General features: G+C 66.7%; 43 protein-coding genes (1 of these 43 only partly in view). 17 read left to right on the top strand and 26 right to left on the bottom strand.

Annotation, left to right across the window (positions count from 1 at the left end):
* The 6 genes from M4578_RS10835 to def (M4578_RS10810) form a co-directional block, all read right to left on the bottom strand.
* On the bottom strand, positions 1-2,247 hold a 2,247-nt coding region (locus tag M4578_RS10835; protein ID WP_476748713.1), incomplete at its 3' end, for a calcium-binding protein.
* Positions 2,248-2,413: 166 nt separating this feature from the next.
* Positions 2,414-5,641: an efflux RND transporter permease subunit gene (locus M4578_RS10830; RefSeq protein ID WP_258093435.1), complete on the bottom strand. Its 3,228-nt coding sequence runs from the start codon at positions 5,639-5,641 to the stop codon at positions 2,414-2,416.
* The gene (locus M4578_RS10825; RefSeq protein WP_258093434.1) at positions 5,634-6,602 is read right to left on the bottom strand and encodes an efflux RND transporter periplasmic adaptor subunit; all 969 of its coding nucleotides are present in this window, start codon (positions 6,600-6,602) and stop codon (positions 5,634-5,636) included. Before M4578_RS10825 ends, M4578_RS10830 begins: the two co-directional genes overlap by 8 nt.
* A 235-nt stretch (positions 6,603-6,837) precedes the next feature.
* The gene (def, locus tag M4578_RS10820; protein ID WP_258093433.1) at positions 6,838-7,332 is read right to left on the bottom strand and encodes a peptide deformylase; all 495 of its coding nucleotides are present in this window, start codon (positions 7,330-7,332) and stop codon (positions 6,838-6,840) included.
* Positions 7,329-7,826, bottom strand: coding sequence for a peptide deformylase (def, locus tag M4578_RS10815; RefSeq protein WP_258093432.1), 498 nt, complete (start codon positions 7,824-7,826; stop codon positions 7,329-7,331). Before def (M4578_RS10815) ends, def (M4578_RS10820) begins: the two co-directional genes overlap by 4 nt.
* Positions 7,823-8,344 (bottom strand): peptide deformylase, encoded by a 522-nt coding sequence (gene def / locus M4578_RS10810; RefSeq protein ID WP_258093431.1) that lies wholly within the window; start codon positions 8,342-8,344, stop codon positions 7,823-7,825. Before def (M4578_RS10810) ends, def (M4578_RS10815) begins: the two co-directional genes overlap by 4 nt.
* A 106-nt stretch (positions 8,345-8,450) precedes the next feature.
* Between def (M4578_RS10810) and M4578_RS10805 the strand changes: the two genes are divergently transcribed.
* Positions 8,451-9,629, top strand: a complete 1,179-nt coding sequence (locus M4578_RS10805; protein ID WP_258093430.1) for a MalY/PatB family protein — start codon at positions 8,451-8,453, stop codon at positions 9,627-9,629.
* Between the two features lie 58 nt (positions 9,630-9,687).
* Here M4578_RS10805 and M4578_RS10800 read toward each other — a convergent pair whose 3' ends face one another.
* From M4578_RS10800 to ispH, 7 genes are all read right to left on the bottom strand, one after another.
* A complete protein-coding gene (locus tag M4578_RS10800; RefSeq protein WP_258093429.1) occupies positions 9,688-10,308 on the bottom strand; it encodes a trimeric intracellular cation channel family protein in 621 nt (206 codons plus the stop codon).
* A gap of 13 nt (positions 10,309-10,321) precedes the next feature.
* Complete coding sequence (rnhA, locus tag M4578_RS10795; RefSeq protein WP_258093428.1) at positions 10,322-10,786, bottom strand: ribonuclease HI; 465 nt, start codon at positions 10,784-10,786, stop codon at positions 10,322-10,324.
* Positions 10,779-11,366, bottom strand: coding sequence for a class I SAM-dependent DNA methyltransferase (locus M4578_RS10790; protein WP_258093427.1), 588 nt, complete (start codon positions 11,364-11,366; stop codon positions 10,779-10,781). Before M4578_RS10790 ends, rnhA begins: the two co-directional genes overlap by 8 nt.
* On the bottom strand, positions 11,363-11,818 hold the full coding sequence (locus M4578_RS10785; protein WP_258093426.1) for a DUF3429 domain-containing protein: 456 nt from the start codon (positions 11,816-11,818) through the stop codon (positions 11,363-11,365). The genes M4578_RS10790 and M4578_RS10785 overlap by 4 nt, the downstream gene beginning before the upstream one ends.
* Positions 11,818-12,432 (bottom strand): LysE family translocator, encoded by a 615-nt coding sequence (locus M4578_RS10780; RefSeq protein WP_258093425.1) that lies wholly within the window; start codon positions 12,430-12,432, stop codon positions 11,818-11,820. The genes M4578_RS10785 and M4578_RS10780 overlap by 1 nt, the downstream gene beginning before the upstream one ends.
* A gap of 63 nt (positions 12,433-12,495) precedes the next feature.
* Complete coding sequence (locus M4578_RS10775) at positions 12,496-12,888, bottom strand: ACT domain-containing protein (RefSeq protein WP_258093424.1); 393 nt, start codon at positions 12,886-12,888, stop codon at positions 12,496-12,498.
* The gene (ispH, locus tag M4578_RS10770) at positions 12,885-13,835 is read right to left on the bottom strand and encodes a 4-hydroxy-3-methylbut-2-enyl diphosphate reductase (RefSeq protein WP_258093423.1); all 951 of its coding nucleotides are present in this window, start codon (positions 13,833-13,835) and stop codon (positions 12,885-12,887) included. The genes M4578_RS10775 and ispH overlap by 4 nt, the downstream gene beginning before the upstream one ends.
* A gap of 137 nt (positions 13,836-13,972) precedes the next feature.
* On the opposite strand from ispH, the gene M4578_RS10765 reads away from it, so the two are divergent.
* Complete coding sequence (locus tag M4578_RS10765; RefSeq protein ID WP_420854808.1) at positions 13,973-14,443, top strand: c-type cytochrome; 471 nt, start codon at positions 13,973-13,975, stop codon at positions 14,441-14,443.
* A 46-nt stretch (positions 14,444-14,489) separates the two neighbouring features.
* On the opposite strand, the gene M4578_RS10760 is transcribed toward M4578_RS10765, so the two are convergent.
* Both M4578_RS10760 and M4578_RS10755 read right to left on the bottom strand, forming a co-directional pair.
* Positions 14,490-14,930: a YqaA family protein gene (locus M4578_RS10760; RefSeq protein ID WP_258093421.1), complete on the bottom strand. Its 441-nt coding sequence runs from the start codon at positions 14,928-14,930 to the stop codon at positions 14,490-14,492.
* A 42-nt stretch (positions 14,931-14,972) separates the two neighbouring features.
* Positions 14,973-15,545: a LabA-like NYN domain-containing protein gene (locus M4578_RS10755; protein WP_076705342.1), complete on the bottom strand. Its 573-nt coding sequence runs from the start codon at positions 15,543-15,545 to the stop codon at positions 14,973-14,975.
* Positions 15,546-15,701: 156 nt separating this feature from the next.
* Here M4578_RS10755 and folK point away from each other — a divergent pair, with 156 nt between their 5' ends.
* The 5 genes from folK to M4578_RS10730 all read left to right on the top strand — a co-directional run bounded on the left by folK (position 15,702) and on the right by M4578_RS10730 (position 20,491).
* A complete protein-coding gene (gene folK, locus M4578_RS10750) occupies positions 15,702-16,247 on the top strand; it encodes a 2-amino-4-hydroxy-6-hydroxymethyldihydropteridine diphosphokinase (RefSeq protein ID WP_258093420.1) in 546 nt (181 codons plus the stop codon).
* Positions 16,248-16,325: 78 nt separating this feature from the next.
* Positions 16,326-16,679: a DNA-directed RNA polymerase subunit omega gene (rpoZ, locus tag M4578_RS10745; protein WP_258093419.1), complete on the top strand. Its 354-nt coding sequence runs from the start codon at positions 16,326-16,328 to the stop codon at positions 16,677-16,679.
* Positions 16,680-16,717: 38 nt separating this feature from the next.
* Positions 16,718-18,856, top strand: coding sequence for a RelA/SpoT family protein (locus tag M4578_RS10740; protein WP_258093418.1), 2,139 nt, complete (start codon positions 16,718-16,720; stop codon positions 18,854-18,856).
* A gap of 76 nt (positions 18,857-18,932) precedes the next feature.
* A complete protein-coding gene (locus M4578_RS10735; protein WP_258093417.1) occupies positions 18,933-19,586 on the top strand; it encodes a DUF2062 domain-containing protein in 654 nt (217 codons plus the stop codon).
* 50 nt (positions 19,587-19,636) lie between these two features.
* Positions 19,637-20,491 (top strand): DMT family transporter, encoded by an 855-nt coding sequence (locus M4578_RS10730; RefSeq protein ID WP_258093416.1) that lies wholly within the window; start codon positions 19,637-19,639, stop codon positions 20,489-20,491.
* 54 nt (positions 20,492-20,545) lie between these two features.
* On the opposite strand, the gene M4578_RS10725 is transcribed toward M4578_RS10730, so the two are convergent.
* Positions 20,546-22,018 carry an ABC transporter substrate-binding protein gene (locus M4578_RS10725; protein ID WP_258093415.1) on the bottom strand — a complete coding sequence of 491 codons (1,473 nt, stop codon included), beginning with the start codon at positions 22,016-22,018 and terminating at the stop codon, positions 20,546-20,548.
* Between the two features lie 144 nt (positions 22,019-22,162).
* Here M4578_RS10725 and panB point away from each other — a divergent pair, with 144 nt between their 5' ends.
* Entirely contained in the window at positions 22,163-22,996 is an 834-nt protein-coding gene (gene panB, locus M4578_RS10720; protein ID WP_258093414.1) for a 3-methyl-2-oxobutanoate hydroxymethyltransferase, read from the top strand.
* Entirely contained in the window at positions 22,993-23,835 is an 843-nt protein-coding gene (gene panC / locus M4578_RS10715; protein WP_258093413.1) for a pantoate--beta-alanine ligase, read from the top strand. Before panB ends, panC begins: the two co-directional genes overlap by 4 nt.
* Before the next feature lie 41 nt (positions 23,836-23,876).
* Here the strand turns inward: panC and M4578_RS10710 are convergent, their stop codons facing one another.
* Together M4578_RS10710 and M4578_RS10705 are read right to left on the bottom strand one after the other, a co-directional pair.
* Positions 23,877-25,151 carry an acetylornithine deacetylase/succinyl-diaminopimelate desuccinylase family protein gene (locus M4578_RS10710; RefSeq protein ID WP_258093412.1) on the bottom strand — a complete coding sequence of 425 codons (1,275 nt, stop codon included), beginning with the start codon at positions 25,149-25,151 and terminating at the stop codon, positions 23,877-23,879.
* Positions 25,152-25,294: 143 nt separating this feature from the next.
* On the bottom strand, positions 25,295-26,245 hold the full coding sequence (locus M4578_RS10705; RefSeq protein ID WP_258093411.1) for a DUF2125 domain-containing protein: 951 nt from the start codon (positions 26,243-26,245) through the stop codon (positions 25,295-25,297).
* Positions 26,246-26,312: 67 nt separating this feature from the next.
* On the opposite strand from M4578_RS10705, the gene M4578_RS10700 reads away from it, so the two are divergent.
* From M4578_RS10700 to serB, 4 genes are all read left to right on the top strand, one after another.
* Entirely contained in the window at positions 26,313-26,855 is a 543-nt protein-coding gene (locus tag M4578_RS10700) for a gamma-glutamylcyclotransferase (RefSeq protein WP_258093410.1), read from the top strand.
* A gap of 54 nt (positions 26,856-26,909) precedes the next feature.
* Positions 26,910-28,121: a biopolymer transporter ExbB gene (locus M4578_RS10695; RefSeq protein ID WP_258093409.1), complete on the top strand. Its 1,212-nt coding sequence runs from the start codon at positions 26,910-26,912 to the stop codon at positions 28,119-28,121.
* A gap of 3 nt (positions 28,122-28,124) precedes the next feature.
* The gene (locus M4578_RS10690; RefSeq protein WP_258093408.1) at positions 28,125-29,987 is read left to right on the top strand and encodes a peptidoglycan -binding protein; all 1,863 of its coding nucleotides are present in this window, start codon (positions 28,125-28,127) and stop codon (positions 29,985-29,987) included.
* A gap of 136 nt (positions 29,988-30,123) precedes the next feature.
* Positions 30,124-30,987 carry a phosphoserine phosphatase SerB gene (gene serB / locus M4578_RS10685; RefSeq protein WP_258093407.1) on the top strand — a complete coding sequence of 288 codons (864 nt, stop codon included), beginning with the start codon at positions 30,124-30,126 and terminating at the stop codon, positions 30,985-30,987.
* A gap of 60 nt (positions 30,988-31,047) precedes the next feature.
* Here the strand turns inward: serB and M4578_RS10680 are convergent, their stop codons facing one another.
* Positions 31,048-32,016 (bottom strand): asparaginase, encoded by a 969-nt coding sequence (locus M4578_RS10680; protein ID WP_258093406.1) that lies wholly within the window; start codon positions 32,014-32,016, stop codon positions 31,048-31,050.
* Between the two features lie 191 nt (positions 32,017-32,207).
* On the opposite strand from M4578_RS10680, the gene M4578_RS10675 reads away from it, so the two are divergent.
* Complete coding sequence (locus M4578_RS10675; protein WP_258093405.1) at positions 32,208-32,738, top strand: invasion associated locus B family protein; 531 nt, start codon at positions 32,208-32,210, stop codon at positions 32,736-32,738.
* Positions 32,739-32,853: 115 nt separating this feature from the next.
* Here the strand turns inward: M4578_RS10675 and arfB are convergent, their stop codons facing one another.
* The 6 genes from arfB to M4578_RS10645 form a co-directional block, all read right to left on the bottom strand.
* Complete coding sequence (gene arfB, locus M4578_RS10670; RefSeq protein ID WP_258093404.1) at positions 32,854-33,276, bottom strand: alternative ribosome rescue aminoacyl-tRNA hydrolase ArfB; 423 nt, start codon at positions 33,274-33,276, stop codon at positions 32,854-32,856.
* Between the two features lie 260 nt (positions 33,277-33,536).
* Complete coding sequence (locus tag M4578_RS10665; RefSeq protein WP_258093403.1) at positions 33,537-34,178, bottom strand: queuosine precursor transporter; 642 nt, start codon at positions 34,176-34,178, stop codon at positions 33,537-33,539.
* Between the two features lie 65 nt (positions 34,179-34,243).
* Positions 34,244-35,155 carry an esterase-like activity of phytase family protein gene (locus M4578_RS10660; protein WP_258093402.1) on the bottom strand — a complete coding sequence of 304 codons (912 nt, stop codon included), beginning with the start codon at positions 35,153-35,155 and terminating at the stop codon, positions 34,244-34,246.
* Positions 35,128-36,051, bottom strand: a complete 924-nt coding sequence (gene mepA / locus M4578_RS10655) for a penicillin-insensitive murein endopeptidase (protein ID WP_258093401.1) — start codon at positions 36,049-36,051, stop codon at positions 35,128-35,130. Before mepA ends, M4578_RS10660 begins: the two co-directional genes overlap by 28 nt.
* Positions 36,048-37,418, bottom strand: a complete 1,371-nt coding sequence (locus M4578_RS10650) for an MFS transporter (protein ID WP_258093400.1) — start codon at positions 37,416-37,418, stop codon at positions 36,048-36,050. Before M4578_RS10650 ends, mepA begins: the two co-directional genes overlap by 4 nt.
* Before the next feature lie 104 nt (positions 37,419-37,522).
* Positions 37,523-38,059, bottom strand: coding sequence for an acyl-CoA thioesterase (locus tag M4578_RS10645; RefSeq protein ID WP_258093399.1), 537 nt, complete (start codon positions 38,057-38,059; stop codon positions 37,523-37,525).
* Positions 38,060-38,187: 128 nt separating this feature from the next.
* On the opposite strand from M4578_RS10645, the gene M4578_RS10640 reads away from it, so the two are divergent.
* From M4578_RS10640 to yaaA, 3 genes are all read left to right on the top strand, one after another.
* Positions 38,188-38,472, top strand: coding sequence for a YggT family protein (locus M4578_RS10640; protein WP_258093398.1), 285 nt, complete (start codon positions 38,188-38,190; stop codon positions 38,470-38,472).
* A 91-nt stretch (positions 38,473-38,563) separates the two neighbouring features.
* Positions 38,564-40,618 (top strand): DNA helicase RecQ, encoded by a 2,055-nt coding sequence (recQ, locus tag M4578_RS10635; protein WP_258093397.1) that lies wholly within the window; start codon positions 38,564-38,566, stop codon positions 40,616-40,618.
* Positions 40,619-40,673: 55 nt separating this feature from the next.
* Positions 40,674-41,444, top strand: a complete 771-nt coding sequence (gene yaaA, locus M4578_RS10630) for a peroxide stress protein YaaA (RefSeq protein WP_258093396.1) — start codon at positions 40,674-40,676, stop codon at positions 41,442-41,444.
* On the opposite strand, the gene M4578_RS10625 is transcribed toward yaaA, so the two are convergent.
* Positions 41,432-42,949, bottom strand: the 3' portion of a protein-coding gene (locus M4578_RS10625; RefSeq protein WP_258093395.1) for a hybrid sensor histidine kinase/response regulator. It continues 1,029 nt past the right edge of the window; only the last 1,518 of its 2,547 coding nucleotides appear in the window; its start codon lies beyond the right edge, outside the window; its stop codon occupies positions 41,432-41,434. The genes yaaA and M4578_RS10625 overlap by 13 nt on opposite strands.

Below are 42,949 nucleotides of genomic sequence, written 5' to 3'. Positions count from 1 at the left end.
CCCCTGAAGGGGGCTGACATCCGCAAGGCTGGACTCGCCGATCAGGTTCGAGTCGCGCAGCGTGTCGGCGGGGACCATGCCGTCGCCCTCTGCGACCTGTACGCCGTCCTTCTCGATATACATGAAGCCGGTCTCATCGACACCGACGGTCCATGTGGCGGTCTCGCCATCGACGAGCGCGTCCTCGGCGACGATGTAGGAGGTGGCACCGCCCTGCACGATCTCGAAATAGACGGCGCTGCTGGGGCCGAGCTGTCCGAAGGAAATGCGGTCTTCGCCATCGCCACCGAATTCGAAGACACGCTGGCTGCCCCCGGCGCCGATATTGTCGAAGCGGACGGTGGCCTCGAACTCGAAGGCGCCGTCGATCTGCGGCAGGCCGGTGTCTGTGCCGGGGTTCGTGGTGCCCGGATCGGTTGGGCCGGGGTCGCCTGTGCCGGGATCGGTGGTGCCGGGATCGACGGTCGTGGTGCCGTCCTCGGTCCAGACGCTATCGCCCTGGGTGATGCTGACATCGATGATCTCCCCCTGAAGGGGGCTGACATCCGCAAGGCTGGACTCGCCGATCAGGTTCGAGTCGCGCAGCGTGTCGGCGGGGACCATGCCGTCGCCCTCGGCGATCTGCACGCCGTCCTTCTCGATATACATGAAGCCGGTCTCATCGACACCGACGGTCCATGTGGCGGTCTCGCCATCGACAAGCGCGTCCTCGGCGACGATGTAGGAGGTGGCGCCGCCCTGCACGATCTCGAAATAGACGGCGCTGCTGGGGCCGAGCTGTCCGAAGGAAATGCGGTCTTCGCCATCGCCGCCGAATTCGAAGACGCGCTGGCTGCCGCCGGCGCCGATATTGTCGAAGCGGACGGTGGCCTCGAATTCAAAGGCGCCGTCGATCTGCGGCAGGCCGGTGTCTGTGCCGGGGTCCGTGGTGCCCGGATCGGTCGGGCCGGGGTCGCCTGTGCCGGGATCGGTGGGGTTGGGATCGACCGGGTTCGGATCGACGGGATCGGGGTCGGTGGTGCCCGGATCGGTCGTTCCGGGATCGGTGGTGCTGTCCGCTGCGAGCGGAATGCCCATGGCGGCAAGCTGGGCCGGGCTTTGCACATCCGAGACGCTGACGCCGGTCAGGGTGATCGCCTCGCCCCAGGGGAAATGGAGGATCGCGTCGCCGGTGCCGTCCCCGTTGCTGTCGGTGACGGTGACATCGGCGGTATCGACCGGGTTGCCGTACCAGTCGGTCAGCTCGGAAACGTCGAGCATGTCGTGGCCGGAATAGCTGCCATCGTTCTCGAGCGTCGGTGCGGTGAAGCCCGCGACCGTGTCGAGCCCGCCGAGATCGGCCAGCATGATCGTGTCATCGCCTGCGCCGAGCAGGATGTTGTTGATGGCGTCGTATTCAAGCGTGTAGGTGCCGTCGGTCACGGTGCCGGACTGCGGATTGCCCGAGCGCATGTCGATGCGCAGCCCGTCGGTCACCGCCGAGAGGTCGAGCAGGTCGCCATTGACCTCATCGACATCCTCGGCATCGACAGTGTCATTGCCGAACCCGTTTTCGATATGGAACGTGTCGTCGCCGTAGCCGCCCCAGAGGTAATCGTCGCCAGCACCGCCATAAAGCGCATCGTTGGCGTAAGAGCCGCGCATCCAGTCATTGCCGTCGCCGCCGATCAGCGTGTCGTCGCCCTCGTTGCCTTCGAGATGGTCGTCGCCCGCGCCGCCGCTGACGTAATCGTTGCCGTATTCGCCGTAGATCGAGTCGTTCCCGGTGCCGCCGGTCAGGCTGTCGCCATCCTCGTTGCCATAGATGACATCATCGCCTTCGCCGCCCTCGACGGTATCGGCGCCCGCACCCGCAAAGACCGAGTCGTTGCCGGTGCCGCCGGTGATGCTGTCGTTGCCGCCATCGCCGAGAAGCTGGTCGGCGCCCGCTTCGCCGTCGATCGTGTCATCCCGGGCGCCGCCGTCGAGCGTATCGTCGCCCTGGGTTCCGGTGAGGACCTCGAAGAAGCTGTGATCGGTCGGGCTGCCGAGATAGGCGTCTGCGCCGAGGCTGGTCGAGCTGTCGCCCACGATGAAGCTCGTGACCCCGTCCGACATTTGCAGATAGGCGAAATCCTCGTCGAAATTGACCGTGAAATTCGCTGGAAGGGCCGAGAAGTCGAGTGTGTGCCCCTCGGAGGATTCGCTGAGCCCGTTCCAGAAGTCTGGGTCGTTCCAGTTCGATGTCGTTACCGCATAGATCGTCATAGAGTCACCAATCGCCTCATGCGCGGCCTCGGTTCGCGAGGTCGTTTTGCCCGAATGGTGCTCTTTTGCTCCCGGATCGGCAGGATCTGAGGGCGAAGGTATGTTGATATTATGGCAATTTGCACGGTTTCCGGCGCTCCGCGAAAGGAGCGCCGGAGCCGGGATCTCAGGTCTTGAAGATCCGGTAGATCGCCGGGATCACCAGAACCGTCAGCGCGGTCGAGCTGAGCAGCCCGAAGAGCAGCGAAATCGCCAGCCCCTGGAAGATCGGGTCGGCAAGAATCACCGTCGCGCCGATCATCGCCGCGATGGCGGTCAGCAGGATCGGCTTGAAGCGCGTGGCGCCCGCCTCGATCAGCACATCCACGGTCACCTTGCCCTCGGGGTCCGCGTGGCGGATGAAATCCACCAGCAGGATCGAGTTCCTCACGATGATCCCCGCCAATGCGATGAAGCCGATCATCGAGGTGGCCGAGAAGGGTGCGCCGAAGAGCCAATGCCCCAGCATGATGCCGAGGAAGGTGAGCGGCACCGGGGTCAGGATCACCAGCGGCAGCCGGAACGAGCCGAACTGCGCCACCACCAGGATATAGATCCCCAGCAGCGCCACGCCAAAGGCCGCGCCCATGTCGCGGAAGGTGACCCAGGTCACCTCCCACTCGCCATCCCAGAGCACGGTCACATGATCGGTGCTTTGCGGCTGGCCATGCAGCGAGATCTCGGGCTTGGTGCCCTCGGGCCAGTCCATCCCGTCCAGCACATCGGCCACGGCCAGCATCCCGTAGAGCGGTGCCTCGTATTCGCCCGCCAGCTCCCCCTGCACCATGATCACGTCATAGCCGTTGTGCCGGAAGATCGGATAGGAGGCGCGCTCGGGCACGATCTCGATCACGTCGCCCAGCTCGACCACGCCGCGGCCGCCGGGTAGCGCGTTGGCCGGCACCGGGGTCGAGAGCGCCTCGGAATCCAGCACGCGGCTGGATTTGTCGCGGGCGATGACGATGGGGATCGGACGGCGCCCTTCGCCGCGATGGGAATAGCCCACCGTCGAGGAGCCGTTCAGCAGTTGCAGCGTTTGCAGCGCATCGGATTCCTGGACCTGGAAGAAATCCAGCTCCGAGGGTTTCAGCACCGCGCGCAGGCGTGGCGGCTGGATGCCGTAGTTGTCATCCACATCGACCACGAAGGGCACCGTGTCGAAGGCGTCCCGAACCTTGGCGGCCGCCGCGCGCCGGGTGTCGGCGTCGGGGCCATAGACCTCGGCCAGAAGGGTCGAGATCACCGGCGGGCCGGGGGGCGGCTCGACCACTTTCAGAACCGTTTGCGCCGGCACATCGAGCGCGGTCAGCTTTTCGCGCAGCTCCAGCGCGATCTCGTGGCTGGCGCGGTCGCGGTCGCCCTTGGGCAGCAGGTTGAGCTGCACATCGCCCATCTCGGGATTCTGGCGCAGGTAGTAGTGGCGCACCAGCCCGTTGAAGTTGAAGGCCGAAGCGACGCCGGCATGGGTCTGGGCCGAGATCACCTCGGGCAGTTCCATGGCGATGCGCGCCGCCGCCTGGGCCACCGCGTCGGTTGCCTCGACCGACGCGCCTTCGGGCAGGTCGATGACGATGGACAGTTCCGACTTGTTGTCGAAGGGCAGCAGCTTGACCGTCACGTCCTTGGTGTAAAGCGCGCCGAGCGAGCCGAAGCTGAGCACGATGACGATCAGCAGGAACATCCACGACACCGATTTGCGCGCCAGGATCGGGCGGGCAAAGCTGGCATAGAACCGGCCCATCGGGCTGAAGTGCTTGTGCTCGCCATAGGTGTCTTCGTCGCCATGGGCGGACATATCGGATTTTCCGGCGACCTTGAGCATCAGCCAGGGCGTGATGATCACCGCGACGAAGAAGGAAAAGATCATCGCGGCCGAGGCATTGGCGGGGATCGGCGACATGTAGGGGCCCATGAGCCCGCTCACGAAGAGCATCGGCAGCAGCGCCACCACCACGGTCAGCGTGGCGACGATGGTGGGGTTGCCGACCTCGGCCACCGCTTCGATCGCCGCCGTGGCGCGGGATTTCCGGGGGTGCATCGCCCAGTGCCGGGCGATGTTCTCGATCACCACGATGGCGTCGTCCACCAGGATCCCGATGGAGAAGATCAGCGCGAAGAGCGACACGCGGTTCAGCGTGTAGCCCATGAAATTCGCCGCAAAGAGCGTGAGCAGGATGGTCACCGGGATGACGATGGCCACCACCACCGCCTCGCGCCAGCCGATGGTGAAGAGCACCAGCGCCACGATGGAGACCGTGGCCAGCGCCAGGTGGAAGAGCAGTTCGTTGGCCTTTTCATCGGCGGTCTCGCCGTAATCGCGGGTCACCTCCACATGCACGGAATCCGGGATGATGGTGCCTTCCATCTCCTCGACCTGATGCAGGATTTTCTCGGCCACCACGACAGCGTTCGACCCCGCCCGCTTGGCCACCGCCAGCGAGACGGCGGGCATACGGACGATCTCGTCGCCCTCGCGGGTCAGCGTCGCCACGTGCTTTTCGTCCAGATCGGAGACCATCTCGACATCCGCCACATCGCGGACGTAGACGGTGCGCCCGTCGCGTGCGGTCAGTTCCAGATTGCCGATTTCTTCGGGCGTGGTCAGGGTCTTGCCGATCACCAGGCCCACCTGCTGGCCACCCTCGCGCACCATGCCCGCGGGCGAGGCGGTGTTGGCGCCCTGGACCTTGCCGGCAAGCTGCTGAAGCGTCACGCCGTAAAGCGCCAGCCGCTCCGGGTCGGGCGAGATGCGCAGCGCCTCGTCGGTCTCGCCGATGACATAGGTGAGGCCCACATCCTCGATCCGCGCCAGCCGCACCTCGACTTCGCGGGCGATGCGGGTGAGATCGGCGGCGGTCACCGCGTCTTCGCCCGGCGTGGGCGAGAAGGTCAGCGTGACGATGGCCACGTCGTTGATCCCGCGCCCCACCACCAGCGGTTCGGGGATCCCCACGGGGATACGGTCGAGATTGGCCATGATCTTGTCGCGCACACGCAGGATCGCGGTATCGGCGCTGACGCCGACCATGAACCGTGCCGTGACCATGACCTGATCGTCGCGCGTGTCGGAATAGACATGCTCGACATCGTCGATGCCCTTGACGATGGTTTCCAGGGGTTCCGAAATCAGCTTGACCGCATCTTCGGCCTTCAGACCTGCCGCCTGCACATGAATATCGACCAGCGGGACCGAGATCTGCGGCTCTTCCTCGCGCGGGAGCGAGACCAGAGCGATCATCCCCACCGCCAGCGAGGCGAGCAGAAAGAGCGGCGTGAGCGGGGATTTGATGAAGGCCTGCGTCAGACGCCCGGCGAGACCGAGCTTGCCTTCGGGCTTTTCGTCGCTGTCACTCATGATCGGTCACCACCACATCGCCGGGATTGAGACCGGTGAGGATTTCGCGAAAGCGCGCGCCGTCTTTCAGAACCGTCTCGCCGGGCACCACCACCCGTTCCAGCGGACCCTCGGGGGTCTGCACGGCAACGAAATCCAGCCCTCCGGCGCGGCTCAGCGCCAGTTCCGGCACCAGGATGACCTCGCGGGTGCCGACCGGCAGGCGCACGGGCACCCGGCGTCCGACAAAGCGCGCGTCCAGCCCCTCGACCTCCACATCGGCCTGCAAACGGCCGCCGGCGATCAACGGGTAGAGCTTGACCAGCCTGCCGGTCTGTTCGCCCTCGCTGCCGGTGATGACGATCTCGGCGCCTTCGGCAAGATCGGCCGCATGGCGTTCGGGCACGCTGAGTCGCAGGAAGGTGCCGCCGCCGCCGATCTCGGCCACGGTTTCGCCCATGGTCAGCACAGATCCGCGCGAGACCGGCACCGACAGCACGATCCCCGCTTCGGGGGCCAGCACCGCGCCTTCCGAGATCTGCTGCTCGATCACCAGCCGCTGGGCCTGAAGATTCGAGATGTTGGAGGCGATCACATCCACATTGGTCTGAAGCCGCTCATGCGCCTGCGTCGTGATCACGCCGCGCTCGAGCAGCGCATCGCCGCGGGTCAGCTCGGATTGCGCGGTGACGAGCTGGGCGTTCAGCGCCTCAAGCTGGGCATCGAGCGAGTCGATCTGGAATTGCAGCTTGTCGTCCTCGATCAGCGCGAGCTGCTGACCGGCTTCGACCCGGTCTCCTTCGGTGACGCCCAGTTCGATGATCGTGCCGCCGATCCGGGCGCGGGCGGGAATCTGTACGCGCGCCTCCACCTGCCCGAAGACAGATTTCCAGATGGTCATGGGTTGCGGGGAGATCTCAAGCGTCTCGGCCTGCACGACCGAGGCGAAGAGCGTGGCGCAAAGGGCGATCAGGGCGCGCATCGGGACCTCTTCATGTTCGGCGGGCAACGCGGCCCGCGACTCAAGGCGGCATTCATATGTTAAGTTTAGAATATGTAAAGCCGGAACGGATGCGGGGACTATTTCGGATTCGCGCTTTGCGGGAAAGGGGTGAGGTGGGCAAAATTGCCCACCCTACGGATGAGCTTTGTCCCGATGCGGAGCAAGGCGCTGGCGTGGCTTACCGGCGTAGGGTGGGCAATCTGCCCACCGCCCCTCAGCGTGCCTTCTTGGCCTTGCGCAGCAGGATGTCGCGTTTGGTCTTGCTCAGATGGTCGAAATACATCCTGCCGTTCAGATGGTCGATCTGATGCTGCACCGAAGTCGCCCAGAGCCCGACGAAATCGCGGTCTTCCATCTCGCCCTCGGCATTCAGGAACCGCACCGTCACCGCACGCGGGCGCTTGATCCTGGCCCAGACGCCGGGCAGGTTGGGGCTGGCCTCGTCATGGGCGCGCAGCTTGACGCTGGTATGCAGGATTTCGGGATTCGCCATGCGCACCGCCTGACCGCGCTCTTCCGAGGCGTCCACCACCGCCAGCCGCAGCATCACCCCGATCTGCGGCGCGCCAAGCCCGACGCCGGGCATCGCCTCCATCGTGTCGATCATGTCGGTCCAGTGGGCGCGGATCTCGTCGGTGATCTCCGTCACGGGCTCCGCCGGGGTGCGCAGCCGCTTGTCGGGCCAGGGCAGGCAGGGGCGGGTGGTCATCGCTGCATCTGGTACTGAAGTTTCAGCGCCTTGCCCGCCTCGGGGCTCAGCCGGTCGAAATGCACGATGCCTTCGAGATGGTCGTATTCGTGCTGGGCGATCACCGCCTCGGCGCCTTCGAACACGCGCTCCTGCCGGGCGCCGGCCAGATCGGTGAAGGACATCTTCACGCAGGTCGGGCGCCGCACCTCCGCCGTCACGCCGGGGATCGACAGGCAGCCCTCGGGGCCCTTGGCGGTTGTCTCCGAGACCTCGACAATCTCGGGATTGATGAGCGCAAGCGGGGTCATGTCGCCGTCTTTCCAGCCCGCATCCATGACGAAGACGCGGCTCAGCACCCCCACCTGCGGTGCGGCAAGGCCACGGCCGGGCGCCGTATACATGGTTTCGAACATGTCGGTGACGAGGTCCTTCACCGCGTCGAGTTCGGTCACCTCCGCGCAGGGCGTCTTGAGCCGGTCGTCGGGCCAGAGAAGAATGTCGCGCAGGCTCATGCGCGGGCGCGCTCGCGTTTCAGCTTGACCATCTTGCGGGTGATCATCTGGCGCCTGAGCGGCTTGAGATAGTCGATGAAGAGCTTGCCATCCAGGTGGTCGATCTCATGCTGCACGCAGGTCGCCCAGAGCCCGTCGAACTCTTCCTTCTGGAGATTGCCGTTGCGGTCGAGCCATTCCACCTCGACCATCTTGGGCCGTTCCACCTCGGCATATTGGTCCGGGATCGACAGGCAGCCCTCTTCATAGACGTTTCTCTCGTCCGAGCTGGCCAGCACGCGCGGGTTGAACATCACCAGCGGGCGCGGCGGCTCGCCGCTGTCGCCCTTGACGCAATCGAGCACGATCAGCCGTTGCAGCACACCCACCTGTGGCGCGGCCAGACCGATGCCCGGCGCCTCATACATGGTTTCAAGCATGTCGTCCGCCAGCACGCGCAGATCGTCCGACAGATCGGGGACCGGATCGCAGAGCTTTTTCAGCCGCGGATCGGGGTGGATGAGAATGGGGCGTTTCATGCGCTTCATCTAGGCATATGCGCCGCTTTGCGCAAGCGGGTGGGGGGTTGCGCTCGCCGCCCGGCGCGCTAGCGTTCGCGCGCAAACAGTTGAGAGGACGCGCCCCATGACCAGCCGCTTCGACGAGGTGATCGACCGCATCGGCACCCATTCCGCAAAATGGGACAAGATGGAGTCGCTGTTCGGCGTCTCGCCGGATGGCGGGTTGCCGATGTGGGTGGCCGACATGGATTTCCGCCCGCCCGCCTGCGTGCAGGAGGCGCTGCAAAAGATGCTCGATCACGGCGTCTATGGCTATTTCGGCGACGATGCCGCCTATCTCGACGCGATCGGCTGGTGGATGAAGGAACGCCACGGCTGGGAGATCGATCCGGCCTCGGTCTTCACCACCCACGGTCTGGTGAACGGCACCGGGCTTTGCATCGACGCCTATACCGCGCCGGGCGACGGGGTGGTGCTGTTCACGCCGGTTTATCACGCCTTCCACCGGGTGATCAAAACCGCCGGTCGCGAGGTGGTGGAATGCCCGCTGGTGCTGCGCGACGGGCGTTACGAGATGGATTTCGACGCCTATGACGCGATGATGACCGGCAAGGAGCGTCTGGTCGTCCTGTGCTCGCCGCACAACCCGGGCGGCCGGGTCTGGAGCCGGGCCGAGCTCAAGGGCGTGGCCGAATTCTGCAAGCGGCACGATCTCATTCTGGTCTCGGACGAGATTCACCACGATCTGGTGATGCCCGGCCAGAAACACCTGCCCATGGCGCTGGCGGATGACGGCGTGAGCGAGCGTCTGGTGATGATGACGGCCACCACCAAGACCTTCAATATCGCGGGCTCTCACACCGGCAATGTCATCATTGCCGACCCGGACCTGCGCGCGCGTTTTGCAGAGCGCATGGGGGGCTTGGGGATCTCGCCCAATTCCTTCGGCCTGCACATGGCGACGGCGGCCTACTCGCCGGAGGGGGCCGCCTGGGTCGACGAGCTGACCGCCTATCTCGACGGCAACCGGCGGCTTTTCGACGAGATGGTGAACGCGATCCCGGGGCTGCGTTCGATGCCTCTGGAGGCGACCTATCTCGCCTGGGTGGATTTTGCGGGCACCGGCATGAGCGCCGAGGAGTTCACGACGCGGGTCGAGACAGAGGCGCGGATCGCGGCGAACCAGGGGCCGGCCTTCGGGCAGGGCGGCGAGAGCTTCCTGCGCTTCAATTTCGCGACGCCGCGGGCGCGGGTCGAGGAGGCGGGCGCGCGGCTGCAAAAGGCCTTTGCCGACCTTCAGTGAGGGGCGGTGGCGGCCGCGCCGTGAGTATTTGCCGGAAAGATGAAAGGGCCCGCGCCGGTTATTGCCGGGGCGGGCGGCTCTTGTAGACGGGGATGTTCCAGCCGAAGGCCAGCGTTCCGCCGCGCAGGACGAAGGTGAGGATCGCGCCGATCAGGGCCGCATGGCCGGGGGTCATGCCCGAGGCATGGGCGGCCAGCAGCGCGCCGGCGCCGCCGAGCGCGCAGGTTGCATAGGGTTCGCCCTGTTTCAGCAGCAGCGGCACCTCGTTGGCGACCACATCGCGCATCAGCCCACCCATGCAACCGGTCATCACCCCCATGACCAGCACCACGGGGATGGCGGCGCCGTCGCGCAGGGCGATGCCCGCGCCGGCGGCCACCGCAACGGAAAGCGCGGCGGCATCGAGCCAGAGGATCGCGCGGTAGCGGCTTTCCAGCAGATGCGCGGTAAAAAAGACGATCACCGCCGCGCCGCAGGCCAGCGCCAGATAGGCCGGTTCGCCGATCCAGAGGATCGGGCGGCCGAGCAGCAGATCGCGCAGCGTGCCGCCGCCAAGCGCAGTAAGGCAGGCGAGAAAGGCAAAGCCCACAATGTCGAGCTGGGCGCGGCTCGCCACCAGCGCGCCGGTCAGGGCAAAGATCAGGACAGAGGCGTAATCGAGCAGGACAAGCGGGGTCATGGCGCCCCGCGCGTCATTTGCCGTTGCCGGGCTTGAACGGCGCCATGCCGGCGCGGGCGAGCTCGTCGGCGCGCTCGTTCTCGGGGTGGCCGGCATGCCCCTTGACCCAGGTCCATGTCACATCGTGGCGGCGCTGGGCCTCGTCGAGCCGCTGCCAGAGTTCGGCGTTCTTCACCGGCTTCTTGGCGGCGGTCTTCCAGCCGTTGCGCTTCCAGCCGTGGATCCAGCCGGTCACGCCGTTCTTCACATAGGCGCTGTCGGTCACCACCGTGATGGTCGAGGGGCGCGACAGCGATTCCAGCGCGTTGATCGCCGCCAGCAGCTCCATCCGATTGTTGGTGGTCTCGGCCTCGCCGCCGTTCAGCTCGCGTTCCTTGACCACCGCATCGCCGTTCTTGGCGCGCAGCAACACGCCCCAGCCTCCCGGGCCGGGGTTTCCGGAGCAGGCTCCGTCGGTATAGGCAAAAAGCTCAGGCATGGGCGGTGAGGCTTATCCATGGGGAGGTGGTGCCGTCAAGCCCGGTACTGTCGCCACGCGCCACGGTCGCGATCTCCAGCCCGGCAGCGGCCAGCAAACCGCGCAGCTCCGGCTCGGTGTAGAAAGTGTAGAACCGTCCGAGCCGGTCGCGCTTCTCGCCGGTGCCTTCCTTGAGCGTCAGGCCGAAGAGCCCGCCGGGCCTGAGCGCCCGCGCGATCGCCGCCAGATGATCTTGCATATCGGCGCGGGGCGCATGCAGCAGGCTGAAGCTGGCCCAGATCCCATCATAGGCGTTTTCCGCCGTCAGATCGGCGAACTGCCCCTGCCTTGCGGTCACGCCGGGCCGGGTCTCGGCGAGTTTCACCATCTCGGCGGAGGCATCCATCGCCTCGACCGAAAACCCCGCGGCGGCCATATGGGCGGCGTCGAGTCCGGGCCCGCAGCCGAGATCGAGCACATGCGCCCGCTCGGGCAGCGCCGCGATGAAGGCGCACAGATTGGGATAGGGCTCTGTGCCCGCCAAGGCGGCATAGTCCGCCGCGCGGGCATTGTAGACGTTCAGCGTTGTGTCGTCGCTCACCGGACGACCCCCACCAGCAGACAGGCGACCACGATGGCGGTCAGCGGCAGGCGCAGCCGCATCCACCAGGCCGGCGCGAGCCCCCAGCGCCAGAACTGCCAGTCGAGCGCCAGCAGGCCGAGATAGCCGAAGATCAGGTTCATGCCGGCCGAGACCGGCCCGCCGCCGCCCATGAGAAACGCCCAGAGCGCCGGAATGACCGACAGCGCATAGCCCGTGGCGGCCTGTCCCTCGCGGGCCTTGGTTGCAAAGCCCCACAGAACGCCGGACATGAAGGCAAGGATCAACCTGCCGTAATCGAGCTGGATATAGGGACCGATAAAACGGCCGCCGAGCGCGTTGTAGCCAAGCTCATAGGCCGGATCCGACAGCAGGGTCAGCACGCCCCAGAGGAAGGGAAGCAGCCCCGCAAGCCCGAGAAACAGCGCGGAACGGGGAATTCTTGTCGCCATCAGACGCGCTCCAGTGCCAGACGGCCCGCCAGCAGCGCGAAGATCGCGGCGAAGGAGCGGTTGAGCCAGCGCATGGCGCGGTCGCTGCCCAGAAGCCAGCGGCGGGCATGGGCGGCAAAGATACCGTAGAGCACGAAGACCGCAAAGGTCAGCGCCATGAAGGCCGCGCCAAGCAGCAGCATCTCGGCCGTGGCGGTCTCGGGGCGACCCGTGAGGAACGGCGGCAGCAGCGCGAGGAAGAACAGCGAGAGCTTGGGGTTCAGCACATTGATCAGCGCGCCGCGCCGGGCGATGCGCAGCCCCGCCTCGCGGCGTGCTTCGGCACCCACAGCCAGCGCGCCGCCCGATTGCAGCGCCTGCCAGGCGAGCCAGAGCAGATAGGCGACGCCCGCGAATTTCACCGCCGTGAAGAGCAGGGCCGAGGCATGCAGCAGCGCCGCCAGTCCGAGGATCGCCGCCGCAAGATGCGGCAGGATGCCGAAGGTGCAGCCCAGCGCCGCAAACACCGCCGCGCGGCGCCCCTGGCCCAGCCCGATGGCCAGCGTATAGAGCACCCCGGTGCCGGGGGCGAGGACCACGACCAGCGCGGTGATCAGGAACTGCAGGCTGAGCATCGGACCCTCCCAATTCGCTTCGCGGGCACCGTTTCCGATCGGGCCGGGGCTGTCAACGCCCGCTCAGGCGGCGGTGATGCGATGACCCTCGGCTTCGAGCAGGGCGCGGGCCTCGGCCAGCCGGTCGCTGCGCACCAGAAGGTAATCGCGCAGGAAGGTGGAAATCACGAACACCCCGAGCCCCGCCGCCGACAGCGGCCTGACTGCCGCCAGCACCACACCCGGCTCGTCGAGCCCGGCGAGCGTGTCGACGCGAAAGGCGGTCCAGCCGCGCGACGCCTCAAAGCCCTCCGGCACCCGCTCCGCCGGGCAGACCACCGACAGCTCGTCCGGCGCGCGGGTCAGGCTGACGCAGCCCTCGGTGCCGGTCCAGTCGGGCAGCGGCGCATCGGACGGCAGGCGCAGGATGGCATGTTCCATCGGCAGGGCGCGCAGATCGAGCCGGGGCAGGCTCACGCCGGTTCCCGCAGCACGCGGGGCACCTTGAATTCGACATTCTCGCGGGCGGTCTCGACCATCTCCACGGTCACGTCATAGCGGTCGCGGAAGGCGTCGATCACCTCGTCGATCAGCACTTCCGGCGCCGAGGCCCCGGCGGTGATACCCACCGAACGGATCCCGTCGAGCGCCCGCCAGTCGATCTCTGCCGCGCGCTGCACCAGCTGCGCATAGTCGCAGCCCGCCTTGCGCGCGACCTCGACCAGCCGCTTGGAGTTCGAGGAATTGGGCGCGCCCACCACCAGCAGCGCGTCGCAGTCGGGCGCGATGGTCTTGACCGCGTCCTGACGGTTGGTGGTGGCGTAGCAGATGTCTTCCTTGTGCGGTCCGACAATGGCCGGGAACCGCGCCCGCAGCGCCGCCACGATGTCGACCGTATCGTCCACCGACAGCGTGGTCTGGGTCACGAAGGCCAGCTTTTCCGGGTCGCGGACATCGACCCGCGCCACATCCTCCACGGTCTCGACCAGCAGCACCTCGCCCTCGGGGAGCTGGCCCATGGTGCCGATGGTCTCCGGGTGGCCCGCATGGCCGATCATGATCATTTGCAGCCCGTTCTCGTGGTGCCGGGCCGCCTCGATATGCACCTTGGAGACCAGCGGGCAGGTTGCGTCCACATAGATCATCTCGCGCCGCGCGGCCTCGGCCAGCACCGCCTTGGGCACGCCATGGGCGGAAAAGATCACCGGGCGGTCGAGCGGGCAATCCTCCAGCTCCTCGACAAAGACGGCGCCCTTGTCGCGCAGCCCGTCCACGACGAATTTGTTGTGCACGATCTCGTGGCGCACAAAGACCGGCGCGCCCCATTTCTCGAGCGCCATCTCGACGATCTTGATGGCCCGGTCCACGCCCGCGCAGAACCCGCGCGGCGCGGCAAGATAGAGGGTAAGAGCAGGCTTGGTCATCTGGATCTCCTGTTGCGTCCAGAGGTAAGGGCAAGCGGCGCTCAGGTCCAGTGGCGGCGGCTGACGCAGCCGTGACTTGATTGCCCCCGGTTGCCCGTAGGATAGTCTGGAAGTGCGAACGGGAGGCAGAGATGAAGATCAAAATCGCCTTGGCCGCTGGGGCTGTCGCGGCCCTCGCCGCGGGTGGCTGGGCCTATGCCCAGATGACGGCCCCTGCTGTGCCGGGGCTCTTCCCTTATACCGACGCCGCGCGTGTCGCGAACGGCGCGGCGCTTTACGCCGAGACCTGCGCCGCCTGTCACGGCGCGCAGCTTGAGGGCGAGCCGAACTGGAAGGAACCCGATGCCGACGGCTATCTGCCCGCGCCGCCGCACGACCCGTCGGGCCACACCTGGCACCACCCGGACGCCCAGCTTCTGGCCATCGTGACCCATGGCACCGAAGCCCTGGTCGGGGGCAGCTACAAGTCGCGGATGACAGGCTTTGGCGAGATTCTGAGCGAGGACGAGATCCTCGATGTCATGGCCTATATCAAAAGCACCTGGCCCGAGCAGGTGGTCGCGTTCCACAACGAGGTCAACGCCCGCGCCGCGGTCTACGGCGAGTGACACGGCGCGGTGGGCAAATTGCCCACCCTACGGACGGCGCCGGGCATTACCCGCCAGCCAGTGCGGTCACCCAGGCCAGCACGATATAGCGGCCGGTCTTGGCGACGGTCACCAGCAGCAGGAACAGCGCCCAATGGGTGCGCATCACGCCGGCGACCACGGTAAAGGCGTCGCCCAGAGGCGCCCAGCTCAGCAGCAGTGACCAGACGCCCCAGCGCGCATAGATGCGCTGCGCCCTGTCGAGCTGTGCTTCGGTCACCGGGAACCAGCGGCGGTGCCGGAAATGCTCGACCCAGAGGCCCAGCACATAGTTCACCACGGCGCCCAGCACATTCCCGATGCTGGCCACCAGCACGATCATCGGCAGCGGCGCGGCCTGTCCCAGCTGCAGCCCGACAAAGACCACCTCGGACTGGAAGGGCAGGATCGTCGCGGCGCCGAAGGCCGCAAGAAAGAGGCCGCCAAGCGCGGCGGCCTCTGTCAGCATGGAACCAGGGCCCGCATCCCCACGAAGCCCTCGTTCATACCCTTAGTGGCCGCTTGCGACCTCGAAGTTCCGCTCCGCCTGCTGTTCCCGCGGCGGACGGCCGATGACTTCGCGCAGCTCGTCGAGCTCGATGAAGTTGTCGGCCTGACGGCGCAGTTCGTCGGCGATCATCGGCGGCTGGCTGCGGATGGTCGAGACCACCGAAACCCGCACGCCCTGACGCTGAAGGCTTTCCACCAGCGGGCGGAAGTCGCCGTCACCGGAGAACAGAACGATGTGATCGACACGCGGTGCAAGTTCCATGGCATCGACGGTGAGTTCGATGTCCATGTTGCCCTTCACCTTCCGGCGGCCCTGGCTGTCGGTGTATTCCTTGGCGGGCTTGGTCACCATGGTGAAGCCATTGTAATGAAGCCAGTCCACCAGCGGGCGGATCGGCGAATACTCGTCATTTTCCAGCAGGGCGGTATAGTAGAATGCGCGCACCATCTTACCACGGCGCACGAATTCCTGGCGGAGCAGTTTATAGTCGATATCGAACCCGAGTGCCTTGGCTGCAGCGTAAAGATTCGATCCGTCTATGAACAGCGCCAGCCGTTCGTCCTTGTAAAACATAAAATGTCCTTTCAGCAATTGGACGCGCGCAAAGGTCCGTGAGTGTAAAATAAGGCGGCGCGTCCGATCCGCAGAGAGTAAGGTATTTCGCCGGGGTTTCAAGCCGACATACATATACAGAAGGATAGTCGAAACGTGTCATCCGGACAAGAAATCTTGATTGCCCTAGGGGCAAATCTCCCGTCGGAGGCGGGGGAACCGGCGGAAACGCTGCGCGCCGCGCTTGCCGAACTGCCGGGGCATGGGCTGTCCGTGGTCCGGGTCAGCCGGTTTTATGCAACCCCTTGTTTTCCCGCCGGCGCCGGGCCCGACTACGTCAACGCCTGCGCGGTGCTGGAGGGGGAGGACAGCCCCGCCCGGGTTCTGGCGGCGCTGCATGCGGTCGAGGCCCGGTTCGGCCGGGAACGGCTGCAACGCTGGGGCAGTCGCAGCCTCGATCTCGATCTTCTGGCGGTGGGCGACACGGTCCTGCCGGACGCGACGTCACAGGCGGCATGGCGCGCCCTGCCGCCCGAGGAGCAGCGGTTGCGGGCGCCCGAGCGGCTGATTCTGCCGCATCCGAGGCTTCAGGAACGCGCCTTTGTGCTTGTGCCGCTCTGCGATGTCGCGCCGGATTGGCGCCATCCGCTGCTCGGCCGGACCGCCCGGCAGCTTTGCGAGGCTCTGCCGGTTGCATTGCGGGCGGAAGTCAAGCCTTTATGAGCGAAACCGCCTTGTCTTCTGTGCCGACGCGCGCTAAATCTCCACTTTCTGACGGCTAACCGAATAGGTGATACGCTTATGGCCCGCGTGACGGTAGAAGATTGCGTCGACAAGGTTCCCAACCGCTTCGAGCTGGTGATGCTCGCAGCGCACCGCGCCCGCGAAATCTCGGCGGGTAGCCCGATCACCGTGGACCGTGACAACGACAAGAACCCGGTCGTGTCGCTCCGCGAGATCGCCGAGGAAACCCAGTCCGCCGACGAGCTGCGCGAGCGTCTGATCGAATCGCATCAGACCCAGATCGAGGTGGACGAGCCCGAAGAGGACAGCATGGCGCTGCTCATGGGTGCCGAGCAGGACAAGCCGGCCGACGACGACATGTCGGAAGAAAAGCTCCTGCGCGCACTGATGGAAGCTCAGGGAGAGAGCTGAGGCCCGCGCTGATGCGGGCCGGGTAAGGATAGGCGCCCATGATCGCGGCGGAAGACCTGGTTGCGCTGGTCCGCAACTACAACCCAAAGACCAACGAAGAGCTGATCCGTGCGGCCTATGATTTCGGCCGCACGATGCATGAAGGGCAGTTCCGCCACTCCGGAGAGCCCTATTACACGCATCCCGTCGCCGTTGCCGCCATCCTGACAGAGCAGCAGCTTGACGATGCGACGATCATCACCGCGCTGCTGCACGACACGATCGAAGACACCCGCGCCTCCTATCGTGACATCGCCGAACGCTTCGGCACCGATGTGGCCGATCTGGTGGACGGGGTGACCAAGCTCACCAACCTTCAGCTCTCCAGCTCCGAGACCAAGCAGGCCGAGAATTTCCGCAAGCTCTTCATGGCCATGTCCAAGGATCTGCGGGTGATCCTGGTCAAGCTCGCCGACCGGCTGCACAACATGCGCACCATCAAGGCCATGCGCCCGGAAAAGCAGGTGCAGAAGGCGCGCGAGACGATGGACATCTACGCGCCGCTGGCCGGGCGCATGGGCATGCAGTGGATGCGCGAGGAGCTGGAGGATCTGGCCTTCCGGGTGCTGAACCCCGAGGGCCGCGCCAGCATCATCCGCCGTTTCATCACGCTTCAGAAAGAGGCGGGGGACGTGATCCACCGGATCACCGGCGACATGCGCCACGAGCTGGAAGAGGCCGGCATCGACGCCGAGGTCTTCGGGCGGGCCAAGAAACCCTATTCGATCTGGCGCAAGATGCAGGAAAAGGGCATGGGATTTTCCCGCCTCTCCGACATCTACGGCTTTCGCGTCATCACCCGCAACGAGATGGATTGCTACCGCGCGCTGGGGGTGATCCACCAGCGCTGGCGCTCGGTGCCGGGGCGGTTCAAGGATTACATCAGCCAGCCGAAATCCAACGGCTACCGCTCGATCCACACCACCGTGTCGGGCCGCGACGGCAAGCGGGTGGAGGTGCAGATCCGCACCCGCCAGATGCATGAGGTGGCCGAGACCGGGGTGGCGGCGCATTGGTCCTATCGCGATGGCGAGCGCGCCGAGAACCCCTTTGCCGTCGATCCCGCCAAGTGGATCGCCTCGCTGACCGAGCAGTTCGACGCCGAGCAGGATCACGACGAATTCCTCGAGGCGGTGAAGCTCGAGATGTATTCCGACAAGGTGTTCTGCTTCACGCCCAAGGGCGATGTGATCAAGCTGCCGCGCGGGGCGACGCCGTTGGATTATGCCTATGCGATCCATACCCGCATCGGCTCGGCCTGTGTCGGCGCCAAGGTCGACGGCATCCGGGTGCCGCTCTGGACCCGGCTGAAGAACGGCCAGTCGGTCGAGATCATCACCGCCGAGGGCCAGACACCGCAGGCCACCTGGCTCGACATCGCCACCACCGGCAAGGCGCGCACCGCGATCCGCCGGTCGCTGCGCGAGGCGGGGCGCGAGCGGTTCATCAAACTCGGGCAGGAACTGGCGCGCTCGGCCTTCGAACATGTCGGCAAGAAGGCCACCGACAAGGCGCTGGAAAAGGCCGCGCAGACGCTGCGGCTCGAGGACAAGGACGAATTGCTGGCGCGGCTCGGCAGCGCCGAGCTGACCTCGCGCGAGGTGGTGCATGCGGTCTACCCCGATCTGAGCCCGGGCGACGAGGCCGAGGTCGATGCGCATCGCGCCGTGGTCGGTCTGGAAGCGGGCACCGGGTTCACCCGGGCGCGCTGCTGTCAGCCGCTGCCCGGCGAGCGCATCATCGGCATCACCCAGCGCGGCAAGGGGGTGATCGTGCATGCCATCGACTGCGAATCGCTGGCCGCCTACGAAGACCAGCCCGACCGCTGGGTCGACCTGCGTTGGGCCGAGGGCACGCACCCTGCTGCCTATGATGTAAGCCTCGAGTTGACCATCGGGAACGATGCTGGTGTGCTGGGGCGCGTTTGTACCTTGATCGGCGAGCGCATGGCCAATATCTCGGACCTGCATTTCGTGGATCGCAAGCCCGACTTTTTCCGCATCCGCATGGATGTCGAGTTCAGGGATGCCGAGCATTTGCACTCGGTGATCTCCGCGCTCGAGGCGGAGAGCGATGTCGCTTCGGTGCATCGCCGCCGCGATGCGTCGCTCGCGGCGGTTCCGGCGGCGGCGGAATAGGAACGCGGCCCGTTTGGCCGCAGCATTTTGAACGCGCGGCCCGCTTTGGCTGCGGAAGAACGGACGGAACTGGCCTTTGGTCTTCAAGCGCCGCGACAGACGACCCCTCTGGAGGATCGTGCTGGAGTTCTTCTGGCCGCGCGGCGGCTGGGCCCGCGCCGCCCGCTACATCCAGCACCGTCTGCACCGTCTGCCCGATCCGCCGGAAAAGATCGCCCGGGGGATCTTTGCCGGGGTCTTCACCACCTTCACGCCGTTTTACGGGCTGCATTTCGTGATTGCCGGAACGCTGGCCTGGATCATGCGCGGCAATATCGTCGCGTCGCTGCTCGGCACCTTCTTCGGCAACCCGCTGACCTATGTGCCCATCGCCATCGCGTCGCTGCGCACCGGCTACTGGCTGCTGGGGATCGACCGGCACGAGCCGCATCACAAGACGCTCTTGCAGAATTTCACCTATGCGGGCGGCGATCTGTGGGACAATCTGGTCGCCTGGGTGACCGGTCAGCCCACCGACTGGAGCGATCTGCATGTCTTTTACGACAAGGTCTTCTATCCCTATATGATCGGGGGCATCCTGCCGGGGATCATCACCGCGCTGGTGGCCTATTACCTGACGGTGCCGGTGATCCGCGCCTATCAGAATCGCCGTAAGGGGGCGCTCAAGGCCAAGCTGGCGGCGCTGAAGAAAAAGAAGAAACAGGCCGAGAGCGGCACCCCGCCGGAGTGACGACAGAAGCCTGATCACCACCCGTCGCGCCAGGAGGGGAGGCCTGACCCATGCGGCTGTTTCTGCTGACCGCACTGACCATGCTGGCCTTTGCCGCCAATTCGCTGCTGAACCGTGCCGCGCTTGCCTCGGGCGGCATCGACGCGGTGAGTTTCGGGACGCTGCGCCTGCTCGCCGGGGCGCTCATGCTGGGGGCGCTGGTGCTGCTGCGGCATGGCGCGCTGCGACTGGGCGGGCGCGGCCGGCTGGCCGGGGTCGCGGGGCTGTTTCTCTATATCTATGGGTTTTCCGCCGCCTATGCCGGGCTGCCGGCCGGGCTTGGCGCGCTGCTGCTGTTCGGCATGGTTCAGGTGACCATGTTCGGCGGCAGCCTTCTGGGCGGCGAATGGGTGCCGCCGCGCCGCTGGCTGGGGGCGGGGCTGGCCTTTGGCGGGTTGATCTGGCTGCTCTGGCCGGGCGGCGGCGCCGCGCCCAGCCTCTCGCATGCGGTGGCGATGATCGTCGCGGGGATCGGCTGGGGCATCTATTCGCTGGCAGGGCGCCAGGCCGAGGTGCCGCTGGTCTCCGCCGCTGCGAACATGGTGCTGACGGCGGCACTGGGCGTCATCGTGCTGCTGGGCTTCGCTTTGGGCGGTGCGGTCGAAGGCGGCTGGACGCCCGAGGCCGTGGCGCTGGCGGTGCTGTCCGGGGCGATGACCTCGGGGCTGGGCTATGCGCTCTGGTACGCGTTGCTGCCGCGCATTCCGGGCACGGTGGCGGCGGTCGCACAATTGACCGTGCCGGTGATCGCGATGGCCGGCGGGATGCTCTTTCTTGGAGAGGTCCTGACCATGCGCTTCGTGCTCGCCGCCGCGCTGGTCCTGGGCGGCGTGGCGGTCTCCGTCGTGCCGCTGCGGCGGCGCTGACCGCCGGGCCGGTCAGGGAGGGCGTCTCGGCCCCCCCTTTCGGTCAAAGCGAGGTCACTCTTTCCAGCGCACCTTGGTCAAATCGGTCGCCTGGGTCGGCTGGTTCTGCCACAGCCCTTCCAGCCGGACATCCGCCACGGTCGGGAAGGCGAGCTGGAACAGATAGACGTTCACGTAATCCTCGGCGATCATCGTCTGCGCCTGCTTGAGCATCTCCGAGCGTTTGGCCGGGTCGGAGGTGGCCGACAGCTCTGCCATCAGTGCCTGAAACGCGGCGTTCTGATACTGGAAGTAATAATCGGGCCGGGCGTAGATACCGATGTCGAAGGGTTCGGTATGGCTGACGATGGTCAGGCCGAAATCCTTGCCGCGGAACACTTCCTCGAGCCATTGCGCCCATTCCAGATTGGTGATCTCGGTCTCGATCCCCACCGCGCGCAACTGCGCCGCCACGATCTCGCCGCCGCGCCGGGCGTAGGAGGGCGGCGGCAGTTTCAGCGTGGTGCTGAAGCCCTCGGGATAGCCCGCCTCGGCGAGCAGCGCTTTGGATTTCGCCGGGTCATAGTCGGACAGCCCCGTCAGATCGACGTAATCGGGGTTGTGCGGTGCGAAATGCGTGCCGATGGGGGTGCCCTGTCCGAACATGGCACCGTCGATGATGGCCTGCCGGTCAATGGCGTGCGCCACCGCCTCACGCACCTTCACATCCGCCAGCGGGCCGTTCTGGTTGTTCATCGCGAGGATCGTTTCGCCCTCGGTCGATCCCACCAGCACCTGAAAGCGGGTGTCGGCCTCGAACATCGGCAGATTCTCGGGGGCGGGGAAGCCCGCGAAGGCGTCGATGTCCTGCGCCATCATCGCCGCAAAGGCCGCCGTCGGGTCAGAGATGAAGCGGAAGGTGACATGCTCCAGCGCCGGCGCCGCGCCCCAATAGGCCGGGTTGCGCGCCAGTTCGATGCGGTCGCCGCCGACCCAGCGCTCGAAGGCGAAGGGGCCGGTGCCGACCGGGGTCTTCTGGATCTCGCCGATGCTTTCCGGCGCCACGATCACCGCGTCGCCCCAGGCCATGTTGAAGAGGAAATTGCCATCGGGTTCGGCCAGATCCACCTGCACCGTCAGCGGGTCGATCACCGTCACCTCGGCGATTCCGGCAAAGAGCGCCTTCTGGGCGTTCAGGCTGTCCTCGCCCCGGGCGCGGTCGAGGGTGAATTTCACATCCTCCGCATCCATCGTGGTGTCGTCGTGGAAGGTGACGCCATCGTGCAGATGGAAGACATAGCGCTTGCCGTCTTCCGAAATCTCCCAGCTCTTGGCGAGCCCGGCGACGATGGCCCCGGTTTCGGTGAACTTGGTCAGCCCTTCGAAGACATTCGAATAAAGCACGCTGTCGATGGCGCCGGCGGCGGCCGAGGTCGGATCGAGATGCGGCGGCTCGAGTTGCAGGGCGATGGTCAGGTCGCTTTGCTGGGCCATCGCGGCCTGGGCCGACAGCAGCAGCGCGGCAAGGCCGGTGCGGAAACGGGTCATGGGGCACTCCATTCTGGGCGGGCCGGGGGCCGGCGGTGGCGCAAGTGTGCGCAATTTCCCGGAGCATTCAAGCGGATGCGGGCTGGATTCACCCGGGCGGGGCTGCTAGACCGCGCCAGCCTTGTTGACGAAGAGGAGACGCCAATGAGCGCAACCGCGCATAAGACGGCGCCGATGCCAGACGACATCCGTGCCCGCAAGGGCGGCGCGCCGCTGGTCAGCCTGACGGCCTATACCACGCCCATGGCGCAACTCATGGACGCCCACTGCGATTTTGTGCTGGTCGGCGATTCCGTCGGGATGGTGCTGCACGGGCTGGAATCGACGCTCTCGGTGACCATGGAGATGATGATTCTGCACGGCAAGGCGGTCAAACGCGGCCTGAGCCGCGCGATGATGGTCGTCGATATGCCGTTCGGCTCTTACGAAGAGGGGCCGGCACAGGCGTTCCGCAACGCCGCCCGCCTGATGGCCGAGACCGGCGCTGCGGCGGTGAAGCTCGAGGGTGGCGTTGCCATGGCCGAGACAATCGCCTTTCTGGTCGCGCGCGGCGTGCCGGTGATGGCGCATATCGGATTGACGCCGCAGTCGATCAATACGCTGGGCGGCTACAAGGTTCAGGGCCGTGGCGCCGCGGCCGATCTGCTGCTGGCGGATGCGCAGGCGGTGGCCGGGGCAGGGGCCTTTGCGGTGGTGCTTGAGAAGGTGCCGGCGCGTCTGGCCGACCGGGTGACGGCAGAGCTGCCGATTCCCACCATCGGGATCGGTGCCTCCGCGGGCTGCGACGGGCAGATTCTGGTGGTCGATGACATGCTGGGGCTGTTCACCGCCTTCAAGCCGAAATTCGTCAAACGCTATGCGACGCTGGGCGAGCAGGCGGAGGCGGCGATTGCCGCCTATGCCCGCGAGGTCCGGGCGCGCGATTTTCCGGCGTCCGAGCATGTGTTCGCCGACGCCGTCCCGGGGGCAAAGGCATGACCGAGATCTTGCGGCAAAAACCGGCGCTTCGGGCGCGGGTGGCGGCGTGGAAACGCGCCGGCGAGCGGGTTGGTGTGGTGCCGACGATGGGCGCGCTGCACGCTGGGCATCTGAGTCTGGTCGAGGCGGCCAAGGCCGGATGCGACCGGGTGATCGTGACGATCTTCGTGAATCCCAAGCAGTTCAACAGCGCCAGCGATCTTGAGAACTATCCCCGCACCGAGGACGAGGACGCGGCAAAGCTCGCGCCCTTCGACGTGGATACGGTCTATGTGCCGGATCCCGAAGAGATCTATCCCGAGGGTTTTGCCACCCAGGTGTCGGTGGCCGGGCTGACGGAGGGGCTCTGCGGCTCCCACCGCCCGGGGCATTTCGACGGGGTGACCACGGTGGTTTCCAAGCTGTTCCTGCAAACCGGGGCCGACCGGGCCTATTTCGGCGAGAAGGATTATCAGCAGCTCCAGGTCGTGACGCGCATGGCCACCGATCTGGATATTCCGGTCGAGGTGATCGGCTGCCCGACCGTGCGCGAGACCGACGGGCTGGCGCTGTCGTCGCGCAACCTGCTGCTGCCGCCCGAGGCCCGCGCGGCCGCGCCGGCGCTGAGCATCGCGATGCGGGCGATGGCCGAGGGGCTTCTGGCGGGCGGCGAGATCGGCGCGCTGCGGGCGCAGGCCGAGGCGGCGGTGCTTGGCGCCGGATTCGAGACGCTGGAATATCTGGAGCTTCGGGCCGCGGACGGGCTTGCCCCGATGACGGTCGTGGACCGGCCCGCGCGGCTTTTGGCGGCGGCCTGGATCGGCGGCGTGCGGCTCATCGACAATATCCCGGTGGGGTAAGGCGCGCCCGGTGACGGCCCGTTCCGGCGCCGTGGGGTCGCTCAGCCCAGCAGCAGCCGCTCCAGGCTGCGCCCCATGACCCGGGCGCTGTCGAGCATATCGGTGACCCCGACCCACTCGTCGGGCTTATGCGCCAGCTCGAGCACGCCGGGCCCGTAGGCGATGCAGTTCTTCAGCTTGCCGATCCGGTCGATATGTTTCTGATCATAGCTGCCCGGCGAGGCCACATAGGTGGCCTCGGCCCCCAGCTCTTCGCGGATGGCGGCGGTGACCGTGGTCACCACCGGGGCGTCGCGCGCCGTCATCGAAGGGATCACGCGGTTCAACTCGCGGATCTCGTAATCGAAATTGGCGCGGCGGGCCTTGAGGTCCTCCAGCAGCCCGATCACCTCGTCGCGCACCCCTTCCACGGTTTCCTCGACGAGAAAGCGGCGGTCGATCACGATGCGGCAGCTGTCGGGCACGCAATGGGCGGGCAGGCCGGTGAAATCGGGCGGCTGCTCGGGCTGGCCGCCATGGATCGAGTTGATGTTCATCGTCGATTGCCGCGCGCCTTCGGGCACGACGGGCATCTCGGTATGCCGCGCCGCCATGGCGGGGAACAGACGGTCCTCGAAGGCGTCGAGCACGGCGCCCATATGCCGGACGGCGCAATCGCCGAGGAAGGGCATGGAGCCATGGGCGATCTCGCCCTTGGTCTCGATCTCGGCCCACCAGCCGCCGCGGTGGCCAAGGCAGATGCGGTCCTTGTTGAGCGGTTCGGGGATGATCACATGCTGCACCCGTTCGGGGGCGAAATACCCCTGCTCCGCCAGGTAGGCGACGCCTCCGTAGCCGCCGGATTCCTCATCCGCCGTGGCGCTGATCTCGATGGCGCCGGCATAGCCGGGATGGGTTTCCATAAAGGCTTCGGCCGCGATGATCGAGGCGGCCAGCCCGCCTTTCATGTCGCAGGCGCCGCGGCCATAGATCCGGTCGCCCTCCAGCGTGGCGCCGAACGGGTCGCGGGTCCAGCCATGGCCGACCTCGACCACATCGTGATGCGAGTTGAAATGCACGCAGTCGCCGTTTCGCGTGCCCTCGTGCCGGGCGACGAGATTCCAGCGCGGATAGCGGTCGCTGTCGCCGGGGGCGCCATGCGCGCGGATCATCTCGCAGGCAAAGCCGCGCCCCGCGAGGCGCTTTTGCAGATAGGCGCAGACCGCGTGATAATTCTCGCCCGGCGGATTCAGCGTCGGGATGCGGATCAGGTCCTGGGTCAGCGCGATCAGCTCGTCGCGCTTGCCCTCGATGCGTTGGGAAAGAGTGCCGCTCATGCCGGCAGTCTTTCCGGGATCGCCCGGTTGCGCAAGATGGTTCGGCAGCGGCGGGGCCGTGGAATTCTGGCGCAACGCGGGTCACCAGGATTTTTCGGACGAAAAATCCTGGTGACAGAAAATTCGGATGAATTTTCTTGGGTCTAGCGAAGGCGCGGAGCGGGGCCGAGGGGCAGGAAGCCCAGCCAGGTCTTGCCGTCGCGAAACTCGAAGGTCAGGTCGATGGTGTCGCTCCGTCCCGAGAGACCGGCGAGAAGCTGCGCCGTGCCCTCGATCAGCGACAGGATCTCGGGCGGAACGCGGCCGGCCTTGCGCTCGGCGGCGATGGCCTCGTCCATATTCTCGACCCGCAGCGACAGCCTGCCGTCCAGACGCCCGCTCCGGTCCACATCGACCGCGCCCGTCGCGGCGAGCCGCAGCGCATCCTTGCCGATCTCGGCCCGGGCGATCTCGATCCGCGCCGGCCGGGCCTCGGCATAGTCTTCCAGGCGCAGCGGCTCTTCGAAGGTGACCACGCTGTCGAGCCTGAGCCCGTCGTCGCTGCCGCCGGGCAGCGCCGCGCCGCCTGTGGCGATGCCGGTCGCGTTCACCGCGATGCGATAGCTCCGGTCGCCCGCTTCGGTGCGGGCGATTGCGGCGGTCAGCCCCGACAACGCCAGCGGTGCCTCGCCGGAGATGTTCAGTACCTCCGCTTCGGCATTGGCCCGCAAAAGCGCGCCGTTCTCCCGCACCAGGCTGGCCCGCAGCCCCTGCCCGGCGATCTCGGTGCGCGCGCCGTCCCGGATCAGGGTTTGCGTGTCGGGAAAGGCGACGATCACGTGATCGCGGTTGTAGACCATCTGCAGGACCTGCAGGAACGGCGCCTCCCAGACGGTGTTGGTCTTGGGGTTTGCCAGAACCGGCGCGGTGAAGGTTGTGTCGAGCCGGTTGGGAAAGCCCTGGATCGAAAGATCCTCGTAAGACGCTTCCCATCCCTCGGCCCGGCGGTCCTCGAACCAGCTTTCGATGGACTGGCGCTGCGCATAGGCCGCCCAGACCCAGTAGCCCGACCAGGCCAGCGCCGCCGCGATCACCAGAAGTGTCAGACGTTTCACCGAGGCGCCCCCTTTTATGGCCTTGCCGGATGGTGTTTACAGCCGGGCAAAGGAAAGGACCAGAACCATGGCGCTATGGGTCTTCGGGTACGGCTCGCTTTTGTGGAACCCGGGTTTCGAGGTGGCCGAGCAGGCCCACGCCCTGCTGCCGGATTATCACCGCAGCTTCTGCATGCGCTCGATCCACCATCGCGGCACCGAGGCGGATCCCGGGCTGGTGCTGGCGCTCGACGAGCGGCCCGGGGCGCTGTGCGAGGGGCTGGCGCTGAAAGCGGCCGAGGGACAGGAGGCGGCGACGCTTGCCTATCTGCGCGAACGCGAACTGGTCTCGTCCGCCTATCTGGAAAAGGTTCTGGAGGTCGATCTGCGCGACGGGCGGCGGATCGAGGCGGTGACCTATGTGATCGACGCCGATCATGTGCAGTATTGCGGCGGGCTGCCGCTGGAAGAACAGGCGGCGATCATCGCTCGGGCGGTGGGCGGGCGTGGCCCGAACACCGAATATCTCTACAACACCGCCGGGCATCTCGAGGAATTGGGCATCCCCGATGCGGAACTGCACTGGTTGCGCGATCGTGTGCGGCAACTGACGGATAACCGCTTGGCTTGAAACATCCGCCGCAATAGGCTCGGGCCAACGCGAATAACCCCGTCAGGGTCCAAAATGGACAAGCCCGACCTCGAGGCCGAGCCGCATTTCAGTCAACCGTTTCGCCAGATCGCGCTGATGCTGGCGGTGCTCGGCCTGTCCGGGGCCGGGGCCTTTCTCGCCCTGCCGCGGGTGCTGCCGGTGTTTGAGGCGAACCCCTGGTTGAACGGTGTCATCCTCTTCGTCTTCGTGCTGGGGGTCGTGGCCTGTTTCTGGCAGATGGGACAGCTCGTGCAGTCTGTGCGCTGGATCGAGGGGTTTGCCGGCGACCGCGATGCAGGCGCGCAGGCGCCGCGCCTGCTGGCGCCGCTCGCCGCGCTGCTGCGCCGCCGCGACCGGCGGATGCAGATCACCACGACCTCGACCCGCTCGATCCTCGACTCGGTGGCCACGCGCATCGACGAGGCGCGCGAGATCACCCGCTACATCGTCTCGCTGCTGATCTTCCTGGGGCTGCTCGGCACGTTCTACGGGCTTGCCACCACGGTGCCCGCCCTGGTCGATACGATCCGCAGTCTCGCCCCCGCCGAGGGCGAGAGCAATATGGACACGTTCTCGCGCCTGATGTCGGGGCTCGAAAGCCAGCTTGGCGGCATGGGCGTGGCCTTTGCCTCGTCGTTGCTGGGGCTGACAGGCTCGCTGATCGTCGGGCTGCTGGAGCTGTTCGCCGGGCATGGGCAGAACCGGTTCTACCGCGAGCTGGAGGAATGGCTGAGCTCGATCACCAAGCTCAGTTTCTCCGGCGAGGGAGAGAGTGGCGGTGAGGCCGGGATCGTGGCGCAGGTGCTCGACCAGATGACCGATCAGATGGAACGTCTGACGCTCATGTTCGCCCGTACGCAGGAAGGTCAGAACGAGGTCGATGCGCGGCTGGGCCAGCTTGCGGATTCGCTCGAGCGCATGACCGAACGGCTGGAGGCCACGGCGCCGTCGTCCAATTCTCTCGCACGCATCGCCGAGGGGCAGGAGCGGCTGGCCGAGGTGCTGGCCGAGCGTGAGACCGCCGAAGGGCTCGACGCGGAAAGCCGGATGCGGCTGCGTTCGATCGACGTGCAGATGCTACGGCTGCTGGAAGAGGTCTCGGCCGGGCGGCAGGAGAGCATGGCCGAGCTGCGCACAGATCTGACTGCGCTGAACCGGACGCTTGGCAAGCTTGCCAGCCAGCCGCAGCCGCAGTCGGTGACCATCCGCCCCGTGCGCCCCGGCGGCAACAAGGGCGGAACCTGATCCATGGCCTTGTCGCGACGCACCGGCGCGCGGTTCCAGGCCAATATCTGGCCCGGTTTCGTCGATGCGATGACCGGGCTGCTGCTGGTGCTGATGTTCGTGCTGACCATCTTCATGGTCATCCAGTCGGTGCTGCGCGACACGATCACCGGGCAGGAAAGCCAGCTCGACCGGCTGTCCTCGGAGGTGGCGCAGCTTGCGGAGAAACTCGGCCTGCAAGAGCGGCGCAACACTGCGCTGACCAACCGGCTGGGTGAGCTGGAGACGACGCTGAGCGATGCCGAGACGCGGCTTGTCGAACAGCAAAGCATCATCTCCGCCCTGACCGATACCCGCGACCGGCAGGCCGGAGAGCTGGCGGCCGCGCAGGACCGGATCGCCTCGTTCGAGGAACAGGTTGCCACCCTGCTGTCCGAGCGCGACACGGCGCGCGGCGCGGTGGCGGATCTGACCGCCACGCGCGACGAATTGCAGGCGGCCCGCGAGGCGCTGATGTCGGAGCGCGACGCGCTCGATCTTGCGCTGGCCTCGGCGCGTCAAGAGGTCGATGCGCAGGAAGAGGCGGCGCGCCTCGCTGCCGCCCGGCGCGAGGCACTGGAAGCGCTGGTGCAGGATTTGCGCGCGCAGGCCGCCGCGCAGGAGACCGCGATGGGCGGGCTCTCCGCGCAGGTGGTCGAGCTTCAGCAAGCACTGAGCGAGGAAGAGGCGCAGCGGCTGGCCGAGGCCGAAGCGGCGGCGGCGCTGCGCCAGCGGCTGGAGAATGCGGATGCCGAACTCACGGCGATGACCATGGCGCTGGAGGAACAGCGCCGACAGGCCGAGGAGACGCTGACCCTGCTGGCCGCCGCACGCGAGGCCGAGGACGATCTCAACGCCAGGCTGGCGGCGGCGCTGGTGCAGCAGGGCGAGACGGCCAAGGCGCTGGCCACCGCCCGCGAGGCGGCAGGCGATGCGGAGGGGGTGCAGGCGCGGCTGCAAGCGGCGCTGGCCGCGCAGGGCGATGCCGAGCTGACCTCGGAGACGCTGCGCGATCGTCTGGCCGCCGCGCTGGCGGCGCAGAAGGCCGCCGAGGCGGAGGCCGCAGCGCGGCTGTCGGAGGCCGAACAGCGCGCGGTGCTGCTGGCGCAGGCGCGCTCGGAGCTGGATGCGACCGAGGCGCGCGCGGGCACGGCCGAGAAGCAGACCGAGCTTCTGAACCAGCAGGTCGCGGCGCTGCGGAGGCAGCTCGGCGAGTTGCAGGCGCTGCTCGACGATTCCAGGGCGCGCGATGCGGCGGCGCAGGTGCAGGTGCAGAACCTCGGTTCGGAACTGAATGCGGCTCTGGCGCGCGTGGCCGCCGAGGAGCGGCGGCGGCGGCAGCTCGAAGAGGAAGAGCGCAAGCGGCTGGAAGCCGAGACCAAGGATCTGGAGCGTTATCGCTCCGAGTTCTTCGGGCGGCTGCGCGATGTGATCGGCAGCCAGGAAGGCATCCGTATCGAGGGCGACCGCTTTGTCTTCTCCTCCGAGGTGCTGTTCGCGCCGGGCGAGGCGGAGCTGTCCACGGCTGGCGAACGCGAGATCGCCAAGATCGCGGGCATCCTGCGCCGGGTGATGGACGACATCCCCGATGGCATCGACTGGGTGCTGCGGGTCGACGGCCATACCGACAATATCCCGCTGCGCCCCGGCGCGGCCTTTGCCGATAACTGGGAGCTGAGTCAGGCGCGGGCGCTGTCGGTGGTGCGCTATCTGGTCAATTTCCTCGGCATCCCGCCGGAACGGCTCTCGGCCAACGGCTTTGGTCAGTACCAGCCCATCAACCCCGCCGACACGCCCGAGGCGCGGGCGCAGAACCGGCGGATCGAGCTGAAGCTGACCGAGCGCTGACGGCGCGGTCGTGGTGGGCAGGATTGCCCACCCTACGGACGGGATCGGCGGGCAGGATGGACCACCCCACGCGGGGCTGGCCAAAGGCGCCGCGTCGTGCCAGAAGCGCCTCGCATCGGATCCGGAGGCTCTGCCCATGTATATCGTCTCGCTCATCGCCCGTCCGGGAACGCTCGAAACCGCGCTGGTCTCGGCCTTGCGCAACGCTTTGGGCGGCGGCGAGGCGCTCTGGCTGGCGCGCGGCGAGGCGGCGGAGTTTCCGCTGGAGACCGTGCCGGGCCATTTCGAGGACCTCCGCGCCTCGGTCGCCGATCAGGCCGACCTGAACCTGTTGCCCGCCGTGGGGCGGCGCAAGCGGATGCTGCTGGCGGATATGGATTCGACCATGATCCAGCAGGAATGCATCGACGAGCTGGCCGAGGAGGCGGGTGTCGGCGCGCATGTGAAGGACATCACCGCGCGGGCAATGAACGGCGAGCTGGATTTCGAGGGCGCGCTGACCGAGCGCGTGGCGCTGCTGCGCGACCTGCCGGAAAGCGTGATCGACAAGGTGCTGGCCGAGCGCATCACGCTGATGCCCGGCGGCAAGACGCTGGTGGCGACGATGAAGGCGCAGGGGGCCTATACGGCCCTGGTCTCGGGCGGCTTCACCGCTTTTACCGCGAAGGTGGCGGCGCTTGTGGGCTTCGACGAGAACCGCGCCAACACGCTGCTGACCGAAGGCGGCAAGCTGAGCGGCGACGTGGCCCGCCCGATCCTCGGGCGCGAGGCCAAGATCCGCGCGCTGGAGGAGATCACCGCGCGGCTGGGCATTGCCGAGGAAGATGCGATTGCGGTGGGCGACGGGGCCAACGATCTGGGCATGCTGGGCCGCGCGGGGTTCGGCGTGGCGCTGCACGCGAAACCCTCGGTGCAGGCGCAATGCGCGTTGCGGGTGAACCACGGCGACCTGACCGCGCTGCTCTACCTTCAGGGCTATATGCAGGACGATTTCGCGTAGGGTGGGCAATCTGCCCACCGCTCCGGGATGCATCAGCGAATGGTGGGCAGATTGCCCACCCTACAGCACCGCGCGGATCTCGCCGGTGACGATGCCGCGCTTGTTGCGGATCTCGGGGTTCAGAAAGCGCTTCACATCCGGGTGGCCCGCGTCGAGCACCCCCAGCTGCACCAGAATGGCGGCAAAGGCGGCTTCCGAGGCGCGGGTGGCGCCATCGGCGATCTTGAGCGCCACACCCAGCCCGCGCTGCGGCAGGATGGCGATGAAATACCCCTCCGCCCCGGTCTTGATCGCCACCGGCTCTTTCGCGGCGCGCATCAGCAGCGTGCAGGCACGGCCCTCGCCCGCGACCAGCAGGGGATGGGCGATCATCGCCTCGACCAGACGCGCGGCGGCCCGGCTGAGCGTGTCGTCGCGCTGCCCCGCCCCGGCATACCAGGCCATGGCGCGGGCCATGCCGTGCATGGTGGTGGCGAAATTCGGCGCCGAGCAGCCGTCGATGCCGAAGCCGGGGCTGTCCTGCCCGGTCACCGTCTCGAACGCCTCTTTCACCGCTGTCTGCACCGGGTGGTCGGGCTCCACGTATTCCGGCCCCGCGCCCAGATGCCGGGCCAGCGTCAGAAAGCCCGCGTGTTTGCCCGAGCAGTTGTTGTGCACCTGGCAGGGGCTCTGCCCGTCGCGGATCATCGCGAAGCGCAGCTGCTTGTCGCGCGACGGCTCCGGCCCGCAGCGCAGGTCGTCGTCGCCAAGCCCCAGATCGGCGAGCCAGGCGGTCACCGCCGCCACATGCACCGGCGCGCCCTGATGCGAGGCGCAGGCCAGCGCCAGCTGCGGCACGGTCAGCCCGTGCGTGTCGGCGGCGCCCGAGGCCACCAGCGGCAGCGCCTGAATCATCTTGGCCGAGCTGCGCGGCAGGATCAGCGCCTCGGGATCGCCCCAGGCCCGGACGATCTGCCCCGCGCTGTCGCAGATCACCGCATGGCCGCTGTGAAAGCTCTCGGCGAGCGGTCCACGGTGGATTTCAACCATAGGTTCTGGCGCGCCAGGCATCGGTGGACCTCACATCTAAGCGATAACTTGCCAACGGGGGGTTTATGATCACGTGTTTTTCAGGCTATCCTCCCGCCGTCGAGTAGAAAATGGTTGCGCTTGTGAATAAGCCGGAACAGGTAAGGCGCTGACCGCAGGCATTGAGGCAAGGACAGCTGGAGGCTGCAGGTATGAAGTCATTTCTCGGTGGAGTTCTGGGCGGAGCCCTTCTGGCGTTTGCCGCGACGGCGTCGCTGGCCCAGGAAGAAAGCCAGAACCGTGTGAACGCGATCACCGACTGGTCCGTGTTCGAAGGCAACGACCCGCGCGAGTGCTGGGCCGTGACCACCTACAAGGAAAGCGTGAACACCAAGGACGGCCGCGTCGTCTCGGTGCGGCGGGGCGACATCCTGCTGATGGTGTTCTATCGTCCGGGCGCCAATGTGTCGGGGCAGGTGGCCTTTACCGGCGGCTATCCCTTTGCGAACGGCTCGACGGTGAATGTGAACATCGGCGGCTCGGAGTTCGAGCTGTATACCGAGGGCGAATGGGCCTGGCCCGCGACCCCGCAGGAAGACAGCAAGATCATCACCGCGATGAAGCGCGGCTCCGATGCGGTGCTGACCGCGCGTTCCGGGCGCGGCACGCTGACCAAGGACACCTTCTCTCTGCTGGGCTTTACCGCCGCGGTCGAGGATGCGGAGAAGCGCTGCTCGAACTGAGCGCGCTGCGGCGTCTGTCGTCATGAGACACTGGACCCGGCTTTGGCGGGGGCGGGGCGAAGCGTGGCAAGGAGCGGCGCTTCCCGATGCGCACCGCGCCCGACGCTTCCGGGCCTCAGCCGTCGGGCGTGATCTTTCCGCGTAGGGATTTCACCTCGCCACGCGCCTTTTTCGCGTCCAGCCGGCGGCGTTTCGAACCGAGCGTCGGCTTGGTCGGGATCCGGCGCCGGGGTTTTTCCAGCGCCTTCCGAATCAATTCCGCCAGCCGCTCGCGGGCGATCTCGCGGTTGCGCGCCTGGCTGCGGGTCTCATCCACCTGCAACACGATCGCGCCCTCCTTCGTCCAGCGGCGCCCCGCCAGTTTGCGCAGCCGGGTCTTCACCGGTGCGGGCAGGTTGGGCGAGCGTTCGGCCTCGAAGCGCAGCTCGACGGCGGTGGACACCTTGTTCACATTCTGCCCGCCGGGGCCGGAGGCGCGGATGAACTGCTCGGTGATTTCCCAGTCTTCGATATGGATGTGGTCGGTGATCGTCAGCATGAGACAGTATTAGCACGAAAAGAAATGGGCCGCCCTGCCTGTCGGGCGACCCATTCGAGACGTCAAGGAGGCGTGCCGGTTAGGCAATGCCAATTCGGGTTTCCTTTACGCCAGGGGCTGCCCTAGCGCTCTGCCCTCCGAACTGTTCCGACACCTCTCTCCAATGTTTCTCTAGACACTGGATCACCTCCTTTCAGCTGTTGAAAAACGCAAGTTCAGGGTGCCATGGAAAGGCACATCCTCAAAACGTTTTCTGTAGCTCAGGCCGGTGCGCGGGCGGAAAGTGCCTTCGAAACGATCAAACGGAAAGGCACGAGCGCGATGATGGCAAGCGAGAGTTTCACCAGCCAGTCGGCAACGCCAAGCGACACCCAGAGCGGCACCATCGGCCCGGCGCCCAGCATCGGCAGCGCCTCGCCAGCCCAGCTCACATCGTTGGACGGCTCGAGGAAGGTCAGCGTGCCGGAGAACGCGATCGTGAAGAAGATCGCCGTGTCGAGAGAGCTGCCCACCAGCGTCGAGGCCAGCGGCGCGCGCCACCAGGAGCCTTCACGCAGCTTGTCGAAGATCGCCACGTCCATGAGCTGGGCGGTGAGGAAGGCCAGCCCCGAGCCCAGGGCGATGCGCAGCGTCACCGCCGGATAGGTGTAGCCGTCGCCCTGAAGCATGATCTGCGTGCCGATCAGCGAGCAGATCACGCCCACGATGAAGCCGAAGAACACCACCTTGCGTGCGGCAGGCGCGCCGTAGAGGCGGTTCATCACATCGGTGACGAGAAAGGCGAAGGGATAGGTGAAGGCACCCCAGGTCAGCCACTGTCCGAACAGGAACTGCACGAGGATGTTGGAGGCCAGCACGATGATGGCCATGGCAAGAATGCCGGGAAGATGTTTGCGCGTCATGATCTGTGACCCGTTTTGACAAGGTTGCGGGGACTTGGTCCGCCCGGATCGGCGGACGCGTCCCCTTAAGGCTTGTCCTGCGGTGACGCAAGCGATTCCGGCACCGTGTATTCGACGAACTGTGTGCGCTGGAAGGCGTTGAAATTGTCGTCCGAGATCATCGTGAGCCGGATCGCCCCGCCATCCTCGCGCCAGACCGACAGCCCTTCGAGGTTGTCGTGGCGCAGGAGATGGCTTTCGAACAGCGTGGTTTCGCCGTCCAGACCGGTGTCGGTCATGTCGAAGCGGCGCACCCGGCTGCGGAAGCCGAAGCCGGTGAATTCCCGTTCCAGAAGGTAGAAGCGCCCGTCCGGGCCGATGTCGGCGCCCACCGCCAGAAAGCCGCCCCGGCGGGGAATCTCGAAGGGCTGGGTCCAGCCCCGGCCGTCGTAGCGCCAGACCGGAAAGGGCCGGGTCAGCTCGCCCGAGCGTTCGGGCAGGGTGTAGAGCCGGCCTTCGGCGTCGATGGCCAGTGCTTCCAGGCCGGAATTGCCCTGAAGGTTCTGGAACGCCTCGGCGCGTGGAAGCCGGGTGGCCACGCCCTGCGCGTCATAGACCCAGACGCGGCCGCGCCCCTCGAAGGACACGAAGCGCCGCCCGTCGGGCGCCACCGCAAGCCCCTCGGAATCGCCGAGATGGGTGCGCTGTTCGCGGCCCTTGGTGTCGAGCAGCGGCGCGAGCGGCCCGGCCTCGACGCCCACGATCTGGCCGTTCTCGCGCAGCAGCCGGCCCGAGACGATGCCGGCCCGGTCGCTGATCGCGGTGAAGCGGCTGCCGTCCTCCGAGAGTTCGAGGCCCGAGAATCCGCCGAACGCCGGATCGGCGCTTTTCCAGGTGAAGCTGCCGGAGAAACGGGCCTCGCCGCCGCTGGCCGCGGCGGCAAGCGCCAGAAACCCCGCCAGTGCCGCGCTTATTGCGCCGCGAGTACGGAGGCGCATTGAGCCGGAAGGTCTCCCATGGTGAGTTCGCGCTTGGGCTGGGGCTTGGGCGCGTTCGGGTCGGGCGGCGGCGGGTTCAGGATGTTGTTCACCCAGGCCTGCGCATCGGCGCAGCCGTCGCCGGCGGGCGGCGGCGTCTGATCGACGCAGCCGGCGGCCCCTGCGGGGCAGTTCAGCCGGACGTGGAAATGATAGTGGTGCCCGTACCAGGGCCGGATCTTGCGCAGCCAGGCACGGTCGCCCGTTTCATCGTTGCACATCTGCACCTTGGCGCCGGGGAAGACAAAGATCCGTGCGACACGCGGGTCCTTGGCGGCAGCCTTGATGATCTCGTGATGCGCACGGGTCCATTTGTCGTTGGTATAGGCGCCCGACGACCGCCACATGGAGATCGACGAGATATTCTCGCGCGCATCGGTGCTGAGGGTCAGGTCGTTGGCCGGGCGCATCCAGATATCGGCATCGAGTCCGATCTGGTGGCTGGCATGGCCCGAGGTCATCGGGCCACCGCGCGGCTGGCTCAGGTCGCCGATATAAAGCCCGTTCCATCCCGGCTGGGCGGCCGCCTTGCGCGACAGATCTTCGAGAAAATCGACCAAGACCGGATGCCCCCAGTTGCGGTTGCGGCTGAGCCGCATCGCCTGCCAGGTGGGGCCCGACTGGGGCAGTTGCACGCCCCCGGCAAGGCAGCCCTTGGCATAGCTGCCGTAAGACGCGGCTTTTTGCGCCGAGCTTCGGTGTTCTGCGCCGAACAGCGCCTTGGCGTTCTTCGTCGAAAGCACGCCGGTGACGCGCGGCTGCACGGTTTGCTGTTTCGCGGCGGGCGTGGGGCGCTCTCCACCGCAGCCGGTCAGGGCGGTGGCGGCCAGGGCGAGGGCGAAGAGGGTGCGGATCATGCTGCTCGGTCTCCGTCTGGTTGCACCCAGCGTAGCAGAACCAGCCCCCCGAGGAAAAGGAAGATCACCGGCAGAAAGCCGAACTGATTGCTTTGTGTCCAAAGCGTGAAGAAGGTGATCAGCGCCGGCGCGAGGAAGGCGGTGGCCTTGCCGGTCAGCGCGAAGAGGCCGAACGCCTCGGCGGCGCGGTCGCGGTCGGTGTGGCGCACCATCATCGAGCGCGACGCGGAATAAAGCGCGCCGCCGGCGCCGCCGATGATCGCGCCGCAGAGATAGAAGACGATGTCGGGCAGGGCCGAGCCTTCGGGCAGCGTGACAAACAGGATATGGTCGCGCGACATGCCGATGATGACGATCCCGACCAGGATCAGCAGCCAGATGCTGGTCAGGATGACCGGTTTCGGTCCGAACCGCTGGTCGGCGATCCCCCCGGCCCAGGACAGGACCGCCGCGGCGATCGCCGCGATGATGCCGAAGACGCCGATCTGTGTGATCTCCCAGCCCAGAACCAGCCGGGCATAGATCCCGCCATAGGCGTAAAGCGCGGCCAGCGAATCTCGGTAGAGCATCGAGGACAGCAGGAAGCTGCGGTAGGAGGGCCGCTCGGCCATGTCGCGCAGGCTGGCGCGCAGGCCGCGCAGGATCTGGCCGGTGCCGGGGCGCTCCTGCCGTACGCCTTTCGGATCGCGGTTCCACAGGAAGAAGGGCACCATGAAAAGCGCGAACCACAGCGCGATGAACGGCCCGACGAAGCGGGTGCCCTCGCGCGTCTCGGGATCGAGACCGAAGGCCGGGGCAAGCCCGATCAGTGTGGTGCCGGTGGTGGTCTCGGCAAAGAACAGCAGCATCAGGAACAGCGAGACGACACCGCCCCAATAGCCGAAGGCCGAGGCGCTGCCGCTGATGCGCCCCACCTCCTCGGGTGTGCCGAGGCTGGGCAGGGTGGCGTTGTTCAGGTTGAAGGCGGATTCGCTGGCGGTGAAACCGACCCAGAAAGCGATCAGCGCCAGCATGAGCCCGGTTCCATCCGGATGCAGCCCCCAAAGCGCGGCAGCACAGATCACCGCCAGGCCGGTAAAGCCCCAGAACCACGGCATCTTGCGCCCCGAGGCATCGGCCCAGGCGCCCAGCAGCGGTGCGGTGAAGGCGATGAACAGCCCGGAGACGGTCTGCGCCGAGGACCAAAGCCCCTGCGCCTGTGCCTTGGCGGCGTCCTCGGCCATGCCGGTGCCGAGGAAATATTCGGCGGCGACAGCAGCGAAATAGGGGCTGAAGATGAAGGTCAGGCCCAGCGTCGCATAGGGCTGCTGCGCCCAGTCGAAAAACATCCAGCCCCAGATGCGTCGGCGCGAAGATTGCCAGGCCATGCTACCCCCCCTGTGTCCGGCGCGATAGAACAGGCGGGGGTGGAGGGTGGCAAGCCGAAATGCGCCGCAGCGGCGGCACGCGGGGGCGGATGCCTGCCGCACGGTCAGTCGCGCGCCGGCGGCCAGGGGCGTTCGTCTTCCGCCCGGAGCCAGTGCTGCACCCAGATCGGCAGTTCGGGCGACACCGGATCGGCCCCCAGCGCCGCCATCACCCTGTCGGTGGTCACAATGCCTTTGCGATCGGTCACGGCGGCGCGGTAGACGGCCTGGTTGGCACATTCCCCGTCGGTCTTCCACAGGCTTTGCTCGATATAGAGAAAGCGGTGGTCCCAGCCGATCAGCCGCGAGCGCATCTCGATCTTTTCGAACGTCTGGATGCGGCGGCGATAGCGCACCACGACCCCCGCCATGGTCATCCGCCAGCGTTCGCGCTTGAGCGCGGCCATCAGCCCCGCGCGCATCGCCAGCGGGAAGCGCCCGAGATCGAGCAGCGTCAGGGTGCGGCCGTTGTTCAACTCGTTCCACATATCCAGATCCCAGGGCCAGCACATGTGATGCGAGACATGCACGCCGTTGGGCTCCAGCGGCGGCAGCTTGCGGGTGAGCCAGATCTCTTTGGCCATGCGGATAAACGGATACATCGGCACCTCCTTCTGCCGCCAAAAAGCGCCCGCCGCGCCGCAGCGTCAACCAAGACCTCGCGGCACTCTTGCCCTCGCGGCCAGGGATGCTTACCTCTGACCCCGTTCAGGCAAAGGAAACGACACCGATGATGGCGATTTACGGCCCGCTGAAGCTGATCCTCGATGTGATCTTCTTCATCATGATTGTGCATATCATCATGAGCTGGCTCATCAATTTCAACGTGCTGAACCTGCGTCAGCCCATCGTCGGCCAGATCTGGACCGGCCTCAACCGTCTGCTGGAGCCGATCTATCAGCCGATCCGCCGCATCCTGCCAAACACGCATCCGCTGGATCTGGCGCCGCTGGTGCTGTTCATCATCATCATCTCGCTGCGCGACTACATCCTGCCGACGCTGTTCTTCGGATGATTTTTCCGCCGCCTGCGGCCTTGTTCACCAAATCTTAGTATGAGACTGTCTGGGATAGAGCAGATTTAGCTAAAATCCCGCAGGTTTTCTCATGCCCCGCGATCATATGCCCGGTGAGGCATTGCTGAAAGAGGTCTTCGGATTCGACGCCTTCCGCCCCGGTCAGGGCGAGATCGTCGAAGCGGTGGCGCGTGGGCAGAACGTGCTGGCGATCATGCCCACGGGCGGCGGCAAGTCGCTATGCTATCAGCTTCCGGCGCTGATGCGCGGCGGGGTCACTGTGGTGATTTCGCCGCTGATTGCGCTGATGCGGGATCAGGTGCGCGGGCTTCGCGAGGCGGGGGTCGCCGCCGGCGCGCTGACCTCGGGCAACACCCAGGAAGAAACCGACGCGGTTTGGGACATGCTGTCCGAGGGCACGCTGAAACTGCTTTATCTGGCGCCGGAACGGCTTGCCTCGGGCGGGGCGCAGCGGATGCTGGCGCAGGCAGGCGTGAGCCTCATCGCGGTCGACGAGGCGCATTGCGTCTCGCAATGGGGCCACGATTTCCGCCCCGACTACCTGCGCATCGGCGAGCTGCGCCGTGCGCTGGGCGTGCCGCTGGCGGCCTTCACCGCCACCGCCGATCAGGAAACCCAGGGCGAGATCGTCCAGCGGCTCTTTGATGGCGAGGCGCCGCAGACCTTTCTGCGCGGTTTCGACCGGCCGAACATCCATCTGGCCTTCATGCCCAAGGACGGCCCGCGCGCGCAGATCCTGCGCTTTGCCGCCGCGCGCAAGGGCCGGTCGGGCATCGTCTATTGCGGCACACGGGCCAAGACCGAAAGTCTGGCCCAGGCGCTGCGCGAGGACGGGCACAGCGCCTGCTACTACCACGGCGGGATGGAGGCCGAGGACCGTCGCCGCGTGGAAGAACGTTTCGCCACCGAGGACGGGCTGATCGTGGTCGCGACGGTGGCTTTCGGCATGGGGGTGGACAAGCCCGATATCCGCTGGGTGGCCCATGCGGATCTGCCCAAGTCGATCGAGGCCTATTATCAAGAGATCGGCCGTGCCGGGCGCGACGGGGCGCCGGCGGAAACGCTGACGCTTTACGGTGCCGACGACATCCGCCTGCGCCGGGCGCAGATCGACGAGGGCATGGCGCCGCCCGAGCGCCGCGTCGCCGATCATGGCCGGCTGAACGCGCTCTTGGGGCTGGCCGAGGCGCTGGGCTGCCGGCGCCAGCAGCTCTTGCGCTATTTCGGGGAATCCTCCGAGCCCTGCGGCAATTGCGATCTCTGCGACAAGCCGCCCGAGGTGTTCGACGGCACCGAGGCGGTGCGCAAGGCGCTGTCGGCGGCCCTGCGCACGGGCGAGAATTTCGGCGCCGGGCATCTGATCGACATCCTGCTCGGCAACGAGACCGACAAGGTGCGCCAGCGGCGGCACGATCAATTGCCGACCTTCGGGGTCGGGCGGGATCTGAAGAAAGGCCAGTGGCAGGCGGTATTCCGGCAGATGATGGGCCGCGATCTCGTGCGCCCCGATCCCGAGCGCCATGGCGCCTTGGTCATGACCGACGACGCCCTGCCGATCCTGCGCGGCGAGGAGAGCATCCAGCTCCGCCGTGACGTGATCGACCGCGCCGCCGAGCGCCGCCCGCAGGTCAAGACGCTGGTCTCGGAGGAAGACGCGCCGCTGCTTTCGGCGCTGAAGGCCAAGCGCCGGGCGCTGGCCGAGGCGGCCTCGCTGCCCGCCTATATGATCTTTCCCGACCGCACGCTCATCGAGATGGCCGAGGCGCGGCCCGCCACGCTCGACGATATGGCGCGGATCAACGGGGTGGGGGCGAAGAAGCTCGAACGCTACGGCGCCGAATTCCTGTCGGTCATCACCGGCGACACCGAAGAGATGCACCCGACGCGGCGGCGGCTCGCCGGCAGCGAGGCCGGGTCGGTCTATGATGCGCTGATGGCCGCGCAGGCGGATCTGGCCCGCGGCGCCGATGGCACGGAAAAGCCGCTGTCCTGTTCGGCGTCGCTGCTGGCCAAGGTGGCGCAGATGCCCGCCGGGCGTCCGGACGAGATGGCCCGGCTGCTGGGCGAGCGCCGGTTCGAACGGTTCGGTCCGGCTTTTCTGGACGTGCTGAACGAAGCGCATTAGATCGGGGGAAGCATTCGGGAAGCCGAATGTCATGAACCGAAGGGGGATATGAGACATGCTGGTTGTGGTGTCTCCGGCCAAACGGCTGGACTGGTCGGAACGCGATGTGGAGATGACCGAACCGCGCTTTGGCGCGGATGCGGTGCGGCTGGCGAAGACGGCGCGCAACCTCTCGCTGGGCGATCTGAAATCGCTGATGAAGCTGTCCGACGATCTTGCCAAGCTGAACCGCGACCGGTTCCGCGATTTCGCGGAAACCCCCGACCCCGAGACGCTGCGCCCCGCCGCGTTGGGCTTTGCCGGCGACACCTATCAGGGGCTTGAAGCCGCCTCTCTCGACGCGGACGAGATGGCCTGGGCGCAGGATCATCTGCGCATTCTCTCGGGGCTCTACGGCCTGCTGCGCCCGCTTGACGGGATCCAGCAGTACCGGCTGGAGATGGGATCGCGGCTGAAGACGCGGCGCGGGGCCTCGCTTTACGACTATTGGGGCGACCAGATCGCAAAGGCGTTGAACGACGAGGCGGTGACTCTGGGCACCGATGTGCTGGTGAACTGCGCCAGCCAGGAATATTTCGGCGCGGTGGATGAGACGGCGCTGCGGCTGCGGGTGATCACGCCGCAGTTCCTCGAGGACAAGAGCGGCACGCCGAAGATCGTCAGCTTTTACGCCAAGCGCGCCCGGGGCGCGATGGCGCGCTACATCGTGCAGCACCGGCTGACCGACCCGGCGGCGCTGCGCGATTTCGACAGCGGCGGCTATGCCTATTCCGAAGCGCTGTCGACGCCGGACAAGCCGGCCTTCGTGCGTCCCTACGGCGACTGAGCCCGGACCCCGCCCCATTTCTGCAAAAGCGCCATCAACTCGGATTTGCGCAGCGGTTTGGTGAGGTAATCGTCGAGCCCCGCGGCCAGAATGCCGTCGCGGTCGCCGGCCATGGCATGGGCGGTGACCGCGATGATCGGAACGCGGGGGCCGTCCCCTTCCAGGGCGCGAATTTCGCGGGTGGCCTCCTTGCCGTCCATCCGGGGCATCGAGATGTCCATGAAGATCAGGTCGGGACGCGCCTCGCGATAGGCGGCCACCGCCTCGATCCCGTTGCCGGCAAGGCGCAGGTCGAGCGGCAGGCCCAGACGCTGCACCATCTTGCGGAAGACAAGCTGGTTCGTGCGGTTGTCCTCGGCCAGAAGCACGCTGAGCGTGGCCGCATCGGCCGAGACCTGCGGCTCGGCGGTACGGTGATGGAAGGCGGGCAGGGGGTCTGCCTGCGGAGCGGGGTCCGCACTTGCGCCCGGCACCGTTTCCAGCGCGGCAAAGAGCGCACGCCGCGGCGCCGGCTTCTGTAGCACCGCCCGCACGCCGAGCGCCTTGGCCTCGGCCGCGATGGTCTGGGGGTCCGGCGCCAGCAGGATCATCGGCGGGCCGGAGGGCGTCTGCCGCAGCCGTTGCGCCAGCTCGGTGCCGGTCATGTCCGGCAGCTCCTGCGCGGCGATCACCAGATCCGGCGGATCGGACATATGGTCGAGCGCTTCGCCGCCGGTCTTGCACACCCTGGCCCGCAGCCCCACACCTTCGAGCTGCCGCAGCAGGATCGCCCGGTTCAGCGCGTGGTCATCGACCAGCAGCACCCTGTGTAGCCCGGCGGGCAGCAGGGGGTTCTGAAGCTCGCCCGGCTCGTCCAGCACCAGCGGCAGGCGCAGGCCGAAACACGATCCCTTGCCCGGTTCGGATTCGGCCCAGATCTCGCCCCCCATGAGCTGCACCAGCCGCCGGGTGATCGCGAGGCCCAGGCCGGTGCCCTCGAACTGGCGATTGCGGTCGTCCTCGGCCTGATTGAACTCGCCGAAGACATGGGCGATCTTGTCGGGCGCGATGCCGATCCCGGTGTCCTCGACCGTTACATGCACCGCGGCGCTGCCCGTCGCGTCGGCGGCGCCGGTCACCCGTACCAGCACATGGCCCTCGATGGTGAATTTCACCGCGTTGCCGACGAGATTGGTGAGGATCTGCCGCACCCGGCCCGGATCGCCGGTGAAATGGGTGGGCAGGAACAGGTCGTAATCGACCAGCAGGTCGATGCCCTTGTGCCGCGCGCTGGGTTGCAGCAGCAAGAGCACCTCATGCACCGCGTGTTCCAGATCGAAGGGCTCGGATTTCAGCTCGAGCTTCTCCGCCTCGATCTTGGAATAGTCCAGAATGTCGTTGATGATCACCAGCAGCGCCTCGCCCGAGCTGCGGATGGTATCGACATAGAGCAACTGTTCGTCCGACAGCCTGGATTCGCGCAGCAGCTCGGCCATGCCGACCACCCCGTTCATCGGCGTGCGGAT

Origin of the sequence: Salipiger pentaromativorans (assembly GCF_024721115.1) — a bacterium.
Taxonomy (GTDB): domain Bacteria; phylum Pseudomonadota; class Alphaproteobacteria; order Rhodobacterales; family Rhodobacteraceae; genus Salipiger; species Salipiger pentaromativorans.
The sequence above is the reverse complement of the archived record's forward strand: the minus strand, read 5'-3'. Positions and strand labels throughout refer to the sequence as shown.

What these genes read in the sequence shown, in the direction of transcription:
- recQ (WP_258093397.1), top strand. Translation starts at nt 38,564, where the DNA reads ATGCCCCGCGATCATATGCCCGGTGAGGCATTGCTGAAAGAGGTCTTC.
- M4578_RS10755 (WP_076705342.1), bottom strand. Translation starts at nt 15,545, where the DNA reads ATGTTTTACAAGGACGAACGGCTGGCGCTGTTCATAGACGGATCGAAT.
- M4578_RS10660 (WP_258093402.1), bottom strand. Translation starts at nt 35,155, where the DNA reads ATGCGCCTCCGTACTCGCGGCGCAATAAGCGCGGCACTGGCGGGGTTT.
- ispH (WP_258093423.1), bottom strand. Translation starts at nt 13,835, where the DNA reads ATGACCAAGCCTGCTCTTACCCTCTATCTTGCCGCGCCGCGCGGGTTC.
- M4578_RS10690 (WP_258093408.1), top strand. Translation starts at nt 28,125, where the DNA reads ATGGCCTTGTCGCGACGCACCGGCGCGCGGTTCCAGGCCAATATCTGG.
- M4578_RS10805 (WP_258093430.1), top strand. Translation starts at nt 8,451, where the DNA reads ATGACCAGCCGCTTCGACGAGGTGATCGACCGCATCGGCACCCATTCC.
- M4578_RS10730 (WP_258093416.1), top strand. Translation starts at nt 19,637, where the DNA reads ATGCGGCTGTTTCTGCTGACCGCACTGACCATGCTGGCCTTTGCCGCC.
- M4578_RS10640 (WP_258093398.1), top strand. Translation starts at nt 38,188, where the DNA reads ATGATGGCGATTTACGGCCCGCTGAAGCTGATCCTCGATGTGATCTTC.
- M4578_RS10665 (WP_258093403.1), bottom strand. Translation starts at nt 34,178, where the DNA reads ATGACGCGCAAACATCTTCCCGGCATTCTTGCCATGGCCATCATCGTG.
- M4578_RS10830 (WP_258093435.1), bottom strand. Translation starts at nt 5,641, where the DNA reads ATGAGTGACAGCGACGAAAAGCCCGAAGGCAAGCTCGGTCTCGCCGGG.
- M4578_RS10785 (WP_258093426.1), bottom strand. Translation starts at nt 11,818, where the DNA reads ATGGCGACAAGAATTCCCCGTTCCGCGCTGTTTCTCGGGCTTGCGGGG.
- panB (WP_258093414.1), top strand. Translation starts at nt 22,163, where the DNA reads ATGAGCGCAACCGCGCATAAGACGGCGCCGATGCCAGACGACATCCGT.
- M4578_RS10650 (WP_258093400.1), bottom strand. Translation starts at nt 37,418, where the DNA reads ATGGCCTGGCAATCTTCGCGCCGACGCATCTGGGGCTGGATGTTTTTC.
- M4578_RS10695 (WP_258093409.1), top strand. Translation starts at nt 26,910, where the DNA reads ATGGACAAGCCCGACCTCGAGGCCGAGCCGCATTTCAGTCAACCGTTT.
- M4578_RS10680 (WP_258093406.1), bottom strand. Translation starts at nt 32,016, where the DNA reads ATGGTTGAAATCCACCGTGGACCGCTCGCCGAGAGCTTTCACAGCGGC.
- M4578_RS10710 (WP_258093412.1), bottom strand. Translation starts at nt 25,151, where the DNA reads ATGAGCGGCACTCTTTCCCAACGCATCGAGGGCAAGCGCGACGAGCTG.
- rpoZ (WP_258093419.1), top strand. Translation starts at nt 16,326, where the DNA reads ATGGCCCGCGTGACGGTAGAAGATTGCGTCGACAAGGTTCCCAACCGC.
- yaaA (WP_258093396.1), top strand. Translation starts at nt 40,674, where the DNA reads ATGCTGGTTGTGGTGTCTCCGGCCAAACGGCTGGACTGGTCGGAACGC.
- M4578_RS10645 (WP_258093399.1), bottom strand. Translation starts at nt 38,059, where the DNA reads ATGTATCCGTTTATCCGCATGGCCAAAGAGATCTGGCTCACCCGCAAG.
- M4578_RS10825 (WP_258093434.1), bottom strand. Translation starts at nt 6,602, where the DNA reads ATGCGCGCCCTGATCGCCCTTTGCGCCACGCTCTTCGCCTCGGTCGTG.
- def (WP_258093431.1), bottom strand. Translation starts at nt 8,344, where the DNA reads ATGAAACGCCCCATTCTCATCCACCCCGATCCGCGGCTGAAAAAGCTC.
- def (WP_258093433.1), bottom strand. Translation starts at nt 7,332, where the DNA reads ATGACCACCCGCCCCTGCCTGCCCTGGCCCGACAAGCGGCTGCGCACC.
- M4578_RS10800 (WP_258093429.1), bottom strand. Translation starts at nt 10,308, where the DNA reads ATGACCCCGCTTGTCCTGCTCGATTACGCCTCTGTCCTGATCTTTGCC.
- M4578_RS10700 (WP_258093410.1), top strand. Translation starts at nt 26,313, where the DNA reads ATGGCGCTATGGGTCTTCGGGTACGGCTCGCTTTTGTGGAACCCGGGT.
- panC (WP_258093413.1), top strand. Translation starts at nt 22,993, where the DNA reads ATGACCGAGATCTTGCGGCAAAAACCGGCGCTTCGGGCGCGGGTGGCG.
- M4578_RS10725 (WP_258093415.1), bottom strand. Translation starts at nt 22,018, where the DNA reads ATGACCCGTTTCCGCACCGGCCTTGCCGCGCTGCTGCTGTCGGCCCAG.
- M4578_RS10740 (WP_258093418.1), top strand. Translation starts at nt 16,718, where the DNA reads ATGATCGCGGCGGAAGACCTGGTTGCGCTGGTCCGCAACTACAACCCA.
- M4578_RS10760 (WP_258093421.1), bottom strand. Translation starts at nt 14,930, where the DNA reads ATGCTGACAGAGGCCGCCGCGCTTGGCGGCCTCTTTCTTGCGGCCTTC.
- def (WP_258093432.1), bottom strand. Translation starts at nt 7,826, where the DNA reads ATGAGCCTGCGCGACATTCTTCTCTGGCCCGACGACCGGCTCAAGACG.
- serB (WP_258093407.1), top strand. Translation starts at nt 30,124, where the DNA reads ATGTATATCGTCTCGCTCATCGCCCGTCCGGGAACGCTCGAAACCGCG.
- M4578_RS10675 (WP_258093405.1), top strand. Translation starts at nt 32,208, where the DNA reads ATGAAGTCATTTCTCGGTGGAGTTCTGGGCGGAGCCCTTCTGGCGTTT.
- M4578_RS10780 (WP_258093425.1), bottom strand. Translation starts at nt 12,432, where the DNA reads ATGCTCAGCCTGCAGTTCCTGATCACCGCGCTGGTCGTGGTCCTCGCC.
- arfB (WP_258093404.1), bottom strand. Translation starts at nt 33,276, where the DNA reads ATGCTGACGATCACCGACCACATCCATATCGAAGACTGGGAAATCACC.
- rnhA (WP_258093428.1), bottom strand. Translation starts at nt 10,786, where the DNA reads ATGCCTGAGCTTTTTGCCTATACCGACGGAGCCTGCTCCGGAAACCCC.
- mepA (WP_258093401.1), bottom strand. Translation starts at nt 36,051, where the DNA reads ATGATCCGCACCCTCTTCGCCCTCGCCCTGGCCGCCACCGCCCTGACC.